37 protein-coding genes are annotated in these 47,893 nt (G+C 45.4%); 20 read left to right on the top strand and 17 right to left on the bottom strand.

Annotated features, from left to right (window positions below; genetic code table 11):
* Window positions 1-44 precede the first annotated feature (44 nt).
* The 3 genes from F752_RS0120300 to F752_RS25610 are packed head-to-tail and all read right to left on the bottom strand — an operon-like array spanning window position 45 to window position 2,439.
* Window positions 45-809, bottom strand: a complete 765-nt coding sequence (locus F752_RS0120300) for a polysaccharide deacetylase family protein (protein WP_017733586.1) — start codon at window positions 807-809, stop codon at window positions 45-47.
* Entirely contained in the window at window positions 809-1,540 is a 732-nt protein-coding gene (locus F752_RS0120295) for a class I SAM-dependent methyltransferase (protein ID WP_017733585.1), read from the bottom strand. The genes F752_RS0120300 and F752_RS0120295 overlap by 1 nt, the downstream gene beginning before the upstream one ends.
* On the bottom strand, window positions 1,537-2,439 hold the full coding sequence (locus F752_RS25610; RefSeq protein WP_017733584.1) for a polysaccharide deacetylase family protein: 903 nt from the start codon (window positions 2,437-2,439) through the stop codon (window positions 1,537-1,539). The genes F752_RS0120295 and F752_RS25610 overlap by 4 nt, the downstream gene beginning before the upstream one ends.
* A gap of 612 nt (window positions 2,440-3,051) precedes the next feature.
* On the opposite strand from F752_RS25610, the gene F752_RS0120280 reads away from it, so the two are divergent.
* Window positions 3,052-4,779, top strand: coding sequence for a hypothetical protein (locus tag F752_RS0120280; protein WP_152425233.1), 1,728 nt, complete (start codon window positions 3,052-3,054; stop codon window positions 4,777-4,779).
* Between the two features lie 14 nt (window positions 4,780-4,793).
* Here the strand turns inward: F752_RS0120280 and F752_RS0120275 are convergent, their stop codons facing one another.
* From F752_RS0120275 to F752_RS0120265, 3 genes are all read right to left on the bottom strand, one after another.
* Window positions 4,794-5,825, bottom strand: a complete 1,032-nt coding sequence (locus F752_RS0120275; RefSeq protein WP_017733581.1) for a polysaccharide deacetylase family protein — start codon at window positions 5,823-5,825, stop codon at window positions 4,794-4,796.
* A 48-nt stretch (window positions 5,826-5,873) separates the two neighbouring features.
* Window positions 5,874-6,998, bottom strand: a complete 1,125-nt coding sequence (locus tag F752_RS0120270) for a glycosyltransferase family 4 protein (protein WP_017733580.1) — start codon at window positions 6,996-6,998, stop codon at window positions 5,874-5,876.
* 125 nt (window positions 6,999-7,123) lie between these two features.
* Window positions 7,124-8,308, bottom strand: a complete 1,185-nt coding sequence (locus F752_RS0120265; protein WP_017733579.1) for a glycosyltransferase family 4 protein — start codon at window positions 8,306-8,308, stop codon at window positions 7,124-7,126.
* A gap of 322 nt (window positions 8,309-8,630) precedes the next feature.
* On the opposite strand from F752_RS0120265, the gene F752_RS0120260 reads away from it, so the two are divergent.
* The 9 genes from F752_RS0120260 (at window position 8,631) to F752_RS0120205 (ending at window position 17,251) form a co-directional block, all read left to right on the top strand.
* A complete protein-coding gene (locus F752_RS0120260; protein WP_017733578.1) occupies window positions 8,631-9,269 on the top strand; it encodes a D-sedoheptulose-7-phosphate isomerase in 639 nt (212 codons plus the stop codon).
* Window positions 9,270-9,320: 51 nt separating this feature from the next.
* Window positions 9,321-10,457, top strand: coding sequence for a GHMP family kinase ATP-binding protein (locus F752_RS0120255; RefSeq protein WP_017733577.1), 1,137 nt, complete (start codon window positions 9,321-9,323; stop codon window positions 10,455-10,457).
* A complete protein-coding gene (locus F752_RS0120250) occupies window positions 10,445-11,158 on the top strand; it encodes a nucleotidyltransferase family protein (protein ID WP_017733576.1) in 714 nt (237 codons plus the stop codon). The genes F752_RS0120255 and F752_RS0120250 overlap by 13 nt, the downstream gene beginning before the upstream one ends.
* Window positions 11,155-11,703 (top strand): D-glycero-alpha-D-manno-heptose-1,7-bisphosphate 7-phosphatase, encoded by a 549-nt coding sequence (locus F752_RS0120245; RefSeq protein ID WP_017733575.1) that lies wholly within the window; start codon window positions 11,155-11,157, stop codon window positions 11,701-11,703. The genes F752_RS0120250 and F752_RS0120245 overlap by 4 nt, the downstream gene beginning before the upstream one ends.
* A 214-nt stretch (window positions 11,704-11,917) precedes the next feature.
* Window positions 11,918-12,802, top strand: a complete 885-nt coding sequence (locus F752_RS0120235) for a sulfotransferase family protein (protein WP_017733573.1) — start codon at window positions 11,918-11,920, stop codon at window positions 12,800-12,802.
* 254 nt (window positions 12,803-13,056) lie between these two features.
* On the top strand, window positions 13,057-14,211 hold the full coding sequence (locus F752_RS0120225; RefSeq protein WP_026135877.1) for a hypothetical protein: 1,155 nt from the start codon (window positions 13,057-13,059) through the stop codon (window positions 14,209-14,211).
* Between the two features lie 114 nt (window positions 14,212-14,325).
* Window positions 14,326-15,723: a DEAD/DEAH box helicase gene (locus F752_RS0120220; RefSeq protein ID WP_017733570.1), complete on the top strand. Its 1,398-nt coding sequence runs from the start codon at window positions 14,326-14,328 to the stop codon at window positions 15,721-15,723.
* Window positions 15,724-15,935: 212 nt separating this feature from the next.
* Window positions 15,936-16,229 carry an RNA recognition motif domain-containing protein gene (locus F752_RS0120215; protein WP_017733569.1) on the top strand — a complete coding sequence of 98 codons (294 nt, stop codon included), beginning with the start codon at window positions 15,936-15,938 and terminating at the stop codon, window positions 16,227-16,229.
* Window positions 16,230-16,777: 548 nt separating this feature from the next.
* Complete coding sequence (locus F752_RS0120205; RefSeq protein ID WP_017733567.1) at window positions 16,778-17,251, top strand: hypothetical protein; 474 nt, start codon at window positions 16,778-16,780, stop codon at window positions 17,249-17,251.
* A gap of 76 nt (window positions 17,252-17,327) precedes the next feature.
* Here F752_RS0120205 and F752_RS0120200 read toward each other — a convergent pair whose 3' ends face one another.
* Window positions 17,328-17,786 (bottom strand): hypothetical protein, encoded by a 459-nt coding sequence (locus F752_RS0120200; protein ID WP_017733566.1) that lies wholly within the window; start codon window positions 17,784-17,786, stop codon window positions 17,328-17,330.
* A 140-nt stretch (window positions 17,787-17,926) separates the two neighbouring features.
* Between F752_RS0120200 and F752_RS0120195 the strand changes: the two genes are divergently transcribed.
* Together F752_RS0120195 and F752_RS0120190 are read left to right on the top strand one after the other, a co-directional pair.
* Complete coding sequence (locus tag F752_RS0120195; RefSeq protein WP_017733565.1) at window positions 17,927-18,385, top strand: hypothetical protein; 459 nt, start codon at window positions 17,927-17,929, stop codon at window positions 18,383-18,385.
* Window positions 18,386-18,468: 83 nt separating this feature from the next.
* On the top strand, window positions 18,469-18,981 hold the full coding sequence (locus F752_RS0120190) for a hypothetical protein (RefSeq protein ID WP_017733564.1): 513 nt from the start codon (window positions 18,469-18,471) through the stop codon (window positions 18,979-18,981).
* A gap of 194 nt (window positions 18,982-19,175) precedes the next feature.
* On the opposite strand, the gene F752_RS0120185 is transcribed toward F752_RS0120190, so the two are convergent.
* From F752_RS0120185 to F752_RS0120150, 7 genes are all read right to left on the bottom strand, one after another.
* Complete coding sequence (locus F752_RS0120185; RefSeq protein ID WP_017733563.1) at window positions 19,176-19,448, bottom strand: hypothetical protein; 273 nt, start codon at window positions 19,446-19,448, stop codon at window positions 19,176-19,178.
* 363 nt (window positions 19,449-19,811) lie between these two features.
* On the bottom strand, window positions 19,812-20,759 hold the full coding sequence (locus F752_RS0120180; protein ID WP_017733562.1) for a glutamate--tRNA ligase family protein: 948 nt from the start codon (window positions 20,757-20,759) through the stop codon (window positions 19,812-19,814).
* Window positions 20,760-20,868: 109 nt separating this feature from the next.
* The gene (locus F752_RS0120170; protein ID WP_017733560.1) at window positions 20,869-23,223 is read right to left on the bottom strand and encodes an ABC transporter permease; all 2,355 of its coding nucleotides are present in this window, start codon (window positions 23,221-23,223) and stop codon (window positions 20,869-20,871) included.
* 61 nt (window positions 23,224-23,284) lie between these two features.
* Window positions 23,285-24,007: a head GIN domain-containing protein gene (locus tag F752_RS0120165; protein ID WP_017733559.1), complete on the bottom strand. Its 723-nt coding sequence runs from the start codon at window positions 24,005-24,007 to the stop codon at window positions 23,285-23,287.
* A 32-nt stretch (window positions 24,008-24,039) separates the two neighbouring features.
* Window positions 24,040-24,729, bottom strand: a complete 690-nt coding sequence (locus F752_RS0120160) for an ABC transporter ATP-binding protein (protein WP_017733558.1) — start codon at window positions 24,727-24,729, stop codon at window positions 24,040-24,042.
* A gap of 63 nt (window positions 24,730-24,792) precedes the next feature.
* Window positions 24,793-25,158 carry a four helix bundle protein gene (locus tag F752_RS0120155; protein ID WP_017733557.1) on the bottom strand — a complete coding sequence of 122 codons (366 nt, stop codon included), beginning with the start codon at window positions 25,156-25,158 and terminating at the stop codon, window positions 24,793-24,795.
* A 96-nt stretch (window positions 25,159-25,254) separates the two neighbouring features.
* Window positions 25,255-26,502: an efflux RND transporter periplasmic adaptor subunit gene (locus F752_RS0120150; protein WP_017733556.1), complete on the bottom strand. Its 1,248-nt coding sequence runs from the start codon at window positions 26,500-26,502 to the stop codon at window positions 25,255-25,257.
* Window positions 26,503-26,813: 311 nt separating this feature from the next.
* Between F752_RS0120150 and F752_RS0120140 the strand changes: the two genes are divergently transcribed.
* From F752_RS0120140 to F752_RS0120130, 3 genes are all read left to right on the top strand, one after another.
* Entirely contained in the window at window positions 26,814-28,217 is a 1,404-nt protein-coding gene (locus F752_RS0120140; protein ID WP_017733554.1) for a sigma-54-dependent transcriptional regulator, read from the top strand.
* On the top strand, window positions 28,207-29,559 hold the full coding sequence (locus tag F752_RS0120135) for a sensor histidine kinase (RefSeq protein ID WP_017733553.1): 1,353 nt from the start codon (window positions 28,207-28,209) through the stop codon (window positions 29,557-29,559). Before F752_RS0120140 ends, F752_RS0120135 begins: the two co-directional genes overlap by 11 nt.
* Window positions 29,560-29,684: 125 nt before the next feature.
* Window positions 29,685-30,119, top strand: coding sequence for a hypothetical protein (locus F752_RS0120130; RefSeq protein WP_017733552.1), 435 nt, complete (start codon window positions 29,685-29,687; stop codon window positions 30,117-30,119).
* Between the two features lie 218 nt (window positions 30,120-30,337).
* Here F752_RS0120130 and F752_RS0120120 read toward each other — a convergent pair whose 3' ends face one another.
* On the bottom strand, window positions 30,338-31,114 hold the full coding sequence (locus tag F752_RS0120120; RefSeq protein ID WP_017733550.1) for a hypothetical protein: 777 nt from the start codon (window positions 31,112-31,114) through the stop codon (window positions 30,338-30,340).
* Between the two features lie 205 nt (window positions 31,115-31,319).
* Here F752_RS0120120 and F752_RS0120115 point away from each other — a divergent pair, with 205 nt between their 5' ends.
* Both F752_RS0120115 and F752_RS0120110 read left to right on the top strand, forming a co-directional pair.
* The gene (locus tag F752_RS0120115) at window positions 31,320-32,702 is read left to right on the top strand and encodes an ATP-dependent DNA helicase (protein ID WP_017733549.1); all 1,383 of its coding nucleotides are present in this window, start codon (window positions 31,320-31,322) and stop codon (window positions 32,700-32,702) included.
* Between the two features lie 168 nt (window positions 32,703-32,870).
* On the top strand, window positions 32,871-34,388 hold the full coding sequence (locus F752_RS0120110; RefSeq protein WP_017733548.1) for a sensor histidine kinase: 1,518 nt from the start codon (window positions 32,871-32,873) through the stop codon (window positions 34,386-34,388).
* 192 nt (window positions 34,389-34,580) lie between these two features.
* Here the strand turns inward: F752_RS0120110 and F752_RS0120105 are convergent, their stop codons facing one another.
* Window positions 34,581-35,759 carry a class I SAM-dependent rRNA methyltransferase gene (locus tag F752_RS0120105; protein ID WP_026135874.1) on the bottom strand — a complete coding sequence of 393 codons (1,179 nt, stop codon included), beginning with the start codon at window positions 35,757-35,759 and terminating at the stop codon, window positions 34,581-34,583.
* Between the two features lie 88 nt (window positions 35,760-35,847).
* Window positions 35,848-36,663 (bottom strand): outer membrane beta-barrel protein, encoded by an 816-nt coding sequence (locus F752_RS0120100; protein ID WP_017733546.1) that lies wholly within the window; start codon window positions 36,661-36,663, stop codon window positions 35,848-35,850.
* A 183-nt stretch (window positions 36,664-36,846) separates the two neighbouring features.
* Between F752_RS0120100 and F752_RS0120095 the strand changes: the two genes are divergently transcribed.
* The 3 genes from F752_RS0120095 to F752_RS0120085 all read left to right on the top strand — a co-directional run.
* Window positions 36,847-37,782, top strand: coding sequence for a PorP/SprF family type IX secretion system membrane protein (locus tag F752_RS0120095; RefSeq protein WP_017733545.1), 936 nt, complete (start codon window positions 36,847-36,849; stop codon window positions 37,780-37,782).
* The gene (locus F752_RS0120090) at window positions 37,779-40,940 is read left to right on the top strand and encodes an FG-GAP-like repeat-containing protein (protein ID WP_017733544.1); all 3,162 of its coding nucleotides are present in this window, start codon (window positions 37,779-37,781) and stop codon (window positions 40,938-40,940) included. Before F752_RS0120095 ends, F752_RS0120090 begins: the two co-directional genes overlap by 4 nt.
* Before the next feature lie 214 nt (window positions 40,941-41,154).
* A partial coding sequence (locus F752_RS0120085) for a hypothetical protein (protein ID WP_017733543.1) occupies window positions 41,155-47,893 on the top strand: 6,739 nt, incomplete at its 3' end.

Raw genomic sequence — 47,893 nt, 5'->3', positions numbered from 1 at the left:
CCACTCCTGCATTTCTGCCTGCCCCTATTAAGTTATTCCATATTTCAATACTCGGCTTGCTGTTGTGCATTTCGGTAAACATTTATCTGGTATTTTACCACATTTTTCAGACTCTGCAGCGACAGCTCTTTTGCCCAGGGCAGCAGATCGTCATTCCACCGGCTTGGATGTGTTAGGATATAAATATGTTTGATTTCCTTCTTTCTAACTTTTTCAATAATATCATCCGTTGACTTTACTTCACGAAGTTTGCCATTGATCCGGTCCTTTACCGCCAGCCTCTTTAAATTCCACTTACGGCTGGTATCCGTAAAATACTCATATTTCGAAAAATCAACCGAAAGGTATCCTTCCCCTTCTACGCCATATTTGGTAAAGTTATTATCCTTCCAAAGGTCCCGGTTAACGTAACCCGACAGCGGATTGCCATGCATACAAATAGTTTTTGCATCCCACTCCTGAAACAGGGCCCATTCTTTTTCAAAAATTTCCAGCGCCTTTTTTCTATCACCCCTGGCTTTATCGAGTACTTCGTAATGATAACCCACTTCGTGCCCCATCTCCTTCACCTTACTGATAATGATGGGATTAAAGAGATCTTTCTTGACCCGAAAATAATAGGTTGTTCGAATTCCTTCCTCTTTTTCCATTCGCGCCAGCGGAAGCACATTTTTCGGTGGCCGATCCACATCGTGCCGGATAATTCCAAACTGCTCCTCATCCTTAAGAGCGCTTTCCAGAGTATAATCGCCTTTTGGGAGACTTTGGAGCAACTCCTTATACTTGCTCATGGTAAAGTCTCTTTCCATTACTTTCTGCCTCCTATAAAAATAATGGCTGAATAATCATTAATGACCGGCAGTCGCTCCGCGAAGAACTCGGCCACCCGGAAGAGTGGAAAAAGGCGGTCGGGTGTTCCTTTGGGCACAAAAAGACCCCGTCTTATTTCGATATCTCTAAAGCCAGCTCTGGCAACCATGTTTTTCACCTCCTCCACATAATAATGATTATCGAAAATATGCTCCCTTCCTATTACTTTTTTCTTCATCCCCCCAAACCAGGGACATTTCTTGTTTGGAAAATCAAGAATGATGTAGCCCCCGGGCCTCAGCACACGATATATCTCGGTCAGTGCTTTTTCAATATCAGGCACATAGCGTAAGGTAGAAAAGGAAAGCACTCCATCGAAAGAGTTATCCTCAAAGGGCAAATCTTCCACATCAGCTTCTTTAAACATAATGTTGGAATTCATCATTTTCCCCTTATTCGAAGCCCATTTTATATTTTCGGGCGATAGGTCGATTGACGTCAGCTGAATGTTAAACTTCTCATATTCGAAGGAAAAAACCCCGGTGGCGGAGCCTACCTCCAGCACCTTTTGCCCCGATTGTATATAGCCAAAAGACCGGGCTTTTTCCAGCTTCCGTTTGATAAAATGGCGGCCTGCGCGGTTTTCAAAAATGCCATCATATTTGGCTACTTCCCGGTCATACTTGCCCTGGATTTCCTGTTTTACTTTTTGTACTGCTGTAGTGTTCATAAACTCACCTCTTTTATGGTTTTAAAATTTGCTTGATGTTGCTGACAATTATGTAAGACTTTCCTGAATAGCTCAAAACAGCTATCGCCCAGATTTCTGAACTTGAGTGCATGCCGGAGTTCACCCGAAAAAAAGTTGGTTTTACGGGAGTTGTGCGAGTGAGCCATTTTACCTTTCTGAAAAAACAGTACCTCCTGTGGGTGCATCAGAAAAACCAATGGTTTGTGGGTATAGTCTGCCTCCAGCATCAGGAGCTTTTGTACGGCAAAAGTAATAGTAGGCGCTATTCGTAAGTGGGTGCTGATAAATGGCCACCCCAAAGCAGAAACAGGCACCTCGGTAATAGTCGAGTTCCCTTTTTTGTAAGGCGATGAATAATCGGGATGGTAGGGTTTTCGATGGGCGGTGAGCCACTTAAGTTTCTTTATTGCACCTGAAGTAAAAGGACCATCGAAGCGCTGGGAAGAAACAGAAGAATCGTATTGAAATCCGGTACTTTCCAATGCCCTCACTGTATCTTTGTTAATACGTAAGGCCGGAGCCCGGAAGGAAACCAGGGGAACGTTTGCAGCCTCCTCTATGATAGATTTAGATTTCTGCAGAAAGTAAATCTGCTTTTCCAGGCTAAGGGCATCATAATAATCGTCATGATCATATCCATGGCAGGCAGCTTCATGTCCCGCCAGAACTATACTCCGGATAGTTTTGGGAGAGTTTTTGGCAAAAATAGCCGTGGAAAAAAAAGTCGCTTTGGCATTGTACTCCGCCAGCAGCTGTAGCAGGCGCGGCATTGCATCATTCTCAATTCTTTTAATAACTGAGTCCGCCCCCGTGGAATTATCGTGGGTATTGGTTTCGAAAGAATGTCTTTCCACATCAAACGACAGAAATACATCCATAAGCACATTAGTATGTCAGTTCATAATATCTGCGCTCGTCTCTATAAGTTTGCCAATGGCCACCTTACTGATATCTAAATCATACAAATTTTTGCAGATTAATATCAATAAACAACCAACTCACATCATTTTTTTTTGTTTTAATAAACTGTATTTTTTTGAAATCCAATTCTTTAATAATCAAAAACAGCCAAATTTAAAAAGCTAAATGTGGTGTATATAAAAATTTACAATCCTTCCACTCTTTTCATTTATAAGAAGAGCACCGCAAAACTCCTGAAAAAGGTTCTTAGCTATCAGATCCTCTGCCTGCTATTTAAACCCTCATTACCAGCCATTTGACCGTCGAATAATTTACCAGGTCTTTTTCCTTACAGAAATTTCTAACTTTCAGCTAAACAAGAGGGCCAGCAGGTGGTTAATTACTGAGTTGTATAAAAGAAAAGCCTCCTCCAAAAAATTCCTGATGGGGCAGCATTTAATGTGGTACTTACCGGAGGCAAACGGACCGCCTGCCCCAGGCCAATGGTACAGCCGCTAACTTATCATATGAGAACAGTTGCTTATCTCTGCGGTCCGACAACCATTTTTTTTATCTTTCTTCCCTCTTCTATGAAGCAGATTAGGTTCGGCCTCATTTTTTTTATACTGGCTGTCGTTTCTTTTTTACGCTGGTGGTTTATTTATGACCAGCCTATTCATGGAATAGATGATGCCAACATCTACTTCGTTTACGCAAAAAACCTGGCTGAAGGCCACGGCTTTGTTTATAATGTCGGAGGCGAACATGTGGAAGGATTTACTTCCATGCTTTGGACACTCCTGCTCACCCTCTTTTACCTGCTGGGTCCAATGGAATGGCTTAGCCTGGTATTTAATTTCACCCTGGTCTCCTATAGCATTTATCGTCTTACTCTTTTTGCCGATTCGCCTGAAGAAGGAGAGCCCTCGTCTTTTATAGGGTTCCCCGGGGCGCTTATACTGCTCTTCATTTGCTTTATTCCCGGCTATCTCGACTGGACCATCCTTACTCATATGGAAACCGGCTTGTGGAGCGCCTTACTGATCCTTACCACCCTTCAACTCCTGCAACAGTTCCGACAGGCAGCAGATAAACAGAACAGTCGGCGGTTAATGATTTTACTCCCCCTGCTCCTTTTTACCCGACCCGAAAGCCTTCTCTGGATCCCACTCTTCCTGCTGATACAGGTGGGGCAGTTATATTTCCGCCAATTCAGCTTTAGAAGCATTATACGATATACCTGGCCTCCCGTAGCGGCTGTTCTGGTTTCTGCCCTGGTTCTTTTCGGCTTCCGCCTGTTTTATTTTGGTTACCCTTTCCCCAACACCTTTTATGCGAAGGTAACCGATTCCGTTGGGCGTAACATTGTTTCCGGAGCCTATTATATGCTTCGGCATGTAAAGGAAAATCCTTTTGTGCCAGCTTTTGTGCTCCTGCTGGGGCTCGCCCTCTTTTTTATTGGCCAGGAACTGTACAGGAAACGGCTGAGGACTTCCTCAGCGATAGAGCTGAGCATTATCAGCCTGTCTGCTCTTAATTTTATTTTCCCTTTTTATTCAGGCGGAGACCATTTTTACCTGTCCCGCTTTTTACAGCCAATGTATCCTATCCTCCTGCTGGGTGTTTTTTATCCTCCCTTCTGGCGCAGGTACCTTCATCTAAAGCTGCAGCTTAAAAACAGGCACCAGTTATCCTTTTTCCTTTTGGCTGCGAGCCTCCTGATTTTAACTTCTACCCGCTTTTCCCTGCTCAATACCTCTTCCATACAAAAAGAGTTTGATGTAGGCATTTATGGCAGAAGAACCGGCCACCAGCTCAACCAGCTTTTTGCCGATAGCGATAGCTTTCCTGTAGTCGGCACTTACACTGCCGGTGGATTAGCCTATGTTTACAAGGGGAAAGTAATTGACCTGATGGGGCTGAACAACACAGCCATTGCACATGCTCCTGATAAGAAAAAAGGAGGCTATAAAAACCACAGCGCCTTTAATAAAAGGCTTTTTTACGAGTTTTCGCCCGATATCCTGCACATCGATTTTCTGGACAGCCTGCAGGAGGCCCGACTGAATGAGCATGATAAGGAGGATTTCCAAAATCAGATTTACCAGTTTATATTTCTTGATGATAAGTTCCGCCAGCTGTACAAACCGGTGGTAATTGCCGGAGATAAGGGTAAGCTATGGTACCAGGCTTATGTCCACACCCGTTTTCTGGAGGAGCTTAAACAAGAGGGGCGTAAAATTTACCTGATTCCGCGTACGGAAGATACCTCCAGCAAAGATGATGAACAGTCTCTTATCCGCTTATCCCTCAAATAAAAAAGCGATGGCCGTTATGGCACCATCGCTTTTACTTTTTCACCTTTCACTTCTTTTATCTCTCCGTTAAGCCAGTCGACATACTCGGCCATGGTAGTTAGCCACATATCATCGCGCCGCTCATTTAAGTACTCCAGCACCGGAGGCAACACCTGCTCCAGGTATTCGCGCTTGAAAGAAGGGTGAAACCAAAAATGACAGAGGGTTTTATGTTTGATGGCCCGGTCAATTATTCTTTTGGTTCTTGAAATATGGTAATCGACAGACCAGTCGCGTCGCCACTCCAGCTGAAAAGAGCTTTTTATTTCCCAGAAGCCATTCCCGTGGTGTACAGGATAGCCGAGAATATTCCCCAGGTTTGTCCGATAATTGGAGAAGCCTAGCTTTGGTAATTCTTCCTGGTTTCCTACCGTATGCGCCGGGTAAATAAAGGTTTTCAGATCCACCCCTCTTTGCTCTGCCAGTCTCCTGCATTCCATCAACTCCTGGCGGAACACCTCTGGGGGACATACCGCATCGCGGCAATCGATATGAGAAAAGGTATGGCAGCCAATTTCATGCTTTACCTGAGCCTGCTGTATCATGTCCAGCAAATCAGGGCAGTACCACTCCGGTGCATCCCGAAAGTTGCTGCACGGATCATCTTTATACCAGTCTCCTTCGGCAAATTTCCAGTACCCGTTTTCAAAGTGCTTTAGCCGCGCCAGTTCCGGGTGCGGTATACCTTCTTTGCACTCACAGCTATCGAGGAAAAGATGGCCCACCGTGGCCCAGGTAACAGGCACTTTATACTGGTCACAAAGCCTTATCAGGTCGGGCATATTCCATCGGGCCAGGCGTGCCTTTCTTTTGGCTCCTTCTACCGGATCGGCCAGCCCTTTGGAAAAACGCCACGCCCATGCCAGTTCAAAATCGGCCGATAAGGTAAACACTGCTTTGTAAGGGGCCGGAATAAACCTGCGATAGTCGCGGGTTTGTTCGACCTTCGGATTCCGGCCCAGCTCAAAATTTAATTTGCTTAAGCTTGATTTAATGAAAGGGTGCATAATTGTAGGTACTAAATATTCTTACATTCTGAAAGAAAACAGAAAAAATTAAGCCTCGCGAATCACTTTCTCCTCAAGCAAAGGCTTAGCTAAATGGAGCTGATGTACCTTTGGCTGAATACTCCTTCCGGAGGGTGAATGCTGATGGTACATTTTCAAAAGGCTTTGCAGGTGATTTTGTTCACTAAAAAGGCGGGTAAATTGCTCTGCCTTCTCGCCCATTTTTTCCCTCAGCACCTTATCTCTGCACAGCAGAAGGGCTTTCTCCTTCAGCTCATCCAGGGAGCCAACGATAAAACCGGTTTCGCCATTTTTGATAATCTCTTTATTCCCCCCAATATCAAAGGCCAAGGAAGGGAGCCCTACACGTCCGGCATCAATCAGGGCCAGAGAAAGAGCCTCTTCTTCAGAGGGTAAAATGAAAAGGTCGAGCTGGTTGTAAATATTTTCAATGTCGGAGCGGAATCCGAGGAAGGTAACTTCTTCACTTACTCCTCTTTCTGTCACCTGCTTTTCAAGCGGTGCTCTTTCCGGTCCATCGCCTGCAATGAGCACTTCGAAATTGGGTAAACCTTTCTTTTTTAAAAATGCAGCAACCTCAATAAGGTACTCTACTCTTTTAAGGCCCACCAGGCGGCCCATAAAGCCAATCCTTAGTTTGCTGTCCTGTGGCTTTGCTTTTGGTAATTTACGGCACTGAGAAGAATTGTAAATAACTGTACTCTTTGCTTCTGGAAAATGGAAGGCCCGCCCGAAATACCCAGCAAGGGCATCGCAGACAAAAACAGTATTCTTAACCATTGGAAGCCTCGACAGCAGGTTAAGGGGCCATTTGCGCACTTCAAAATGGTGGCCATGGAAATGCCAGAATACCGGCACCTTCGCCCGTATGGAAGCCAGGGCCGAAATAATCATGGGGGCATACAAGTGGTTATGTACCACTTCAACCTTTTCCTTTTTGATGAAGCTTGCCAGTCGGTTGGCTGTAGAAAAGTAGTTCAGTTTTTGAAAATACACCACCTTTACCCGCTCATCGAGTTGCTGGCGCAGAGGTCCGTCCTGAAAGGTTCCAAGGTATACATTCTCCACCTCTGCCAGCATATTAGCGTCAAGCACCGCCTGTTTTTCTGCCCCTCCATAATTGAGTGAGCTTACCAAAATTAATATTTTCATAGTTCTTTAAGTACTGTTTTAGTGGTTGTTCTACCGGCAGGAAAAAGAAACGACAACTATAAAAAAATCTACCAGGAGATATTCTGAAGGTGATCCTGCCTTAGAATGATTACCCTATAATCCTTTCACTTTTCTTTAATTGCCTGCTGGTATACTTCAAGAGTTTCCTGCGCAATGGTATCCCACGAAAACCTGCCGTCCTGGCTAAGTGCTTCTATGTTTCGGCTCATGTTTTTCAGTTCCGTGGGGTTCTCAATCATTTCTACTATGGCATCGGCTAGTGCCTGGCTATCTTTCGGAGGCACGAGGCGGCCTGTCCGCCCCTCTTCTATTACCTCTGGCAATCCACCCACTGCAGTAGCGAGCACAGGCTTGTTAAAGGCATAAGCGGTCATAAGTACACCACTTTGGGTTGCATCCGTATAAGGGCATACCACCAGGGCCGACTGTTCCAGCAAATCTACCAGTTGCGGATTTTCAACAAAGCCATTAATGTGTTCAAAAGTAGGATCTTGCTCAATGGCGGAGGTATCGAGATGATAGTTTGGTTTACCGGCAATAACGATTTTAAGCCCCTGCACTTTCTGCTTTGCAATTTTGCCCGCTTCAATCAGGTATTCCACTCCTTTGTAAGGTGAAATACGTCCCCAGAACAGCACCATTTTATCCTGCCTTGCTTTCGGCTCACCCTTTTTAAACGCTTTAAAAATTTCCAGCGGCCCAAAGGCCACAAAGTGGCAGCGCGAAGGTTTTACCTTGTATTTTTGGATAAAAAGCGGCATTTGCTGTTTATTGTGAAGAATAAAATGCGCCTTCAGGAAGCGATAGCTTCTGTAAGCCAGGCGGGTCTGCCATTTATCTTCGCCTGAATGAAGGATAGGGTCGTGCACCGTCCATACCTTGGCGACCGACCTTTTTAAGAACCCGTACAGAAACATTTGTGCACCCCGGTAGCCGTTCAGGTGCACCACATCATACTGTTCCCGGTTCAGCTCCCGCGCAAACTGCCGGTGCAGCTGAAAGTTACGCCGGTTAAAAATTTTTAAGTTCGGGTATTTGAACAGCTTCAAACGGATACGCCCTTTACTTTCCTTTATATACTGCTGCAATTCCGGACCTAAAACACGGGCACTTTGCTCTTCGCTATTCATTCCTTCCTGTAAGCCCGAAAGGTCAAAAACACCTACACTTTCCACATACTTCTGGCCGTAAAGAGAAACATAAATATCGAGCGAAACTTTTTTGGACAGGTATTTTGCCAATGGCAGCAGGCTATCGAGCAAGCCAGTGGTTACAATTGCTACTCTCATAAAAAATTAATTCAGAAACCTCCAGTGCGTTCTTTTTGCTTAAAAATTCATGATAACCCTCCAGCTATAGGACTGGCCATTAATTCTGTAATAATTGTTGGTGATAGTTATCGGTTCTTACTGCCGGAGATTCTCATTATATCAGCATATATACTCCAGAAAGAGGCAAGTTGTTTTAGCAGGACAGAGAAAAGAAATCAATCGCAACTGCTCCTCTTCAAAGGCCTTTTACTTTTTACCGGATTTTTGTTTCACCCAAAACAACTGCTATTTATTTCTGTTTAACAAAAACAAACAGGCACTCACTTCCTAACCAATTTTTATGATTCCTGCCATTAATACCCTTATTGAGACTTATCCTGATTTAAAGGTTTGCAAAGAAGATTTGAACCAGGCCTTTGAAATTCTGAAAAATTCGTACCGCTCCGGGGGAAAGTTATTGATTTGCGGAAACGGAGGGAGTGCTGCCGACAGCGAACATATTGCCGGAGAGTTAATGAAGGGCTTCATTTCAAAGCGGCCACTACCGGAAGAGGTTCGGAAAAAATTCAGGGAGCATTTCCCGGAAGAGGGTGACTACCTTGCCGACCACCTGCAGGGAGCCCTGCCCACCATTTCGCTGGTTAGCCACAGCGCACTTATGACGGCCTTTATGAATGATGTATCGGCCGAAACCGTATATGCCCAGCAGGTATATGGTTATGGAAAAAAAGAAGATGCCTTGCTCGCTATTAGCACCTCCGGCAATTCGGCCAATGTGGTGCGAGCTGTACAGGTAGCAAAAGTTCAGGGCCTTAAAACCATAGGGCTTACCGGAGAAGGCGGTGGTAAGTTAGCCGCTCTTTGCGATACCACTATTCGTGCTCCCCGCAAACTTACGCATCACATTCAGGAACTACATCTGCCCATATACCATGCCCTTTGCATAGCGCTGGAAGAAGAGTTTTTCGGCAAAAGCTAAAAAACAGAGGCACAGGAATAAGACCGAAGAAAGACATAACAGAAGAGAAGTATGGAGACTCCAGTAAAAACGACAGCAAAAACACAAAATAAGAAAGAACGGTTAATTGTAACCCCCTCCCGCGCCCCTCTGCGGCCGGGCCAGAAGGAAATAGAAAAATCTTCCATTATCCGCTCCAAAGCACCGCTCCGCCTGGGGCTGGCCGGCGGTGGAACAGATGTTTCTCCCTTTTCCGACATCCATGGCGGTTCGGTGCTCAATGCCACCATCGATATGCATGCCTATTGCACCATTGAGGTTAGCGATAATAATAAAGTGGTTTTTTATGCTGCAGACCGCGATGAGTATGAAGAGCATGAAGCAACCGAGCAAATAGCCCTGGGTGACGGCCTACTCCTCCACAGGGCGGTGTATAACAGAATTATCCGCCAGTTCAACGGCGGCCGTCCGCTCTCCTTCCGGATGACGACCTATTCCGATGCCGTGGCCGGCTCTGGTCTTGGCTCCTCCTCTACCATTGTAGTGGCGATGATTAAAGCCTTTGTCGAATGGCTGAACCTCCCGCTCGGGGAATATGATATTGCCCAGCTGGCTTACCAGATAGAAAGAAAAGATGCGGGCCTCTCCGGCGGAAAGCAGGACCAGTATGCAGCTACCTTTGGTGGCTTTAACTTTATCGAGTTCCTGGCCGATGACCGGGTAATTGTTAACCCGCTGCGCATTAAGCAATGGGTAATTAACGAGCTGGAAAATTCCTTTGTGCTGTTTTACACCGGGTCTTCGCGCGAATCGGCCAATATTATTAACGAGCAGATTAAAAACACAACCGAAAAAAATAAGCGATCCATCGATGCCATGCTGGAGCTCAAGGCCGACTCCATTGTCATGAAGGAATCAATTCTGAAAGGCGATTTCCTTACCTTCTCCAGATACCTGGCCAAGTCGTGGGAGGCGAAAAAGAAAATGGCCACTTCCATCTCCAACCCAACCATCGATGCCATTTATGATATGGCGCTGGAAGCAGGCGCCTATGGCGGTAAAGTATCTGGTGCCGGTGGCGGCGGTTTTATGATGCTTATGGTAGACCCCACCCGCAGAGTTCAACTGATTAACGAGCTCAATAAACAGGATGGCAGGGTCATGAATTTTCACTTCACTAAATACGGTACACAGGCATGGAAACTGTAAATAACCTCCCGGATGCCATCATATTAGCTGGTGGAATGGGAACCCGGCTCCGTTCAGTTATTCAGAATGTGCCCAAACCTATGGCTCCTATTGGCGACACTCCATTCCTGAGCTACCTCCTGGATGAACTGAAGCAGCAGGGCGTACAAAAGGTAGTCCTCTCCACTGGCTATAAGCATGAGATAGTTGAACAGCATTACGGTGACAGCTATAAAGGAATGCAGCTGGTCTATTCAGTAGAAGATAGCCCCCTGGGTACTGGTGGTGCCATAAAAAAAGCACTCCGGCTGGTTAACTCGCCCAATGCCCTTATTCTGAATGGAGACACCATGTTTCGCGTAGATCTGCAGGGCATGTATCGCTTTCATCAAGAAAATGAATCGGACTTAACACTGGCCCTGAAAAAGATGGAAGACAGCCAGCGCTACGGCGTGGTGGAAACCACCAGCAATCGAGTGGTCCGTTTCCGCGAAAAAGCCGAAAAGAAGGCAGGTTCCATTAATGGCGGGGTATATCTGCTCAGGAAAGACCTATTGCTGGAGAAGGATTTTCCGGAAAAATTCTCCTTCGAAAAAGATTTTATGGAAGCTTACTTCCGCGATTTTAAAGTAATGGCTTTTGTATCTGATGGTTATTTTATTGACATTGGCATACCAGAAGATTATGCCAGAGCACAACAAGAACTGAGCGTTATACAATGAGCCGAAAAGCACTCTTCCTAGACCGGGATGGCATTATTAATGTAGAAAAAAATTATGTACACCGCATAGAAGATTTCGAATTTATGGACGGAATCTTCGATTTACTGTCCACTGCCCAGGAACAGGGTTACCTGCTGGTGGTAATTACCAACCAGGCGGGTATTGCCCGTGGCTATTATACTGAAGAAGATTTTCAGGAGCTAAATAACTGGATGCTTCAGGCTTTTGCTGAAAAAGGGATTACCATTCAAAAGGTATATTTCTGCCCCTTTCATCCTGTGCATGGGAAAGGAAAGTATAAGGTGGATAGTGAGTTTCGAAAACCAGGCCCGGGCATGATTTTGCAGGCACAAAAAGAACTGGAAATTGACCTGAGCCACTCTTTGCTGCTGGGCGATAAGGAATCGGATATTGAAGCAGGTATAAAGGCTGGTATTGGGCAGAATGTTCTGCTGAAATCAGATCGCTATAATGGTGAAGGAAGCAAGGCTTCTCTTATGGTAAACCACCTAAAGGAGGTGAAGCCCCTGCTAAAAGCCAGTTAAAAAAGACTTTCAGCAATGGCTTTTTTAACTGGAAAAGGAAGGAACGAAAACTTTTTCGGAGGAGGATGGTATACCATAAGGGTTAGCTCTTTTTCCCTTTGGCCATTAAGCTATCCGGAGGACTTCAGGTTTTCGTTTTTTTATCAGAACTAAAAAGGGCACTGAACTGCTCTACAGATATTTTTTTAACAGTTAACACTAATTTTTTCTCCCTATGGATCTTGTAAAGGAATACAAGCGATATCTACCAAAGCTTCAGCGCAAAATACTGCTCGAAAAAAAGAAAATTTACCATTCTTTGCTAACGCCCGCCGAAGATAAAAAAATACTGTTCATCATGGGATGCCAGCGTTCCGGCACCACCATGATGCAGAAAATATTCGAGAAAGACCTGCACGCAAAGGTATACGGTGAATTCAGCAAGCTTTCGCGCCACGACAGGGGCAGAATCCGGCTAAACCCCTTAAACCAGGTTAAAAGAGAAATCGATAAGGATACTCCTCCCCTGGTGGTAATGAAGCCCCTGGTGGAGACCCAAAATCTGAAAGAACTGCTACAGTACTTCCCTTCCTCCAAAGTATTGTGGATGTTTCGCCATTTTAAGGATGTAGCTGCCTCCAATCTGGTAAACTTCGGAAAAAGCAATGGTATTGACGACCTGCGACCTATTGCACAGAGAGATCCGCACAACTGGCGCTCCGAAGGAGCTACCGACCATGTAACGGAAGTGGTTCAGAAATACTTTTCGGAGAATATGGACGAAATGGATGCTGCCGCACTTTTCTGGTACGCCCGTAACAGCCTTTTCTTTGACCTCAATCTGGGAGTAAATCCACGGGTAATGATGTGCCGCTACGAAGACCTGGTGCGTGAACCTGCAGAAAGTATGAAAGAAATATATGCCTTTGCCGATGCACAGTACCCTGGCGAGCAAATTACCGATAGTGTATCTACCAGTTCGGTAGGGAAAGGAAAACATGTAGAACTGAACCCGGAAATAGAAGTCCTGTGCAACCAAATGTTAAAACGTCTGGAAGATGCCTATTTCACCCAGCAAAAGAAAAAGGAAGTACTCTCTTCTCTTAAAGGGGTGAAATAGACGATGAGCAGGGTCCCTTTTTTAGTGGGGAATTTTATCATTTTTTTTGAATGGGTAGAAGGTTCAACAAGATACCCTACCCATTCTTAATTTTGAAAACCGCTTCCCAGATTTCCTTCAATCTTTAAAAGGTATACCAGAGGGCAATAAGAGTCGGTAAAGCATTTATTTCCAGCCATCCTTCTCCTTTCTCATTTGTTCTATCTCCGGAAATGAAAAAAAAGACCTTCCTCTATAGTTTCTACACGGTATTCATGTTTGTTTTTACCTTATACATAGGGGTAGAGCCATTTTACAACATGGATATGCTGGCCTATATGGCCATAGTCCAGAAAATGGATGGAAAGTCTGATGTGGGCCAGATTCATGAGAATACCTACCAGTTAGCAGAAGAATCCCTTTCCCCTGATCAATTCACCGAGCTGAGTACCGGCACGGCATACAGGAAGCACCTTTGGCAGAATCCGGAGTCCTTCAATGAGCAACTGGCTTTTTACGTTATCAAGCCCCTGTACCTGCTATCGGTATTTTCATTTTATAAAAGCGGTTTCAACCTCCTTTTTGCTACCGTCCTCCCATCCCTTGTTTCCTACTTCCTGATTGCTTTGCTGGTACTGTATTGGCTAAACAGGCTTATCCGCTCCCCCTGGCTATGTACCTGGCTCAGTATCTTCATCATGGTGAGTGTTCCTCTTGTAGAACTGGGAAAATCTTCTGCGCCGGATGCCATATCTACCCTCTTTCTGCTGCTGGGATGCTACCTCTTTGTAGAGAGAACATCTCTCTGGAGCAGCAGCCTGTTTTTTATTCTGGCGATTGCCACCCGCCCCGACAGTATTATCCTGATTCTTTTGCTCTTTTTGCTCCCCTTTATGGGCAAGTGGAGTAAAAAAGTATCTCCCCTAGCATTACTGCTGTGCATGGGTATATTTTTCCTTGCTTACCTCATCCCACAACTCTTCCTGGAAGATGTTTCGTGGACCACACTGTTTCACCACGCTTTTATCGATCGGGTATTGTACCCATTATCAGACCCTCCTACGCTTAGCGCTTCCGCTTACCTGGAAGTAATATCTGAAAACCTGGTTCCCCAGGGGTATTTTACCAGGATGACCCTAATGGTTATCGTTTTGTTTGCAGGAATGGTCGGATGGAGGCGTGTAAAGACCAGAGACTATAATTTCTTTAACTGGTCGTTCAATGAGCTGTTTATGCTCATCATAATTCTTACCATCATCATCCGGTTTTTTCTGTTTCCGGCTTTCCTGGGCCGCTTTATGGCGCCTTTCCTCTTACTGGCCGGTATTCTCTTTGTGAAGGAAGTATTTCCCCTCCTTGAAGCAGGCTTTTCATCTCAGGATATCCCCATCAGGAAAAGAGCCGAAAAGAGGGAGCAGCCATTCCATTAAAACAGCCTTATTCATCTAATAAAAAATGGTTATATTGCAGTAATTATTTCCTGCTTCAGGTAATTTTTGATAGACAGGCAGGAAAAACAGAATTAAAAATTATTGCAAGCATTTATGAGCGAAACCACCACTACTTTTTCCGATTTTCAGCTTGATCCTGCCATACTGGAAGGCCTCGACGCTATGGGCTTTTCAGAACCAACTCCTGTACAAATTCAGGCTATTCCTACCATTTTAGCGAACAAAGATCTTATTGCCAGTGCCCAGACAGGAACAGGTAAAACAGCGGCTTATGTGCTGCCCATCCTCCATAAAATCAGCCAGCAAAGTAAGCATGGAGGCCTTAACACCATCATTATCGCCCCCACCCGGGAACTGGCCAAGCAAATAGACCAGCAAATTATTGGCTTTGGTTACTTTACCGGCGTTAGCTCCATTCCTGTTTATGGTGGGGGCAGCGGTGCGGAGTTTGAAGCAGAAAAGAAGGCTTTTAAAACAGGGGCCGATATTATCGTTTGTACGCCCGGAAAGCTTATACAGCACCTGAACATGGGCTACGTTAAAACGGAACAGCTACAGCACCTGATATTGGATGAAGCCGACCGAATGCTGGATATGGGCTTTTATGAGGATATCATGAAAATAATATCCCACCTACCCAGGGAACGCCAGACCCTCATGTTTTCTGCTACCATGCCTCCTAAAATCAGGCAAATGGCTAAAAAGGTGCTGATCGACCCGGAAGAAATAAATATTGCCATTTCAAAAACAGCCGAAGGGGTTCGCCAGCGAGCTTTCCTGCTGAACGAAAACCAGAAAGAGCCTCTCCTGGAGCATATACTACTCCAGGAAAAACCCGAAAGTGTTATTGTTTTTTCGAGCAGGAAAACGAGTGTGCGCCTTGTGGAAAAAGGGCTGCGAAGCAGAGGCATAAAGGCCCGCGGCATCAGCTCCGACCTGGAGCAAAAAGAACGGGAGGAAGTACTCCGGCAGTTTAAAAGCGGTATCTTTTCAGTACTCGTTGCTACCGATATTATGAGCCGCGGTATCGATATTTCTGACCTGGCCATGGTCATTAATTACGATGTTCCGCACGATGGAGAAGATTATGTACACCGTGTTGGCCGTACGGCCCGGGCAAAGGCCACCGGTGAGGCCATTACTTTTGTGACTCCCCGGGAACAAAGTAATTTCTATGGAATTGAAAAGCTGACCGGCCTTGAAATAGACAAGCCAGGCCTGCCGGATGAAATTGGCCAGGGGCCTGAGTGGCGGCCAGCAGGCGAACGGAGCCCGGGTGGATCCTCCAATGGCAGGCGTTCTTCAGGCGGTAATCGCAGAAATAACAGTAACAGGCGCCGGAATTCCAGCCCACGGGCAACCGGTGGAAAGGAAAATGCAAAGCAGAACAGTGGAGGAAGCGAAGGTGGAAAGCCAGGAAACCGAAACTCCAGACCAAAGAAGTTCTATAAACCCCGGGGAGGAGAAAAGAGCGCGGGTGGAGAAGCCTGAAAAGCTGTAATCTAATACCTTTAAGCCTCTCTTTAAGGGGCTTTATTTTTTTATCTGAATATTAGAATTTCTGTTTATAATGTTTAAATTTACTACGAAAGAAGAGTATTATTGTTCGCCTGCTAATATTTGTGCCACTTTTTAGCTGGAAAAATATTGCTACACCTTAATCTCCCTTTTCTAATTCTTATTATTTATTATTTTATTTTATCATGAACATCTTTGTAGCAAAATTAAACTTTAGGACAGAAAGTGAGGACCTAAGAGCAGCATTTGAAGAGTTTGGCGAAGTTAGCTCCGCTAAAGTAATTATGGATCGCGAAACCGGTAAATCAAAAGGATTCGGTTTTGTAGAAATGCCAAATGAAAACGAGGCACAGGCGGCCATCAATAGCCTGAATGAAAAAGAATTAGGAGGCAGGACTATTGTAGTAAAAAAAGCTCGTCCGAAAGAAGAAAGCGGCATGAGCAATAACAGAGCAAGAAGCTATAACAGCTACGAATAAATCACTAACCCCGGAAGATATCTTCCGGGGTATTTTTTTGCCTTGTCGGAATAATTGAGAGTATATGACCTTTCTCACCCATGTAATAATTTTTTCGCTTCTCCAGCACTAATTATTTCGGAGCTACATTTCCGGAGCCCCCTTTTTACCCACTACTTTAATTTTATTTACTATTGTCTCTCTACCATAGTAAAGGCTCCTTTCTAAACCTGCTAAAAAGAAACAAAAACCTCTCCACCGCCCTTATAATCCTTTTCTTGCTCATTTTAATCCTGTGATTTTAGAAAAGAACAGATGAGCAGGCCTTCTTTTCAGGCACCATTATCTTTACTTCATCAACAGGATAAGCTATTTCCAAAGGCTAAACAGGGCAGCTTTCTGAGCAAAGGAGGAGGCGCCATCTTTAATAAAGAATGGGCTCTGCTGTAAAAACCGGGGGCATTTTTACCAATCCGCCTTTTAAACGCACATATCCCTCCTTTAAACATTTTTGCAACTCCCGCCGAGGCCCTTAAATTAGTGAGGAGAAACTCCTGCCTCTTTACCATATGAAGAAAATTTTACCTTTTTGCCTCCTGGCCTTTTTGTCTGTTGCCATTCTCTCCTGCAAGCCGGAGGAAGAATTACCCTTACCCGAAAATGTAATGGAATCCGATGCCGGACTTAAATTCCGGCTGGAGTGGAACACAGGCTCAACACCCGAAAAAGCCATAGAAGAAGCAGACCTGGACCTCTTTCTCCTGATAGGTCATGATACTGCGGGGGAGTCGGCCTGGTACGATTTTGAGGAAACAGCGCTCAAAAGCTTTTATGCAGATGGCACTTATATCCTGCAGATCGATGCCTTTAAAATTAGTAAAGCCACCCACTATACCCTCCACGTTAGTACTGGCGGAGGAAGCCAGCTAAAAACTTTTGAGGGCACTTTCGAAGCAGGCGATGAACTATCCCTTAATTTTATGGAGGTAACAAAAAGCGGCACCAGGTATTCGCTTAGAACATTACTGGATACAGAGCCTTAAACCTTTTTAAAAGAAGAAGAGTCCGGGCTGGTGCCTCGGACTCTTCTTCCTGAAACCGGCAACTGTCAGTTGTATTTTATTTAAAGAAGCCCCCAAGGCCTTTCTTTATTTTATCCTGTATACCTCCACTCAATATATCAGCGCCACCAAGCATGGAAAGAATATGCTGTGCACTTGGGCTGTTTCCGGTTCCCCCACTCTTTTTATTAAGCAAATCGAGCAGATAAGGAACCACCGTTCTCTCTACTGTAGTGGCCGTATCCTTACTAAGGCCAAGCTGGTTCACCAGCTTACCAACCAGCTGGCTTCCAATCTTCTGCACCAGCGGATTATCACTCGAAGAAGGTTTTCTACCGCTGAACAAATCTGTAATTTGCTGAATATTTCCCTTTTTTGCCTCTTCTGTGAGCACCTCCTTGGTGCTTTCTCCTGCCAGCTCAACAGACTCTTTAGCCTGCTGGTCATTTAAATCAGCTTTATTTTTTAAGTCTCCGCTTAAAGCGTCTTTTGCATTTTTTATAATTTCCTGCCACATAATTATTTTCGTTTAGTGTTTCTTAAAGAAAAGAGCTGTAGGGAAATTGTTTTAAGCAATCAGAAAAATCGCTGTTTTTGCGCCAGATATTATCATAAGAAAAGAAAAGCTGTTAGCTTTAACGCTAAAACCAAAGAACTATGAACGCATACGACATTTTTCTCACCCTCCATTCCTGGATCCGCTGGATTATCCTTGTGCTTGGCATCATTGCCATTATAAAAGCCTATGCCGGCTGGTTTGGCAATAAACCCTACACCAAAGGCGATAATGGCATTTCAGGTGCCTTCATGGGCACTTTACACCTGAACCTGCTCATTGGCCTTATCCTTTACATCTTCCTGAGCCCTATTGTAGAAGCCGCTTTCAATGATTTTGGTGCTGCCATGGGAAATGCTGATTTACGATTCTGGGCTGTTGAACATATCCTGGTCAATGTTATTGCAGTTATTGTAGCACAGGTGGGCCGAAGCAAAGCAAAGAAAGCAATAGATGATGTTCGTAAGCATAAACTAACGGCTATTTTCTATACTATTGCCTTTATCTTGCTGTTGAGCCGCATTCCATGGGGAGAAACTGAGCGCTTATTCCGTTGGTAAAGCAATCTCCCTGGCGTAGAAGCAGGTCATTCTTTCAAACAAATACCTGCTGTTTATCTTTATCTTACAGGATTGGATTTAATATGAGTGCAGTATTTAAAAAAATTACATTAGCAGTTTCATTTCTTTTATTGTTTCTGCTGGCGAACCCTGTCTGGGCACAGGATTATAAAACTGGTATAGGTATCCGGGGCGGACCTGGCTACGGACTTACCATTAAACAATTTGTCGGGCCGCAGGCCGCCATTGAAGGAATCCTCTCTCCGCTCTGGGGTGGCTTTTTATTTACCGGCCTCTATGAAAAGCATGCGAGACTGTTTAATGCAAAAGGTTTGAACTATTACGGCGGAATTGGGGGACATGCTGGCTACTGGAACTACGAGAACAATTACAAAAGCAATAATCCCTGGTTCGACAGGCACGAAAAGGTTGTGATAGGTGGCATTGACCTGATACTAGGTCTGGAATATACCTTCTCTTTCATTCCTTTTACTGCAGCAGTCGACTGGAAACCTATGCTTAATCTCATCAATGACGGTAGCCTCTGGTTCGATGATGTAGCTTTTTCGCTACGCTTTGTTCCAGGCCATCTTTAACTAACCCCAAACAAAATTTAAAAAGCGGCGCATCTGGAAGGAGTGCCGCTTTTTTCTTTCGCCCCCTATACATTTTGCCTCTATCTGGCAAATCTCTTAGATGAACCTGGTGGAAAAAGTTAGGCAAAGCACTATTTTGAGGCTGATGGAAAACAGGAATTATTAGCGCCAAAAGTCCCAGCACTAAATCTCTTTTAAAACTCTAATACTGCCCGGTGAAAATAAGGCAAACAGAGTTGCCACGAATGAACCTGTACTTCCGTTGCCTCATGGTTTGGTGCTTGCTGGTGAATTAAGGGGGAAATAACGGGTAAAATGAAGCCTAACTTTGCCTTTTGGGTTACTGGCACACTTTGTTCCTCCCGGCTGGTTAAGCTGCTAAAAAGTAAGGCAAGCCATAAAGCGACCACCAGCGTGCCAATGGTTTTACTCGAGTTGAATGCCGGGATTTTTAAAAGTAAACGCATCTGTGTAAATTTTAAAGATTAACCTGATTCCGTTCAAACTCCTCTCCGCCCTTTGTCATCTCCTCCTGAACTATTGTCCCTAATCCAATTTATATGCCAAAACTGCTTTTCGCCCTCTCAGGCGATTAAAGGACCATTAGGCAAACCCGGGATGTTCAAAATCGGACACTTTTGTCCAGAACCGCACACCACCTTGTTCCATACTCCTCTTTTCTTTCTACCCGGTTTCAGTTATTAGACTCTTTGAAGCAGAAAAAATTACATTATTTCCCAAATTTTTTTGTGGTTCTTCCTTAAGATGCCTTTTTACTCCCCATAGTTGCATAAGAAGTGAAAAATTAATCTTAGGAGGGAAAAGATTGCTTATTTACCCTGAAATGGTGGAAAATGAAAATGCGATAACAGACTTTCCAGTGAGGTAGCTGCTTCCAGAGGAATTCCTGCAAAATGAGCCACCTGGCGGTACACCTGAAGAGGGCTTTTACCTGCTTTTCGGAGTTCGGCAATGGCAGCCGCTCCTTTAGATTTTGAAAGCTTTTGCCCTTTCTCATCCAGCATAAGTGAATGATGCACAAAAGATATCCCTTCAAACCCTTTTGCCGCCTGGGCAAGAGGAGAATCACTAACAGATAAGCACTGCGCCAGGTACAGCTGTGCAGCCGTGGAGAGGTGTAAATCCTGCCCCCTTACTATCAGGTTTACGCCAAAGTGTAAATCATCGGCCAGGGAAGCTATCTGGTAAGCCGGCAATTGGTCTTTACGGCGAATCACAAAATCGCCCATTTCCTTTCCCAGAAAGACATGCTTCTCCTGTTGAGTCCACCTGTCCCGGTAAGCAATAAGGGTCTCTTCAGGAACATGAATGCGCAAAGCCGCTGGCTTTTGAGGAGCCGATGGTGAAGGAGGTCGACAGGTACCCGGATAAACCCCATTTATGGATTTTTCAAGAATTTGCTTACGGCTGCAGGTACAGGCATACACCAGCCCTGGCCGGCTCTTTAGCCCCTCCAGAAGCTGCTGGTAAAGCGGTAGCCGGTGATGCTGGGAATAGTGCTTTCGGAAATCATCCGGCCCCTCAGGCCCCAGCTCATAGTCAATACCCAGCCAGTCCAGGGTGTAAAATATATCTTCTATATACGCTGGCCTCGACCTTGTGGCATCATTATCATCAATCCGTAACAGCAGTTTTCCTCCTGACTTTCGAGTAATAAGCCAGGTAAGCACAAAGGAAAACGCATTTCCTACATGCAGATATCCACTAGGTGTAGGGGCAATCCTAGAAAGCACCTTTCCCTCCTGATTTTCTTCCATGCAGGAATTTTACGAAAATTTAGAAAGAAATACGAACAGCTCAGCTCCTTTCTCCTTCTTCGGGAATACTGCCATCCAGCCCAACTTCCGGAAATCCCAGTTCTGTAATTTAATCTTCCTTAAGGGTTAGCGCTGGGTTCAAAGTGGCGGCTTTAAAGGATAAATAGCTTACCGTTAACAAGGCCAGTACAAAGGCAATACCACCTGCCAGCAGAAGCGTATAAACTCCAACCTCTATTCTGTAAGCATAGTTACTCAGGAAGAGCTCCATCAGCCACCAGCTAAAGGGAGCGGCAAACACGAAAGCAATACCTACCCATTTACTAAATCCTGCCGAAAGCATCAGTACAATCTCGCTTACAGAGGCTCCCATTACTTTCCGTACCCCTATTTCTTTGCGTCGCTGCTCAGTCGAATAGGCAGCCAGTCCTAAAAGACCCAGGCAGGATATAACCAGTGCCAGTATGGAGAAGTAGGTGGTAAGTTTTCCTATCAGGGTTTCCATATTGTACATATTCTGGTAGTTATCCTTCAGGAGGGTATACTGAAAAGGAAAAGAAGGACTGTGTTGCCTGTAAATGGCTTCAATTCTCTCCAGCATGGCCGGCACCGGCGGCTCCTTCAGCCTTACAAAGGCATGATAACGATCTCCCGTTGAAAGAGAAATAATTAAAGGATCGATAGCGTTTTGAACAGTAGAAGTATGGAAGTCTTCCACCACTCCCACGATTTGCCCCTTATGGCCAAATGCTTCTATTTCTGCCCCTACAGGGTTCTCCAGTCGCATCAGGGCAACCGCCTTTTCATTGACAATAAAGTTGTTCGTATCGGCCTTACTTTCTTTTCGGAAATTCCGCCCTTCCAGCAGCTTCACCTTCAATGCATCCACAAACCATGCATCGGTACGTAGTTTTTGAAAAAGAATATTATCTTCCACTGATTTGCCGGGCCAGTGAACATCGGCGCTGTTATTTCCTATTTGAAAGGGAATCTGGTTAGCTCCGCTAACAGCCACTATTGCATGCTGTTGGTTCATTTCGAGCTGGAAGGGCTCAAAGTTTTCCCTCAGTTCATTATTCATGGGCAACAGCAGCACGTTATCCACAGAAAGGCCAAGATCTTTATTTTTCATGTAATGAATCTGCCTGCCTACAACCAAGGTCCCCACAATTAAAACGATGCTGATAAAGAACTGAAATATCACCAGCCCCTTCCTGAAAAGAATACTTCCTCTCCCTGGACTAAGTTTTCCTTTCAGTATTTCAATAGTATTGAAGGAGGATAACAGAAAGGCAGGATAGCCGCCGGCCAGGAAACCTGCCAATATAACCAGGAGGCCAAACAGCAGCATAAAAAAAGGATCGGTAAAGGGAATGGCCAGCTGAAAGCCTGTGAGGCTGTTAAAAACCGGCAGTGCCAGCTGCGCCAGTAAAAGTGCCAGCAGTGCCGCAATAAAGCTAATCACCAAGGATTCGCTGAGAAACTGAGTAACCAGCTGATTTTTATAGGCACCAATGGCTTTCCGCACTCCTACTTCCCTGCTCCTGCGCCCTGAACGGGCCGTTGAGAGATTCATAAAGTTAATACAGGCAATAATCAGCAGGAAAACGGCTATACCTGTAAATAAACGAACCAGAACAATGCGGCCACTTACGTTTTTCCCTTCTGTAAACTTCGAATACAAGTGCATATCTTTTATTGGCTGCAGATACAGTAAAGTATTCTCCTGCGCCCCCCTGTCAACCAGGTAATTTTTTACCACTGCCTTTGCCTGTTCAGCGTCAGCCTTTTCGTGCAGCATTACATAAGTACGGATACCATTATTTCCCCAACTCTCGAGCCATCCGTTGCTACGAAAGAACAGGTCGTATGGTAGTAGAAAGTCAAACTGCAGGCTGGAATTAGCCGGCATTTCTTCGAAAACCGCAGTAACCTTTACCTCCTGCTCATTCTCTACACTGATGGTCTTCCCAATCACATCAGTGCTGCCAAACAGCTTAACAGCTAAACCTTCCGAAATGGCAATGGAGCTGATATCCTTCAAAGCGGCTTTCTTCTGCCCTGCTATAAATTCAATGGAAAACATATCAAGAAAGGCAGCGTCGACATAGTGCCCTTTCGCCTCAAAAGCCTTGCCCTCTACAAAGAAGTTCTGCCCGAGATTCCAGGTAGCTCTGCTGGCATTTTCAATTTGCGGAATCTCAGCCACAAGGGCAGGTGCGAGAGGGCCCGGAGTGGCTTCCACGCTCATAATTTCACCATGGGAATAATGCTGATCCTCAACCACACGATAGAGGCGATCGGCTTTTGCATGGAACTGATCGAAGCTCAGCTGGTGCTGCACATACAGCATAATGAGCAGGCAGCAGGCCAGGCCAATAGCCAGACCAAGAATGTTTATGAAGGAGTAGAAGCCATTCTTGAACAGACTGCGAAAGGCAACTTTTAAATAATTTAACCACATAATGCTGAAGGAAAAAGTGAAAAAAGATTGGTAATGAAGGTTTGGAGTACCTTTTAGATTATTACAATTTTCTCAGATCGCCTGAGCCACTAATACTACTTTGTACCACCGGATTGCCTTCGTAGCCAAGGTCACCACTTCCGGAAATATTTACATCAAGGTGGTCACGGACATTTACAAGCACATCTCCGCTGCCGGATACCTGCACGGCTGCCTCAATAGCTTCCATCTGTAAAGCATCAATTTCACCAGAGCCCGAAACTCTAACATTGAGCCTTTCGGCAAGCCCGCCAATGTTCATTTCGCCAGAGCCAGAAATGGCTGCCTCCATTTCTTCCACCTCAGCGTTCAATTCTACCTCTCCCGATCCGGAAACATGCACCCTTAGTGACCCACCAGTAATGGTATTCTGCCCGAATATTTCGCCGGAGCCGGAGAGCTTTAGCTCCTGTACCTGCGGAATGCTAATATAAATCCTGATGCCATCGTGACTATAAACATTTTCATCCCAGCCAATTTTTAATGTTCCGTTATGCACTTCAGTAACCAGATTCGCCAGAATATTTTCCTGGGCCTCAATCCGGATGTCTTCCTGCGAGCCCTGCTTCAGATATAATGTGGCATTTACAGTATTGGCCAGAGAGTGAAAATTTTCCAGGCTTCGTTCTTCACTTATAGAGGGGCCTTCGCCCTTTATTCCCCAATAATCACCGAAACAGCCTGTAAGGCAAAAAGAGAAGGCTAATAAACAGGCTACTGATAAAAATTTAATCGTCGTTTTCATTTCCTTTAAAGTTGAAAGTTTTGGAGAGAGGTTTATACATGAAATTGCTCTTTAACATTTTCCGTTACAATACGGCCGTCAAAAAGATTGATGATTCTGTGGGCATAATTGGCATCGTGAGGAGAATGGGTAACCATAATAATAGTGGTACCCTTGGCATTAAGCACAGAGAGAAGGTTCATTACTTCCTCGCCATTTTTGGAATCCAGGTTTCCTGTTGGCTCATCGGCCAGAATAAGCGGGGGACGTGCTACTACTGCCCTTGCAATAGCAACTCTTTGCTGCTGACCTCCCGATAACTGTTGCGGGAAGTGCTTCCGCCGGTGCATTATATTCATTTGCTCCAGTACCTGCTCCACCTTACGCTTTCGGTCCGAAGCCGGAACCTTCAGGTAAAGTAAAGGCAGTTCTACGTTCTCAAATACATTCAGCTCATCAATCAGGTTGAAGCTCTGGAATATAAATCCAATAGAGCCTTTTCGCATGCCTGCCCGCTGCCGCTCTGTATAATGGCTCACCTCCTGGCCCATAAACTGGTAACTTCCGGCCGAAGGGTTATCGAGCAGCCCCATTATGTTTAATAAGGTAGATTTACCACAGCCCGATGGGCCCATAATAGCCACAAACTCCCCTTCGCGTATATGCAGATTTATATTATTGAGAGCCGTGGTTTCCACCTCATCAGTGGTGTATAACTTGCTTAAGTTTTTAGCCTGTATCATGGTTTTTGGATTTAGGGATTAGGTTCTGGGGACGAGGTCTTAGGCCTCTCGCCTCCCATTTTTTTAATCTTGTGTTCTGTTTTTTATCTTGCTGATAAAGCTGTTGAGCATTTTCTTTATCTGAATTAGTTTTTCAACTATAACCTGGTAATCCTCTTCCGGCAGGTAATTTAAATCCTTTGTCAACAGGAGCTGGTATTCAAGTTCATTGGCTGATCCCATACTAATGTGAAGGAAGCGAACTAGGTCCTTGTCAGAGCTTCTTCCACATCCTTCCGCAATATTAGAAGGGACTGAAATGGCAGACCTCCTAATTTGTTGCGTAAAGGAAAATGCTTCTTCCTTCGGAAATTGTAAGGTGATCCTATGAACCTGCAGTACTAATTGGTGTGATAAATCCCAAACTTTCAGCTCTTTGTAATTAATCATTTTTCTAATCTTAAATGTCAGTACATAAATTCAGTACATAAATAATAATAATAGGTCTCTATTCTCCCCTACCACCTAAGCCCTACTACCTATTTACTAAAAAACCAATACCTCGATGTTACCGAAATATTCATAGCCAGAGGTGATAACCTGTTCTCCTGCCTCCAGCCCCTCCAGCACTTCGTAATAGTGCGAATTTTTACGCCCCAGCTGAATGCTGCGCCTAACGGCCCGGCTACCATCCGCGCTTAGTACATACACCCAGTTACCACCTGTATCTTTATAAAAGCCTCCGGTTGGAAGCAGAACAGCCTCCTCGCTTTGCCCCAATTCGAGGCGCAGGCGAATGGACTGACCACGGCGGATACCTTTGGGGGCATTTCCTTTAAAATCCATATCCACCTCAAACATGCCATTGGTTACATTCGGATATACTTTACTGATAATTGCCCGTTGTTGATGACCATTCAGTTCAAAGCTCGCCTCCTGTCCTACTCCTACCCGGGGCAGGTACAGTTCATCTATACTCACCTGTATTTTAAAGCTGTCGAGCCCATCAATTTGGCCGAGGCGCTGGCCCATTTGGATAGACTGCCCAATTTCAAGATCCCCAAGACTTAGTTGTCCGCTTACAGGAGCTTCCACCTCCAGGTTTTTCAGGATGTTACCGACCATTTCCAGGTTCTTATTTAGCCGTTCTTCAGAGGCATTTAGCTGGTTTAGCTGTGCTACCCGCAAAAGGCTGTCCTGGCGGAAAGCAGCATAGGTTAACCTGCGGCGCTTCAGGTTCCAGTCAAGTTCTTCTTTTATATCATCGTAAGCCTCCTGCGATATCAGTTTATCTTTGAGCAAAGCTTCATTCCGGCGCATTTTAGGCTGCAGGCGCTGAATATTATAATCTATTTCAGCTAACTGGGCTTTGAGTGTAAGGCTGTTTTGTTCCAGCGCCAGCCGCGTGGTGCGCAGGTTATTGAGCTGCTCGAACAACTGAGTTTCCTGGCTGGCTACTTCGAGCTGCAGATTAGAATTAGCCATGGAAAGAATTTTATCTCCTTTCTCCACCATGGAACCAGACTCCCGGTAAATTTCCCCAATAATCCCTCCTTCCACTGCATCGAGAAAAAAGGACACCTTTGGTTGAACAGTACCTGTTTGAGGAATAAATTCCTGAAAGGCTCCTTTGCTCACACTTGCAATAGTTACTTTTTCACGCTCAATACGGAGACTTGAACGTTTGTCTGCAAAAAGAAACTGGTACACTGCCAGTACTAAAAGTATGGCTGCCCCTCCTGTCAGGAGCAGGCGTTTTGGAGTCCATGTTTTTTTCCTGATAATCCGGTCCATAAAAAGTACTGCTGTCGTTGTTGTAAACTGCCAGTTTCCAACAAGTGTGCCAGATCAGAAAAAGCACCTTTCTGCAGGCTCAAGGGCATATAATCGTCACTTTTTCCAGGCTGGCTGTTCACCGGCGAACAAAAGTGTCCGCAAGCGAACACTTTTAATCTTGATTGTTCCTTCTCTCCACAAAAATGTGCTATATTGATTCTCCATAAATAAGGCCATGACAGCAAATAAGACTGGTTTCACCATACTCCCTTAACCTCTGAAGCCTGAACGGTATAATATTTGTCCTGCTCCTAAAAAATGAATTGCTTATGAGTAATGCTATTGAAAAAACCGGCAGAATACTGATTGTCGATGACAACGAAGATGTCCTGAGAGCAGGAAAGATGTTCCTGAAACGCCACTTCCTGCAAATAGATACCGAAACCAATCCGGAGCTGCTTCCTACTCTTCTAAGGAACGAGCCATACGATGTAATTTTGCTCGACATGAATTTTACCAAGGATGTAAGCAGTGGGAAGGAAGGCTTCTTCTGGCTCGATAAAATTCTGGAGATAGACCCTTCCGCTGCTGTAGTACTCATCACCGCTTATGGTGATGTAGATACGGCGGTTAAAGCTATTAAAGAAGGCGCCACCGACTTTGTACTGAAGCCATGGGAAAATGAAAAGCTCCTGGCCACTGTGCTTTCTGCCATGCGCCTGCGACGCTCGCGCGAGGAAGTAAGCCAGCTGCGCTCCCTGCAAAAAACCATGAACCAGGATTTAGAAAGTCGCTTTGGAGATATTGTAGGCCAAAGTCCTGCCATGCTGAAGGTATACCATACCGTTAGCCGGGTAGCCAAAACCGATGCAAACGTCCTGATTCTGGGAGAAAATGGGACTGGGAAGGAAATGATTGCAAGGGCCATCCACCGGAGTTCCCACCGCTCAGATAAACCTTTCATCTCTGTAGATTTAGGAGCCATTAGCGAAAATTTGTTCGAAAGCGAGCTTTTCGGTCATACCAAGGGTTCCTTTACGGATGCAAAGGAAGACAGGGCCGGCCGTTTTGAGGTAGCCGATGGCGGTACTATTTTCCTGGACGAGATTGGCAATCTTTCCCTCCCCCTCCAGGCAAAGCTGCTTACCGTTCTCCAAAGCCGCACCATTACCCGCGTGGGCTCCAATAAAACTAAGCAGGTAGATGTACGCCTGATTTGTGCAACCAACATGCCCTTATATGAAATGGTGAAACAGAGCAGCTTCCGGCAGGACCTGCTGTACCGAATCAATACCATTGAACTAGGGCTGCCCGCTTTACGGGAGCGGCCAAGCGATATAGGTTTGCTGGCGGAGCACTTCCTGGCCTATTATGCTAAAAAGTATAATAAATCGGTCCATAGCTTGAGCCCTGCCGCTATAAAGCGTATGGAAAAATACCACTGGCCTGGAAATGTAAGAGAGTTACAGCACACCATAGAAAGGGCGGTAATAATGAGCGATGGCTCCAGCTTGCAGCAGGAAGACTTTTTCTTTAGCAGCCCTCAGAATACAGCCGAAAAAAAGGAAGATAACCTTTCTCTCGACCTGGACAAGTTTCACCTGGAGGACGTAGAAAAAATTCTGATCCGGAAAGTACTAAAGAAGCATGGCGGAAACATTTCGCAGGCCGCCTCTGAATTAGGTCTCACCCGCTCATCCTTGTACCGCAGACTGGAAAAGTATGAACTTTAAGGACTTCAGGTTTAGCTTACTGGCAAGGGTACTTTTACTGGTATTTGCTATTTTCCTGTGCGTGTACGAAGTAGTCAGTGCCTCTAATTACCTTACTGGCCTTATTATTTTTTGTCTGGTCGTGTACCTGGTGTACAACCTCTATGAATTCGTTTTGAGCACAAACCATAAGCTTACCCGCTTTCTGGAAGGCATTCGGTATTCCGATTTCACCAGCAATGTTAATGCTGATAACCAGCTGGGTGAAAGCTTTGCCGACCTCAATCTGGCATTTAATCAGGTAATGGAGGCTTTTCGCAGAACAAGAGCCGAAAAAGAAGAACACCTGCAGTACTTAAACACCCTGGTGCAACATGTACAGGTTGGACTGATTTCCTATGACCCCGATGGAAACATCGAACTGATCAATAATGTAGCCAGACGTTTCCTGAATGTAACCCACATTAAAAATATCAAACAGCTGCAGTATGCCAACCCCGAAATGTACCGCCTGCTCAAGGAATTGCCGGAGGGAGGCAAGCACCTGCTCAGGCAGAGCAGTGAATTTCAGTTAAGCATCAATGCCACTGCGCTGGTGCTGCACAATCGCACCTATAGACTGCTCTCCTTCCAGAATATTAAAAGTGAACTACAGGACAAGGAAATTGAAGCATGGCAGAATCTTTCGCGGGTACTCCGCCACGAGATTATGAACTCCATTACACCTATGACCTCCCTCGCCGCCACTCTTACAGAAATACTGGAAGAGGATGTAAAGGAAAAGGATGGCCATTTTGAACTGGAGGCAGAAAGTGTGGAAGACATTAAGGAGGGACTGCAAACCATCCAGAACCGGAGTGAGGGGCTCCGGCGCTTTGTTGATGCTTATCGAAGCTTTACGTCCATTCCCCAGCCTAAAATGCAGCTCCTGCAGGTAAAGGAGCTTTTCTACGGTACCCTAAAACTGATGCAACCTGATATACGGTCAAAAAAGATAAAGATGGATTGCCAGATTTTACCGGATGACCTGCAACTGTATGCCGATCCTCAGCTACTGGAAATGGTATTGATTAACCTTATTAAAAATGCCGTCGAAGCTTTAAATGGAAAAGAAGGTGGGCAGGTATGGCTGAAGGCAGAAGCCGATGAACACCAGCGGGTACTGATAAGCCTGCGCGATAATGGCCCGGGTATAGAACCGGAAGCCCTTAGTAAAATCTTTATTCCTTTTTATACCACCAAACCAACAGGTTCAGGCATCGGCCTGAGCCTGAGCCGCGAAATTCTTCAAATGCACCAGGCCCAGTTAACCGTTGAGAGTTTTCCGGAACAGGGGAGCTGCTTCTTTATTCGCTTCAGCTAAAAATTTTTCTTATCAATGGTGAATAGGAGCTAACCAGAAAGCAGTAAGAGGAGTATAAGAGCTGATAACTTTTCTTTCTTCCGTTAGTTCATTTCATTAATTAAGCTGATTACTCTCTCCCATTCATGAAATTCCGCAAAGAAGTTGCTTTCTGGGCTGTCCTTTTTTTTCTGTCCTTACTGGCTTTTTATAAGCTGGTCAGGTATAAGAGTTCGACATCGGGTCGCCGGAAAGGCTTTAGCGGAACCATCTTTAGCTTTTTAACTGCCCTTCTTGCAGCCCTTACGCTTTCCGTTTTTTTTCTGCTGGTACGGGTGATAAAAAGAGGTAAAACCAGCACCAGCTTTCGTGACATTATCGCTGCCTGGCTCTTCTCTTCCGGAAGTATTGCCGGCTGGGGAATCCTTCGAATGTTTTTGAGTAAGCAGCCCTATCGTTACAGCAGCCTTTGGGGTGCCCTTTCCGGCATATTCGCACTTGTTCTCTTATGGCAACTGTTCGGAACAAAGCCGCCTGAAGAAGAGTATGTGGAGAAAGATCCGAAAGAAAAAAATCAATAACAGGAGAGAGAAAAGAGAAATAGGTATACCTACATTCCACCACCCACAGCCCTACCATGAAATGCGGAGACTCATCTTTTTTAACAGTGGAGGAGCCAATCACCAACCTTATGAAGAAGCTTATGCTAAGCTCTGTAAACCAGCAGGCTTAAATAAAACAAAAGAGGCTATCTCTAAACCGGGACAGCCTCTTCTTGTGTATGAGAAAGCAAGGCATATTAAGCTGCCTCCTGTTTTCTTTCTTTTCTTTCGTTAATAACTTTCCTGATCTTTAAAATTGCTTTTTCGATACGTTCGCTATCCAGGCTATTGATGTTTTCGAGCATCTTGTTTTTCTCCTCGTTGGTAATTGCCTTATTATTCAGCAGCATCAGCAGTTCTGTTTTTTGCTTTACACTCGCAGGTTCACCCTGTACTTCAGCTGCTTCGCTGGCTGCAGGTTCTTTAGGTGTTTCTTCCTTTTTTTCCGCTGCCGGCTTTGACTTCTTCGGAGCTTCTGCTGCTTTAGGATTCTTTACGGCTGGTTCTGCCCCATCGTCCTTAATCATATAGTCCATTTCCTCTGCAGGAGTTGGCTCATATCCTGCTGCACGAATGATCCATGCTAAAATATTCCGATAAGCTTTACCAATAGCCCGGGTTTGAGCCATGGAAGCAATCGCAAATTCCTGATAGCTCTTTTTACCAAATTCCTTATTACTGCAAATGGCAAAACCTGAACCAATTACCTGCTGATTGCGGAGGTTCAGTAATTTAACTTCTGCCTGATACTTGTATTCCCCGTCACCGGAATCAATTCTGTCTAACTTTTCAATTATCGGTAAAATACCCAGACGGGCCCCGGCATACTGCCAGCCTTCAACATTTACATAAGCTTTGCCCTGTATGTTGTGGAACAGGCGGTTTTCCTTTATGAATTTAGCCAGATCCTGCGCCAAATGAAGTGTTTCATTAGAGTTGGCAATATCATAGCTTTCAATTACTCTCTTTTCCATTTTAATAGATTTTAATGTATTGTAACTCCCTAAAGGTTAGTTACATACACAACTAAAATAGTCATTATAAAGTGCCCGGTTTGCTAAATTTTTTAGTTATTTTTGTTAAAAATAATTTAAAGGTTTTTACCCTTTTCTAAACAAACGAAAAAAGCAAACCAGCCCCTCCTTTTAGTGACCCGGGCACTACTCCTGCATTGATAAAATGATTACGGCCCACCACTTTTTTTTACCCCTTTTACCCTTCTCTCCCACTCCAGAGCAGGAAGAACTGTTCCGGAAGCTTTACCTGTTTCTACAGGCACCCGTAGAAGAAGCTGGTACTTTTATTTTAACAGGTTATGCCGGGACCGGCAAAACCAGCTGTCTTTCTGCCCTGGCAAAAGGAGTTACTCAACTTGGAAAAACGGTACAGTTTTTAGCACCGACTGGCAGGGCCGCTAAAATCATTAGTACCAAAACAGGCCACAAAGCCTTAACCCTCCATCGACAGCTTTACAAAACCATACAAAACCCCTATAGCGGGAAGGTTAAGTTTGAGTTAAGCAAAAACTATAAAGATAATTGTCTTTTTGTGGTAGATGAAGCCTCCATGATTGGTATTGCCGAAGAAGAGGGAGAAACGGATCTCCTGTCTGATCTTTTACGTTTTGTCTTCTCAAGAACCGGGAATAAACTGCTGCTGGTTGGAGACCCGGCCCAGCTGCCACCGGTGGGGAGCAACCTTAGCCCCGGCCTTAACCATGAGGTGCTTCAATACATTTATCAGCAGAAAGTAGTAAGTCATCAACTCTGCCTGGTAAGCCGGCAACAGAGTGATTCAGGCATCGTAGCCAACGCCATGGCACTCAGGAAGGCACTGGAGGAGCCACAGCAACCATTTTTTATCAACAGCCATGGCTATAAGGATGTATTCCTGCTCCCGGGAAATAAAGTAACAGAAGGCTTATCCTATGCATATGAAAAGTATGGAATCCATGAATCACTCGTCCTCTGTGCCACCAACCGGGAAGCTATACATTATAATCAACTGATAAGAAGAGACCTACTCGGCCGAAAGAAAATATTAGAAGAGGGAGACCTGCTGATGGTGGCAAGAAATAACTATCATGCACTTCCGCAAAAGGGAAAAATTGATTTCCTGGCCAATGGAGAGTTTGTTGAGGTGGTAGAAGTACTGGAAGAAGAGCTGCTGGGTAATTTTCGCTTCCAGAACCTCCGCCTTCGCCTGCCGGATTATCCTCACCAGCGCCCTTTTAATACAAAGATACTGCTGGAAACCCTCGAATCGTGTGAGGCCAGTATGAGCCCCGTGCGTTTAAAGGAGCTGTTCAACCTGGTAGCTGTACGCCATGTGAATTACTTTGCCCGCAGCCGACAAATGCAAGCGATACGGAAAGACCCTTACCTGAATGCCCTGCAGGTAAAGTATGCGTATGCTCTTACCTGCCACAAAGCCCAGGGTGGCCAGTGGAAGAGCGTTTTTATACGGCAAGGGTTTTGGGAACAGGAGGCTCCTTCTGCCGAAAAAACCCGCTGGCTGTATACTGCAGTCTCCAGGGCCAGCACTGCACTCTTCTGGTTGTGATACAGCCACTTATAAATTTTGTTTCCTCTTCTCCATTGTCAAAACCAGGGAAGCTACTTATCTTGTAGACCGAAAAAAGCTGCTTGGTAATTTTCTAAACAAGAGGTACAACTTCTTATTTTTTTTAAAGCTGAAGCCTATTCTACGAAACCTTAGCAAATCATTTTTATGATTGATTATATACAATCGTTCTGGAATACGAATTTTATGCCTCATGGGCATTGCTACTTTTGGGACCCTGCCATTCTCTGGGCCCACGCCATATCAGATAGTATTATTGCCCTTGCATACTTCATCATCCCCTTCAGTCTGGTAAAAATTGTCCGCAAAAGGGAAGACTTTGCCTATAAATGGATGCTGGGGCTCTTTGCCCTTTTTATCCTGGGCTGCGGGGCTACCCATGTTATGGATGTAATCAACATATGGGAGCCATGGTACCGCCTGGATTCTACCATACGGGTAATTACCGCCCTTGCTTCCATTGGTACCGCCATTATGCTCATTAAAGTTACGCCGCAGCTTATTCTCTTCCCCAGTGCAAAAAAATGGAAAGAGCTGAATGAAGAGTTAAGAGCCATGAACGAACAGCTTGAGTGGAAAGTAAATGACCGGACCCGCAGCTTTAAGGAAGTAGCCGCCGAATTTCGCTTTTTGACCGATGCAATTCCTCAGATTGTGTGGCGGGCAGATGCAAAAGGAGTGGTTAATTTTTTTAATGAAAAGTGGTTTTCCTATACCGGAATAAAGAATAATGAGGAGGCTTTAACCCAATGGGCTACTGCTATTCATCCGGAAGACAGAAGCAAAGCGGTAGAAAACTGGGAGAAAAGTGTCCGCACCGGCCAAAATGTGGAAATAGAATTTCGCCTGCTCAATGGCAACACCCAAACCTATCGCTGGCACCTGGCCAGGGCCACCGCCATGCGCGATAAGAGTGGTAGGATTAGTAAATGGTTCGGAGCTGCTACCGACATCCACGATAATAAAATCCAGCAACAGGAGCTGGAAAAAACAAACGAAGAGCTCGACAATTTTGTATATGTAGCCTCTCACGATTTAAAAACACCTATCAACAACCTGGACGGGCTTATGAAAATTCTGGAAAGCCGCATGTCCGAAGAGACCAAAAAAGCGGCGGCAGCGGTTCGCCAGATGATGTCCAAGTCCATAGAACAGTTAAAAGTAACGGTTAATGACCTGGCCGACATCAGCAGACTTCAGCGATTAGGTGATGAGGAAGAAACCCAATGGGTAAATGTTAAAGACCTGATTGAAGAGTTTAAGCTCAACCACCATGTGATGATGCGGGAAACAGGCGCCCGCATAGAGGAGGAGCTTGAACTCCCCCGACTTCACTTCTCAAGGCAGCACCTGAGGAGCATACTCGATAACCTGTTAAGCAATGCCCTCAAATACAGGGCACAGGGCAGAATTCTCAGGATAAAAGTGGCCACCTATCAAACCCCATCGCACGACGTTCTGGTAGTACAGGATAATGGCTTAGGGATAAAAAAGGAATACCACCAGAAAATTTTTGAAATGTTCCGACGCTTCCATAAGCAGGCAGAAGGTAGCGGCGTAGGTTTATACATTGTTAAACGGCTGGTTGAAAAAAACCATGGTTATATAGAAGTAGATAGCGAGCCCGAAAAAGGCTCCACCTTCAGGGTTTTCCTTAAGAAATAACCTTACCTTCCTCTAAAGGCCATAATAAAATCCGTAAATCACCATGTTTAGCAAAATATTAAACGAACAGCTTTAGCTTAGCCATTAGCCAGCCATTTAATGCTCCGATGGCTCCTGAAAACACAAAAACTACTTCCGGAACCGGTGCCAATTGAAGCTGCTCCGAAAGGAAAGGAGAGCCTGAGCGGTATGCTAATCGACATACAGCACCAGGCCTTTCAGGTATTCACCTTCCGGGTGGAAAATACTAAAAGGATGGTCGGCAGGCTGGTTGAGCTGGTGCAATACCTTTACTTCCCTGCCAGCTTCTATAGCCGCGGCCATTACCGTATTATTGAACAGGTATTTATCCACTACCTGCGAACAGCTAAAGGTAAAAAGGATACCTCCGGGGGCAATCCTGCGGATGGCCTCCGCATTCAGGCGCTTATACCCCATTAGCGCATTATGCCGCACATTCATTCGCTTGGCAAAGGCCGGCGGATCGAGCACTATCACCTCATACGTCTCCTCCTGGTCCCGGAAAAATTCAAAAGTATCAACTGCAAAAGAGGCATGGCGGTCGGCCTGTCCCTTGAGCCCGATGTTTTCGTCGGTGAGGGCAATGGCTTTTTTAGATACATCGACCGAATGGACCAGGCGGGCTCCTGCATTAAGTGCATATACCGAAAAACCACCTGTATAGCAGAAGGTGTTCAGCACTTTTTTCCCCTTTACATACTCCCCCAGCAGCGCACGATTATCGCGCTGGTCGATAAAGAAGCCAGTTTTTTGCCCTCCAGCCCAATCAATAGAAAAGCGGTTGCCATTTTCCAGCACTTCTCCTTTACCTGGCCCGTCTCCTAATATATAGCCATTCGTCACGGCTACGGGTGCTTTCGGCGGCAGGCTTTCCGCACTTTTATCATATACTGATGCCAGCTTATCGCCCATTACCTCTTTCAGGGCTGAGGCAATTTCGCTTCGGGCCTGCCACATTCCTATGCTATGGGCCTGCAATACGGCCGTATCGCCGTAAACATCGATGATAAGACCGGGCAGTCCATCGCCCTCGGCATATACCAGGCGATAAGTATTGGTTTCTTTACTATCCGTAAGGCCTAAACGCCGGCGTAATTCGTAGGCCTTTCCTATTTTATCCTTCCAGAACCCCGAAGAAACTTCGGTTTCTTGGAAAGACAGCAGGCGCACGGCAATAGACCCGGGGGCATAATGTCCCAGTCCTAAAAACTCTCCCCTAGCCGAATGGACCGACACCAGGTCGCCTTCTGAGACGCTTCCTTCCATTTTACGGATGGCGCCAGAGAAAACCCACGGGTGTTTCCGGAGTAGCGACTGCTCCTTGCCTTTATTAAGATGTATCTTTATCATGGAATGACTGCTCGGTTAAGCTGCAAAAATACAGAGGAATAATGGGGCTAAAAAATTCAGGCTAAAATTAACAGAGGCATCTTAAAACTTACCTTCTGAAACGGCCTTTTTGCATAAGGGCAATCAAATCAACATCAAATAAATAAGATACAGAGATTGAGAAGACATGATTAACAGCTTCAAAATTGTCCTGATAAGAACCTATGCTGTAATCTCCACTATCTTCCTTTCCCATATAAGTTTTCCCTATTCCTATACTATTCCTCAGGTCCACCATAATTGTTTTTCCTGTGCCTAAATCAAAAATAACGCCACCACCAAAATCAAGGGACATTTGTAGTCTGTTTGCCTCCCGCACAAAAACCTGCTCAGTACCTGTTTTTGCATCCTCCTTAAAAACAATTCGATATTGTTGTATTTCTTTTCCTGTTAAACGACTGTATTCTTCATTTTGGATTGTGCCATGGCCACCAAGCCAGTAGTTTATGCTTGGCCCTACATTCAGGTAATACTCTATCTTAAAATCAGGGGTAGTCTGGTGTTTACTAAAACGCAGCAGTACAGGCACATCAATAAAGCTGTAGAGGGCTTTATTATCAGTCGGAGAAATCATTTCCACCTTATTCTTACTTCGTTTTCCCTTCTGGCTGTAATAAAGTTCGGTATGAAGGGAATAGAAATCACTTACTTTGTAGTTCAGTACCGCCCCAAGCTGTAAGCCAGGGCGAAAGCTGGAAGAATAAAGCTCCTTATATGCCTCATCCTCATAAACTGCCCGCCCCATTTGTGCGCCAAGCTTAGGACCGATCCTGAACTGCGCACTTACAACAACAGGTATCAGTAGAAAAAAAAATAATACCAGCCCTGAATACCACTTGCTGTACCAAGGAAAATACACACACATACACACACTGTTTAGAATAGTAAAGTACGTCTGCTCCACTGTAACTTTTGGTCTACATAGATATCAGATATTACAACTGTCAGTTTTACGGCTGTTTTGGCTAAGACCAGGTGCTTCTTCTGGTTTTAGATCTGCTATATTTGAGAATAGGATTAACCAGTCCTGCCAAGCAATCCGGAAGCTATGAACAAAGTTTTCTACTCACTTCTTTTCATTGTATCTCTTCAAAATTTTCTGGCTAAGGCCCAAGATATTCCACCTGTATACAGCCAGTTCTATATGAATCCCGCACTATTTAATCCGGCTTTTGTCGGAAGTGATGGTTACTCTTCTCTGTACCTCACACACCGCCGGCAGTGGGTAGGAATAGAAGGAGCTCCTGTCAGCTCCACCCTTAATTTTCATACTCCCTTATCAAGAAATTTTGCTGCAGGTGTACTTATTAATCACGATCAGACAGGTATTTATAAAGCTTCAATGGCAGAAGCTCAATTTGCTTACATCATTCCAATGGGTGAGCAGCATAATTTAAGGATGGGCCTCAGCACAGGAGTTAGCAAACTCAACATGGATTTAAGCGAAGCTTCCCCTGAACAAAAGGTTTATCTTGCCAACAGATATGCAAGCGGACAGCTTTTCCGGGCTAAATTTGGAATCAATTACCACTTCAAATCCCTGAATGTTGGTTTTTCCACCAATAGTTTATTTCAAAATAGCCCCCTTCAGGCTAAACCCGATGAATTTGGTTTTGCCCCTCTTCAGAACATGGTAGTGAATGCCTCCTATTATACCAGTCTTATTCCTGAAAAAATACATCTGGAACCTTATGTGCTGTTCAACAGGCTAACTGATAGTGAGCGAATAGAAGGAGGGCTCCTTTTTTACTACATGGATTTTATATGGGCAGGAGCCTCTTACCGCAGCCATTATGGCCTAACAGGTATATTGGGATTTCAGGCAGGAAAGGTAGTAAAAATGGCTTATGCATATGAGTTGGGACAAACAGGCGAATTTGGTTTTCAGCTACCCAGCCATGAGTTGCAGATTAATATAAAATTAGGCAAAAACAGGATTTACACTAAAGAAATAATTCGGAAACCCAGGTTCGAAATGCAATGAGAGCACTTTACTTTTTACATTCAGGATTTAGCTTTACTAAGGTTTGTCGCCTTATTTTCGCTGTTAATCTGTTTTTTCTTTTTACCACCCTGCCGGCCCAGGCACAGGTTCCTGCTATAGAATCAATTAGCCCGGCAAAAGCCCATTATGGCGAGGTGGTTTCAATTACTGGTTCAGGTTTCCCTGCTCAGGCCAGTCTGCTTGTAAATTTTGGCTCGGTATCTGCCGAAATAATAGAGGCAGGCGCAACTGGTATTAAGGTAAAAGTCCCTGCAGGTGCTTCCTATGCTCCTGTTACAGTAACCAATTTAACTACCGGGTCTGTAGCTTTTTCAGCACAGACTTTTTCTCCTTCCTTTGGAGGGGCTACAGAAGGAACAGCCACTTTCGATCCTGTACTTTCGCTTCCTGCCAGCGGGCCTTTTGATGTGTGTGCCTGCGATTTGGATGGAGATGGAAAGAATGATATTGTTGGCTCTAACCAGAATACTGGTGCCACTGCTGTAACACAATACCTCAACAGCAGCTCGATTGGAAACCTGAACTTTTCGTCTAAGCGGGAAATAAACGTTGGCTCCACCACCTTACAGCTTAGCTGTGGGGACCTTAACGGTGATGGAAAGCCTGATCTGGTGTTTTCAAGTGGAGAAAAAGTTTTAATTCTCCGAAACAGCAGCACATTAGGAAGTATTAATTTTGGTGCAGTTCAATCCTTAAGCGCTCCTCAGAAGGACCTTTCAAAACCGGTTGTCCATGACCTGGACGCCGATGGCAAACCAGAAATAACACTCACGAATCTGGCGAACAACGAGATTATTGTATTCAAAAATACCAGTACAGCTGGGGTTATCAGCTTCAGTAGCTCTCCCTTACCCTTTTCTGTTTCTCTCACTACTCAGGGTTTACACATGAGAGATGTAAACTCAGATGGCCTCCCGGACATAACAGCCTCATCCTTATACGGAAACAAAGTATTCTTCCTCATCAATAAGAGTACTACCGGAAACATCCTCTTTGAAGCACCTCTGGAATTTAATTCCAATGGACTCTCAAATCATGCGGTGGAAGATATGGATGGCGACGGAAAGCCTGATCTTCTTACCCTCAACTACTTTGAGGACAAGCTGAACATTTTCCTCAATAACAGCAGCAGCTCTGTGCCTGCTTTTGCTGCCTCACAGCAGTTTACCACTGGCTTAAGACCCACAGGACTGCAATTAGGTGATCTTAATGGGGATAAAAAAACGGATATCCTGATCGGGCATAATCTGGAAGGTAGTGCTTATCTGATGCTGAATAAAAGCACAGCAGGAGTACTTAATTTTGAAATAGTTAAACTGACAGCCGCAGGCAAGATTCCTTATGTGCAGATAAGCGATTTGGACGGGGATGCCAAACCAGATATACTGGCAGCAGATAAGGAAGGAGCAATGTTCCACATTTTCAGGAATAACACCTGCCTTTACCCGACCATTCAGCCTTCCGGCCCTGTTGAATTATGCGAAGGAGGCGTGGCTCCTCTTCGTACGGTTCAGTCTCCCCTGGCGGAAATGGCCACCCCACAATTAAGTTACCAATGGATGAAGGAAGGTACAGTAGTAGGAACAGGACCTTTTCTCGAAGTCGCCACCCCGGGCATTTACACTGTAACAATAAATTCAGGTAATGGCTGTAGTAATACCTCTGAGCCCATAACTGTTAATTCGTTTCGTGAAACTCTTGGAAACCCTCAGTTTGATATAGTTGCCAATGCCTGTGAAGGACAACCCCTGGTGCTTTCTATATCACCTGCCGTTGAAGGAGTGAATTATACATGGTCTAATGCTGCTGGTTTTTCTCAAACCAGCACCACTAACTCCATAACCATCCCGGCTGCTGATCCCGCACTTCATTCCGGCATATACTCGGTTCAGTTAGCAAAAGGAAACTGCGAACTCACCCTCGAATCAGCAGATATCCAGGTAAATCCATCACCCGAAATCTCCATTCAAACAGAAGGTGACCTTTCTCTGTGTAATGGAGAAAGCATGATGCTACAGGTTCAGGAAGGACTCTCTTCTTACCAATGGAAGAAAAACGGAATTCCCATTACCAATGCAAATACATTCACTTTCGAAGCAAATTCTGAAGGATCTTATTCAGTAGTTGCACAGAATTCCTATGGGTGCGAAACAGAAAGTAATGCCATAGAGCTGGTTGTTTATGAAGAACTGGCGGTTGCCTTTGAAGCCCCTTCCGTAGTCTGCATCAATCAGCCTGTTCACTTTACAGATCAATCCAACCTGGCGGCAGGAAGGGCAGCTGATTTCTTCTGGGATTTCGGAGATGGCAACCAGTCCAGAGAGCGATCACCCATCCACTCTTATTCCCAGGCAAGATCCACTCCCTACACGGTTACCTTAATGGTACAATACCAGAACAGCAACTGTGGCAGTACTTTTACTAAGCAAGTTACTGTCCAGAACACCGCAGACATCGCCTTGCATACAGAGACGACCGAGTTTTGCCCTGGTGACAGTGTAAAGGTAAGCGTACTGGGCCATGTAACAGATGTTAAATGGTCGAACGGAGACAGCGGTCTTTTCACCTATGCGAAAGACAGCGGTCTTCTTGAAGCAGAAGTTCAGGTGTCAGGTGACTGTAAAATCGTGAAATCGGTTAATCTTTCGCATTTAGCGAAGCCTGAACTCACTCTTCGTTCAGATAAAAACAAAATTAATATTGGAGAATCGGTGCAGCTGTTGGCCGAAGGTGGCATTTCTTACAGCTGGGAGCCGGCTGAAGGGATAGATAATCCTGCTGCAGCCAACCCCATTGTATCCCCCGCCCAAACCACTACCTACAAAGTTACTGCGTGGGGTGAAAATGGGTGTACAACAGTAGGCGAAATTACCATAGAGGTTGACTTAAGCTTTACGGTAGAAACCCCTAAGCTGTTTATTCCTGCTATGGATGGAAGCTGGAAGGTTAACAACATTGAAAGCTATCCGAATATTTCGCTGGTTATTATGAACAAGTTTGGAAAAATCCTCTATAAGGCAGCTCCATACGACAATTCATGGACAGCTGATCAACTCTCTGAAGATGTTTATTTCTTCGTATTTAAAGATGCTTCAGGAAAAGTATTAAAAAGCGGCAGCATTTCACTGATACGGTAAAGCCCTCCGGGCTTTGACTGTAAATACAGAAAGCAACTGTATTACTGTACAATCTCCGGATTTTACCAGGGCATTGGTCCCGGCAAAGCATTTAATATTATCAGGACTAAACAACTGAAAATAAAATTTACTCTACCCTTAAAGGGGGAGCAGGTAAAGATGCAGAATGATTTTACAAAACAGCCCTTTCATGTTTAACTAATTGGGGTACTCCATGAGAAAATTTTACCTTTATACCTTTCTTCTGATTTGTCTTTTTGGTGCAGGCTTTGCACTGGCAGCAAATCATAATTTGCTCGTTTTTAACGGCAATGGTATTACCTCTGACTTTTTAAACAGGGAGAATAAAACTGAAGCCGTTCTGCCTGCCGGAGAAAGTATTTCTGCTTCCAATTGTAACAACCTTTCCGCAACAGTAAAAACTGTAAAAAACCAGACAAGCTGCAAGACCCCAAATGGAAAGCTGGACATCAGTATTAAACCTGCTAATGGTTCTTATACCATTGAGTGGTATGAATCAGGTGGTTTACTGGACCCGGATTACCTTGTAGGCACAGGCACCTCTGTAGATAAACTGGTGTCAGGCACCTATTTTGCGGTGGTAAAAGATACCCAAACAGGTTGCCAGACGATTGTATCCGGTACGGTAAATGATGAAACCCCAAAAATTGAACAAAAAATAAATGTAATAAACGATGTTATTGGATGCCAGGGAGCACAAACAGGTATTCTCGAAATAGAGATCATAACTGAGGATGGTTCTAACAACGTGAAAACCATTTGGATGACAGGTTCCGAAGTAGACTTTGGTCAGGAAATTCCCAAATGGAAAAACATGCTGGAGGCCAATGAATTACCAAAAGGCACCTTCACCGTTATCTCGGTAAATAATAATACCGGCTGTTATTCCGAGCCTTTTACTATTACCATCGGACAGGTTACTCCTCCGGTTATTTCAGGGTCTGCTACCGCAAGCACTTCCTGTGCAACCGGCAATGGTACCATAAGTATAACCGCTCAGGCTGCAGAAGGGTCTTCCATCCCTGAAAATGGATTTACCTTTACCTGGTATAAAGGAAGCGATACGAGTGGTACCCCTATAGGCAATGCCACCAATACCAGCACCACTTCAGCACTGGGCAATTTACTGCCTGGTTTTTATACCGTTCAGGTCAACAACAACCCGGATGACGGAACCTGTGTATCCTATCAGACTTTTGAAGTGCTGGACCATGCTGTCTACCCTTCCCTTACTTTTGCCACTACGCCTAATGAGGTATGTACGCCTTTAACGGCTACTACTGCCTACAACGGCAGCATTACGGCTAACATGACTGAAAATGGCCCGGCAGGAAGCAGCTACACCTACAGCCTCCATGATGCGGCAGGAGTCTTTATCCGCTCCTCCACCACCAACAGCTTTACCGGACTCAGAGACGGAAACTATCAGGTAAAGGTAAAGAACAACACCAGCGGCTGTGAATCTGCTCTGGCTCCTGTTACGGTAGGGGTAGCTACACCTGCAATGGGTGTAACCCTATCGGCTAAACCGCAGACCAACTGCGAGGGAGCTTCCAATGGCTCTGCCACTGCCTCTGTCACTAAAAATGGTGCTCCAGTTACCTCCGGCTATACCATCAGCTGGTACACAGGAACCACCGCCACAGGCACTCCCATTGCCAGCGGAAACACTGCTTCGGCACTGGCAGGAGGACAAAGCTACACCGTAAAAATCACCGATACCCAGAGCGGCTGTACGGCAACGGCCAGCGTGAGCGTGCCGCTGGCCAAAGCCATCCCTTCCCTTACTTTTGCCACTACGCCTAATGAGGTATGTACGCCTTTAACGGCTACTACTGCCTACAACGGCAGCATTACGGCTAACATGACTGAAAATGGCCCGGCAGGAAGCAGCTACACCTACAGCCTCCATGATGCGGCAGGAGTCTTTATCCGCTCCTCCACCACCAACAGCTTTACCGGACTCAGAGACGGAAACTATCAGGTAAAGGTAAAGAACAACACCAGCGGCTGTGAATCTGCTCTGGCTCCTGTTACGGTAGGGGTAGCTACACCTGCAATGGGTGTAACCCTATCGGCTAAACCGCAGACCAACTGCGAGGGAGCTTCCAATGGCTCTGCCACTGCCTCTGTCACTAAAAATGGTGCTCCAGTTACCTCCGGCTATACCATCAGCTGGTACACAGGAACCACCGCCACAGGCACTCCCATTGCCAGCGGAAACACTGCTTCGGCACTGGCAGGAGGACAAAGCTACACCGTAAAAATCACCGATACCCAGAGCGGCTGTACGGCAACGGCCAGCGTGAGCGTGCCGCTGGCCAAAGCCATCCCTTCCCTTACTTTTGCCACTACGCCTAATGAGGTATGTACGCCTTTAACGGCTACTACTGCCTACAACGGCAGCATTACGGCTAACATGACTGAAAATGGCCCGGCAGGAAGCAGCTACACCTACAGCCTTCTTGATGCAACAGGAAAGATAACCACCTCCTCCACCGACAGCTTTACCGGACTCAGAGACGGAAACTATCAGGTAAAGGTAAAGAACAACACCAGCGGCTGTGAATCTGCTCTGGCTCCTGTTACGGTAGGGGTAGCTACACCTGCAATGGGTGTAACCCTATCGGCTAAACCGCAGACCAACTGCGAGGGAGCTTCCAATGGCTCTGCCACTGCCTCTGTCACTAAAAATGGTGCTCCAGTTACCTCCGGCTATACCATCAGCTGGTACACAGGAACCACCGCCACAGGCACTCCCATTGCCAGCGGAAACACTGCTTCGGCACTGGCAGGAGGACAAAGCTACACCGTAAAAATCACCGATACCCAGAGCGGCTGTACGGCAACGGCCAGCGTGAGCGTGCCGCTGGCCAAAGCCATCCCTTCCCTTACTTTTGCCACTACGCCTAATGAGGTATGTACGCCTTTAACGGCTACTACTGCCTACAACGGCAGCATTACGGCTAACATGACTGAAAATGGCCCGGCAGGAAGCAGCTACACCTACAGCCTTCTTGATGCAACAGGAAAGATAACCACCTCCTCCACCGGCAGCTTTACCGGACTCAGAGACGGAAACTATCAGGTAAAGGTAAAGAACAACACCAGCGGCTGTGAATCTGCTCTGGCTCCTGTTACGGTAGCCTTTGCACCTCCCACCCTGGAGCTTTCTCTTAATCCTAACTCCCAAACCAACTGTACCGGCACTCCAAATGGCTCTGCCACAGCTGAAGTGAGCAAAAATGGCAGTATCGTTACTTCCGGATTTACCTTAAGCTGGTACAATGGAACCACTGCCACCGGAACTCCCATTGCCAGTGGTACAGGTATCAGCTCTCCTTCCTTAACAGGAGGACAGGACTATACGGTGAAGCTGGTGGATACGCAAAGTGGGTGTGTGTTGATTGAAACAGTAAATATCCCCCTGGAAAAGAGCATTCCAGCCTTAACTCTAATTCCTACTGCCAATACAGTTTGTGCACCCACCTCTGCTTACCCCTATACAGGAAAGATTGAAGCGATTCTGACGGAGGGTGGCAATACCATCAGCAGCTACTCGGGCTATACCTTCACCTGGAGAAATGAATCCGGAACAGAGGTAACAAGCAGTGGAACCAATGGAAACATTTATTCAGGTCTGGTAAATGGTAATTATCAGGTAAAGGTAAAGAATGATCTCAGTGGATGTGAATCACCTTTTTACCCGGTTACTGTCGGCTTTGCACCTCCTGCTTTAGGCCTGACCCTTAATCCTACTGCAGAAACTCATTGTTCTTCGCCTAACGGTACCATAACAGCCATGGTAACCGGAACCTCCAACTATGATTTATTTTGGTTTATAGAAAGTCCTTCTTCAGGAAATGCCATTCCGGAAACAAAAATCAGCGGAAATGTTGCTTCCGGTTTAGCGGGCAACGTTTCTTACTCAGTAAAGCTGGTGGACAAAGAAACAGGATGCGAAAAAATTACTTATGTTGGTGTTCCCCAAAGCTTTGTCTACCCCGCCGTGGATGCCACTGTAGTGAATAATGACGTATGTAACCCAAGCCTTGCAGAAGGAGAAGCCTACACAGGTTCTATCATTGCCAATGTAACAGAAACCGGCTCTCATTCTTATACTTACAGATGGTTTAAGTATAATGGGATTGATTATGACCTTATTTCAGGAGAAAATGCGGCAAGCTTAAATAATATCGCTGATGGTACTTATAAAGTACAGGCAATCAATAATACAACCGGCTGCCCTTCGACTACTGAAACGGTAGTGGTAGGAGCAGACAAGGTGCTTCCACAGGCCACAGTCAGCACAACCCCGCAAACCTCCTGCGACCTCATAAACTTACTTGGCAGTGCCACTGCTCAGGTAAGTAATGGTGTAATAGCTGATTATACATTCGAATGGTTTAGCGGAAACTCCATCAACCCGGCAAACCTTATCACCTCTAATCTCAGTAATGGCGGGGCTACTGTTTCCGGACTGGCCGAGGGCGATTACATTGTTCGCATCACCAATAAAACCAGTGGCTGCCAGTCTACCGCCATGGGAAATGTTGGCACGCAGCAGGAAATCCCTGTCGCCTCCCTGCAGGTAACGACCGACATAAGCTGTACTCAAAACGGGCAGCTAACCGCCAGCGTAAGTAATCCGGGAACCAACACCTTCACTTACAAATGGTACAGAGGAAAGGCAGCGGATCCGGCCAAAGAAATCACCAGCAATACGGACCCTAGCCTAGACCTGTTAGACAATGGAGATCCGCTTCCTTCTGATTATTATACTGTGGTAGCCATAAATACGGTAACCAAATGCGCTTCTCAGCCCGTAACTAAATACCTGGCACCTCCGGCGGCTCCTTTTGTCATAAAATCCACTGTTAACAACAAACCTTCCTCCTGTAATCAGAAAGAGGGAATTGCGACCGTCTGGGTTGATAATGGTTCAGGAGTGGCTACTGAAGACGTTGCCGGTGAATATACATTCGAATGGTTTAAAGGCACCCCTCTGGACCCTAATGCCAGCTTTTATTCAGCTCCGGCTATTCAGTTTGATAGCCTTGCACTAGAATTAGATCCGGCCAATCAGTCTGATGACCCTGCTTTAGCCACTTTTATGGCGGCGAAAACCCCGGCTCAGGTGAACGGCGTTGACTATTTTAATGAAAGAACATCAACCAATGGGCAGACCATCTATAAGCGGGAGTCTGGAATATATACGGTGGTCGTTACCCGATTATCAGACCAGTGTAAAGCCTTGCTGCAAGTTCCCATTCCTTTTGAAGATGCTCATGAAAGTTTAGCGATTGATATTTCCCACTCAGATGAATGTAACGGATTGGGAACAATAAATTCTCAGGTAAAAAAGTCCGATGGTACCATTCCAGCTCAATCTAATTATACCTTTTATTTATTTAGAGGAACATCAACCGGAGATTTGTCTGCTGCCGATTATTCAAAAAAAGGAGTAGGAGACGCTGGCGATGCCAATGCAACCACTACCTTTCCGGATTTAAGCCCGGGCTTCTACACTCTGTTAGCTAAAGAAGATATGGGAACCTTCTGTATTTCAGTAGCTGAAGTGGTGGAGGTAAAGCAGGTGGCCCTTTCTCCTGTTGCCAATGTAACCGACATTAACCCCATGACCAATTGCGAAGGGGATAATGGTTCCTTTATTCTTAATATAGGGCCGGGGGAATATGAACCCGGAGAACCAGATTACTTTACCACTGAATTTAAAGTTACACTTACCGACCCTGACGGAAACATCCAAACCTATACAGAAACAGCCTTTGATACAGCCACAGAAGTTACTCGTCCTATCTCTCTTTCCGGCTTGACCAATGGCAGCTATTCCATTTTTGTTGAAGGCTTTAAATCGGATGGTAGTCCAACTGGCTGCGACACTACCATTGTTGCTCAGGTAGGCAAAAATGCCCCTACACCAGTTTTAAGAGCAAAAGTAACCAACCAGCAAACTACCTGTAATTTCAACGGAGCAATTCTGCTTGAAGGGGTTGATATCACCTTCAATGGCACTACTACTTCTTATCCAGTCGATTTTACAGCTTTTGATTTTGTTTACTATAAAAGCGAAGCCGATTACCTGGCGAAAACCAGTAGCACCGCCATCAGCAGTGCCTCAATTTCCGGTTTAGAGGCAGGCACCTATTATCTGGTGGCAACCAAAAAAGTGAATTCCGATCCTTCAGATGTATCTGATGGCTGTAGTTCTTTGCCTGTTATCCTTAACATTGAGGACAAAGCCATTCCTCCGACAATTTCCTTTAGTTATACATCTGATGAAAACTGTAGTGCTACGGATGCCAATGGAACTCTTACCGCCACAATGACTTCCTCAACCGGCGCCGACATTGATTCTGTTCACTGGTTTACAGGAGAAAGTATTGACCCTGCTGACAGATTTACAGGCACTGTAATTACCCTCAGTGCTAACCAGCAGCGTATTGAAGGGCTGCAAGAAGGTTTTTATACTGCCCAAGTATTTGAGGGTGGTTGTGAAACTATAAAATCATTCCGGGTGCCCGGCAATAAGGCCACCCCACTGGTTTCGGTAATCGCAGCCCCCACACCTAATACCGTTTGTGATGCCAGCCAGTACAATGGTTCCTTTGAAATTAAAGAGCTGTCATACAATGGAACCTTCTTTAATACCGAAGCCGATATCAACAGTAATTTCGACTTTGTTATTTACACCAGCGAAAGCGATTACAATTCAGGTACCAACCCAAACCCGGGAACCGCAAATATGCCCGACACCCTGGCTCCCGGCACTTATTATGTCGTGGCCAGCAAAACAACCTATCCTGGAATAGGCTGTGTATCTGTACCAAGTGTGATAACCATTCCCGACCAGCCTGTCTACCCGCTGCTTTCTGTTGCCACTACCAGAGAAGATGATTCCTGCGACGATG

The organism is Nafulsella turpanensis ZLM-10 (assembly GCF_000346615.1).
In the GTDB taxonomy this organism is placed as follows: domain Bacteria; phylum Bacteroidota; class Bacteroidia; order Cytophagales; family Cyclobacteriaceae; genus Nafulsella; species Nafulsella turpanensis.
This window is presented reverse-complemented; position numbering and strand designations above follow the sequence as displayed.

Coding starts and splice junctions, on each gene's coding strand:
- F752_RS0120300 (WP_017733586.1), bottom strand. CDS start 809: ATGGAAAGAGACTTTACCATGAGCAAGTATAAGGAGTTGCTCCAAAGT.
- F752_RS0120295 (WP_017733585.1), bottom strand. CDS start 1,540: ATGAACACTACAGCAGTACAAAAAGTAAAACAGGAAATCCAGGGCAAG.
- F752_RS25610 (WP_017733584.1), bottom strand. CDS start 2,439: ATGGATGTATTTCTGTCGTTTGATGTGGAAAGACATTCTTTCGAAACC.
- F752_RS0120280 (WP_152425233.1), top strand. CDS start 3,052: ATGAAGCAGATTAGGTTCGGCCTCATTTTTTTTATACTGGCTGTCGTT.
- F752_RS0120275 (WP_017733581.1), bottom strand. CDS start 5,825: ATGCACCCTTTCATTAAATCAAGCTTAAGCAAATTAAATTTTGAGCTG.
- F752_RS0120270 (WP_017733580.1), bottom strand. CDS start 6,998: ATGAAAATATTAATTTTGGTAAGCTCACTCAATTATGGAGGGGCAGAA.
- F752_RS0120265 (WP_017733579.1), bottom strand. CDS start 8,308: ATGAGAGTAGCAATTGTAACCACTGGCTTGCTCGATAGCCTGCTGCCA.
- F752_RS0120260 (WP_017733578.1), top strand. CDS start 8,631: ATGATTCCTGCCATTAATACCCTTATTGAGACTTATCCTGATTTAAAG.
- F752_RS0120255 (WP_017733577.1), top strand. CDS start 9,321: ATGGAGACTCCAGTAAAAACGACAGCAAAAACACAAAATAAGAAAGAA.
- F752_RS0120250 (WP_017733576.1), top strand. CDS start 10,445: ATGGAAACTGTAAATAACCTCCCGGATGCCATCATATTAGCTGGTGGA.
- F752_RS0120245 (WP_017733575.1), top strand. CDS start 11,155: ATGAGCCGAAAAGCACTCTTCCTAGACCGGGATGGCATTATTAATGTA.
- F752_RS0120235 (WP_017733573.1), top strand. CDS start 11,918: ATGGATCTTGTAAAGGAATACAAGCGATATCTACCAAAGCTTCAGCGC.
- F752_RS0120225 (WP_026135877.1), top strand. CDS start 13,057: ATGTTTGTTTTTACCTTATACATAGGGGTAGAGCCATTTTACAACATG.
- F752_RS0120220 (WP_017733570.1), top strand. CDS start 14,326: ATGAGCGAAACCACCACTACTTTTTCCGATTTTCAGCTTGATCCTGCC.
- F752_RS0120215 (WP_017733569.1), top strand. CDS start 15,936: ATGAACATCTTTGTAGCAAAATTAAACTTTAGGACAGAAAGTGAGGAC.
- F752_RS0120205 (WP_017733567.1), top strand. CDS start 16,778: ATGAAGAAAATTTTACCTTTTTGCCTCCTGGCCTTTTTGTCTGTTGCC.
- F752_RS0120200 (WP_017733566.1), bottom strand. CDS start 17,786: ATGTGGCAGGAAATTATAAAAAATGCAAAAGACGCTTTAAGCGGAGAC.
- F752_RS0120195 (WP_017733565.1), top strand. CDS start 17,927: ATGAACGCATACGACATTTTTCTCACCCTCCATTCCTGGATCCGCTGG.
- F752_RS0120190 (WP_017733564.1), top strand. CDS start 18,469: ATGAGTGCAGTATTTAAAAAAATTACATTAGCAGTTTCATTTCTTTTA.
- F752_RS0120185 (WP_017733563.1), bottom strand. CDS start 19,448: ATGCGTTTACTTTTAAAAATCCCGGCATTCAACTCGAGTAAAACCATT.
- F752_RS0120180 (WP_017733562.1), bottom strand. CDS start 20,759: ATGGAAGAAAATCAGGAGGGAAAGGTGCTTTCTAGGATTGCCCCTACA.
- F752_RS0120170 (WP_017733560.1), bottom strand. CDS start 23,223: ATGTGGTTAAATTATTTAAAAGTTGCCTTTCGCAGTCTGTTCAAGAAT.
- F752_RS0120165 (WP_017733559.1), bottom strand. CDS start 24,007: ATGAAAACGACGATTAAATTTTTATCAGTAGCCTGTTTATTAGCCTTC.
- F752_RS0120160 (WP_017733558.1), bottom strand. CDS start 24,729: ATGATACAGGCTAAAAACTTAAGCAAGTTATACACCACTGATGAGGTG.
- F752_RS0120155 (WP_017733557.1), bottom strand. CDS start 25,158: ATGATTAATTACAAAGAGCTGAAAGTTTGGGATTTATCACACCAATTA.
- F752_RS0120150 (WP_017733556.1), bottom strand. CDS start 26,502: ATGGACCGGATTATCAGGAAAAAAACATGGACTCCAAAACGCCTGCTC.
- F752_RS0120140 (WP_017733554.1), top strand. CDS start 26,814: ATGAGTAATGCTATTGAAAAAACCGGCAGAATACTGATTGTCGATGAC.
- F752_RS0120135 (WP_017733553.1), top strand. CDS start 28,207: ATGAACTTTAAGGACTTCAGGTTTAGCTTACTGGCAAGGGTACTTTTA.
- F752_RS0120130 (WP_017733552.1), top strand. CDS start 29,685: ATGAAATTCCGCAAAGAAGTTGCTTTCTGGGCTGTCCTTTTTTTTCTG.
- F752_RS0120120 (WP_017733550.1), bottom strand. CDS start 31,114: ATGGAAAAGAGAGTAATTGAAAGCTATGATATTGCCAACTCTAATGAA.
- F752_RS0120115 (WP_017733549.1), top strand. CDS start 31,320: ATGATTACGGCCCACCACTTTTTTTTACCCCTTTTACCCTTCTCTCCC.
- F752_RS0120110 (WP_017733548.1), top strand. CDS start 32,871: ATGATTGATTATATACAATCGTTCTGGAATACGAATTTTATGCCTCAT.
- F752_RS0120105 (WP_026135874.1), bottom strand. CDS start 35,759: ATGATAAAGATACATCTTAATAAAGGCAAGGAGCAGTCGCTACTCCGG.
- F752_RS0120100 (WP_017733546.1), bottom strand. CDS start 36,663: ATGTGTGTGTATTTTCCTTGGTACAGCAAGTGGTATTCAGGGCTGGTA.
- F752_RS0120095 (WP_017733545.1), top strand. CDS start 36,847: ATGAACAAAGTTTTCTACTCACTTCTTTTCATTGTATCTCTTCAAAAT.
- F752_RS0120090 (WP_017733544.1), top strand. CDS start 37,779: ATGAGAGCACTTTACTTTTTACATTCAGGATTTAGCTTTACTAAGGTT.